Raw genomic sequence first — 51,678 nt, forward strand, 5'->3', positions numbered from 1 at the left:
TACTGAAGCGGACGTTTTCGGGAGGCAAGAAGAGAAACCTGCATCTGAAGATAGCTCGACTGACTCCCCTAATTTGGCGAGCAACGCTCTCCGCAATGCGGGTGAGCGGGGGCTTGATTTGGCGGGTAACGCGCTGCAGTTCGTTGGCAACATGGCAGACCGTGGAGAAAAAGCCATTACCGACGCGCTGGGAGGCATTAACCCGGGCGTGATTGGCGGCAGTTCTGACGAAATGCGTGAGCGCGGATATGAACCAGACGTTGAGCTAGGCGGCTTCGGCCTAGACTTCACGATGCGCGCCAAACCAGAGGATACCAGCACTGGGCTTATTGATACCGGGCAGGCGGTGGAAGACATTAGCTTAGGCTACCAGCCGAACTACACGATTGACCGCGCCCTGGATGAACCAAGCCTTAAGACCCTTGCAGGCGCTGCCGCGGAACAAGGCCCGGCCGCGTTGGCGGATATGGCAGGGTTAGTGGTTAGCTTGCCCGCTTATCTTGCTGCGCGCACACAAGAAATTGGCGAGGGTCGCGTTGAGAACGATGGCCGCGAAGGAATGCCGGAAGGCCGCGACTATGCAGTGTCTGGGCCGACGGCTGCCGCCTCAGTGCTGCTGGATCGCTTTGCGCTAGGTCGCTTGCTGCCAGGCGGTAAGAATGCAGTAACCAGTGCGCGCCAAATCCCTGGTGCCGTTGGCCGCGCTGCCGGTACGGAAGGCTTAACAGAAGCGATTCAAGAAGGCGGTATCGAATACGCGGGCGAGTCCGTAGGCACTGAGGCGGGGTGGGATCCGGTGACCGCCGGTCGGCGTGCTGCCGGTGGTGTAATTGTGGGCGCGCCTACGGGCGGGGCTGTTCGTGGCGGGACTGCTGGCATGGAGTTGCGTGGCAGCAGACGGCAGGGTGGCGGGGAGCCAGAAACAGACCCAGCCCCAATTGAAGAGCCTGCGCCCGCTGACGGCGCGGCCCCTTCTCCCAAAGCTGAAACCGCCAATGTTGAGGCGGTAGGCACCGCTGCCGAGCTGATCGCCAAGCCTCGCTTCGAGCTTTCTTCCGCTGAGCGTGAGGTGCGTGACTCAATCAGCTACGGCGACGCCTTTAAAGCCCTACGTGCGGCTGCTGAAGAGCGTGGCGATAGCGATGCCGTTGCCGAGTTGGACGCTGTTAGTGGTGAGATATCAGCAGCGCTCGAAGCCGAAACCATGGCGCGTACGCGAAATGATGGCGAAGCCTTCACGGCTATTCGTGAGCAGCTACAAAGCGCTTCAGAGCGCTTCACGCGTGTAATGGATCGCCTTAACGCGCCTGCCTCCTCCGTTGACTCCAGTCAGGAGCGTAATAACGAAGACGGTAATGCTGAGTGGAAAGAGGCGTGGCGTGAACAGGCAGCCGAGGATGGCATTGCCGATTACGATCCCAATGCCGACCTGCCCGATACCACAATTGATATTGATGGCCAGCAAGACAAACCCACTACTACAGTCGCGAATGAGTCGATAGAGCAAGCGCCCAATCAACCTTCGGCGAATCCCGATCGAATGCTGCCTCGTCGAGTACCGGTTGAGCGTATTGAAGTCGACCCAGAAGCTTACCAATTCCGTACTGACGTCAATGAAGTGGGTGTTGATAGCCGCCTAGCGGGTGTTAAATCATGGGATGATCTTCGTGCAGGCAACCTCATTCTGCATGAGCGTTTAGACGGCAGCCTGTTTGCAGCCGATGGCCATCATCGCATCAATTTAGCTAAACAGCTTAGCCAGCCTGACGTAAATGCGATTGTATTGCGTGAGGCGGATGGCGTTACCGTTGAAGACGCTCGACGCGAAGCGGCCGAGGCAAATATTGCGGCCGGTAATGCCACTGCCATTGATGCGGCAAAAGTATTCCGAAACAGTGAAGAGGACACCAGCAACACAATCGCCCAGCGCAATTTGCCACGCTCTCAAGTGGTGCGTGATGGCATCGATATTGCCAAATTGGAAGATGAACCCTTTGGTGCGGTGCTGAACCAAGTAGTGACTGAGAAGGACGGTGCCTCTATTGGTCGGGCCTTTGAAGATGCTGATCAGCAGCTAGCCGCTATTGATGTATTTCAGCGCGTCAAACCAACAAACGAGAACCAGCGTGCGATATTGGTGAACGAGATCCGCCAAGCGGGTTTTGCGAATAGCCAAAGCGATCAAATGGGCATGTTTGGTGATGACCCTTCGCAGTCACTTATAGGTGAGCGCGTCCGCTTGATGGACAATCTACGCCAAAGCCTGGTGCGAGATCGCCGCCTGTTCGCTACCCTTAACGACAATGCGCAAACTGCCGAGCAAGCGGGTAACCGTATCGCTCGGGATCAAAATGAAGCGCTACAAGATGCATCGGCTCAAGCGGTTGACCTGCTTCAGCGAGCCACCACAACACCAGAAATTAACCAGCAGATTAACGATGCAGCGCGCCGCGTGAATGAAGGCGAAAGCCTTTCGAGCGTGACGCGTGAGCTAAAGGAAGCATTGCTCCATGGCCCTAACGCAACAGCAACGAAACAATCACGTACACCAGCATCTAGCGACGGATCGACTCCGCAAACAAGGGTGGAGCAACGAGAAGATAACGCAGTACCTGGACGAGACGACTCACGAGCAGCGAGTGCAGGCGAACAACGCCTGGGTGCTGGAGAACGAGAGCAAACAGCAGGAAACGTAACACTCAAGGCTGATGGTTCACCGTTCCAGACGCGTCGTGCAGTTGAGCTATCTAAGCGTTTCCGTGAGTCTCCTAACGCTGAGCCAGTCGAGGTTGAAGGCGGGTGGGGTTTTACTTCACAACAGACAGACGCTACCCGAACAGGTCAATCCTCCCGTTCCCCACAACACATCAAATGGCAGCGGCGCAGCAATGGAAGCCGGGTGTGGGAGGGTAGCGACGGGACGGTAATTGCTGACCACTCGATAAGCAGCGGTGGGAACCGAATTCCTCTGTTTATGGTGTTCGCCGACCAGCAAGCCTTTCATCGAGGTGATAACTTCACCTCGGGTAAGACATTAACCGAAGCTAAACATCTAGCCTCTACGGTTGAACGCCCAGCTCAGCAGCAAGAAGCCTTCCTCGAATCCCAAACGGAAGACAGCCTTGCGCAGCGCGAGCAGCAAAGGGAACAGGCCGAGCAAGCCGATGCCCAGCAGCGACAAGAGGAAACTCAACGCGCTCAGGCAGACCGTGACTTAAAGGATTTCAACCTGACCGGGAGTGATCGCCAGGCAGATGTGTTGGCAGCAGGTGGGCAGAGTGATTTATTAGGTGCACAGCCTTCCCTCGAGTCAGCCACTCAGGCCACCGAGCAACCGTCACCAAAATCTACTAGGCCGCGTAAACCAGCCAAGCTGACCCCACGCCAACAGCGCGTTAGCGATGCGTTTGGCGGCGCGATGCCTGGCGACACTATCAACTTGCTAACCGATGTTGGTTACTCCAAAGCGGGCAACGCTTACACCATAGACTCGATCAATAAAGATGGCACGCTTCAAGCCACCAACGTTGAGCGTGGCAGCTCGGTATTGATTAGCCAAGGTGATTGGACGCTAGCCTCTCGACGCAGTAAGGCGCCTATTGTAGAAGTGATAACCCAGGCTGGGCAGGGCGAGCTGAGAGAGCAAGAGGCGATGTATAGCCTTCGCAGCGTGGTGCGTGGTGACGGCCAAGAAAGAGGTGTCGATCTTAAAGAGGCTCAACGCATCGCCGATGCCTTCATGGCAGACTACAATGGCCATATTCCACTCGATATCATGGTCGTCAATCGCCAAGAGGATGCTTATGGAGCCGCAGCCACCCGAGACAAAGTTGGCACCATCAAAGGAGCCTACCACTCAGGATCAGGAAAACTCGTACTTGTCGCTGCCAATTTACGTTCAGCGCGAGACGGGCGAGAAACATTACGGCACGAGGTGGTTGGACATTTTGGACTTAATACCTTCGAGCCTGCTATCAAAAGGCGAATCCTTGATCGCATACTTGAAACGGAAAAGGTTCCGTCGCTAAGACCCGCTTGGCGTCACGTTAATAGGCATTATCCGGCCGCTACGACGCCCGCCGATATTCGCGCAGAGGAAGTCTTCGCGTATTTGGCTGAGCGTGAAAAAGGGCGTTTTGGTGCCGTGTGGGATCGTGTTCTTTCACTCCTAAACCGCGCTATGCGACAAGCGGGCCTCTCTAAACACACGCTTAGCCGGGCAGAACTCCATGATTTAGCATCCACGATCAGTAAAGAGATACGTGACGGCCGCCGCCAACAAAGAACCTTCCCTGAGACTGACCAAGATCAGTTCCAGAAAGAGGATGCTGAGCCGCTTTCAAACAACGCTGAGCCTAAAGCAGCTCAAGTAACCGTATCAGATATAAACTCTTCGCTTAAACGCATGCCTGAGCTGGCAGATACGCGCGTTATCCAGTCCGCTACTGAGCTCCCATCGGATGCGTTGATGGGCATGATGCTTCGCGGTATTAACCCTTCAGACGTTCGAGGCATGTTTGTTGGCGGCGAGCTGTATGTTGTTGCCGATAACATGGCCAGCGTAGACGAGGCGGTGCGCACAGCCGTGCATGAGTCAGTTGGGCACAAAGGCATACGCGGGGTGCTAGGCGCTGAGCTGGAGCCTCTGATGCTAGAGGTTTATAAAAGCCACACACGATCACAGGCAGGCCGCGACAATATTGCTGCTATCCAGGCGGCATATCCGTTTATCGATGTAACAACCCATGAAGGTAAAGTGACGCTTGCCGAAGAGCTGGTTGCTCACTACATCGAAGACAGCAACGGTAGCCCAACGCTAAGCCAGCGTATCAAGTCCACTGTCCGTCGATTGCTGCGCAAGCTATTTCCTAACATCGAGTGGCGTACCAACGACATTCTGGCGCTGGGTGAGCAATCCCGCCGCTGGTTGCGTCGCCAGCAGGCGCAGCGCGATCTCACCTCGCAAGATGAAACGCTCTATAGCTTGATGGAACAGCAGTCCTCGATCACGCATCGCGAGCTCTCCAAGCAGCTGCGTGACGAATACCCTGGCTTAAAGCTAGATATGGCGAGCCGTGGCCAGCGGGTGACCATTTCTCGCATTGTCTCGCCCTCAGAAAACGAAGGGGCAGGATCCGACGTAATGCGCCGCCTAACACAGTGGGCGGATGCCAGCGATAAGACACTCGCACTGACACCCTCAAGCGACTTTGGCGGCAACGTGAAACGCTTGCGCGAGTTCTATAAGCGCTTTGGCTTCATTGATAACAAGGGCCGCAATAAAGACTATGAGATCAGCGAGAGCATGTACCGCGAGCCTGACCATGGCGTAGGCGAGCAGCGGTTCAGCTTGAACGCGCCCCCAGGGACGCCCGGTGGCAATTTCTCGGACTCCGATAGCACCAACTTTGCCATGCCAGACGAGGCGCTGACAGATACTGCCATTCGTAAAACGGCTGACAAAATGCGGCCGCTAAAAATCCTAGAGGATGCGATTCGACGCAGTGGCCGTGAGATTGAAGAAGAAGCGGATGTGTACCTGGCTGAAGAGCTATTTCACGGCAAGGCTGAATACGACCTGCGTCAGCTAAGAGAGCAGTACGTGGAACCGCTGGCGAAAGGGCTGGCAAGAGCCAAAATTAGCCAAGCCGACCTCGATGAATATCTTTACGCCCGTCACGCACCAGAGCGTAATGCGACTATTGCAGAGCGTAACCCCGATAAGCCTGACATGCAGGATGGTGGCTCGGGCATGACGAATGCCCGGGCGGCAGAAATCATGGAGAAGGTGGCCAACTCTGGCAAGCAGGCTGAATACGACCGTTTGGCCAAGACCGTTTATGACATGACCCGTTTGCGCCGTGATGCAATACGTGAAGGCGGGCTGGAAGATGACACGGTGGTAGATGCCTGGGAAGCGGCATGGCAGTACTACGTGCCGTTAAAAGGCAATGCTGCCGATGATCCAGGTCGCCCCAAGACAGGGCGCGGCTTTGAAGTTAGTGGTCGAGAATCGCGCACGGCAGCAGGCCGTAAAAGCATTGCTGACTCTCCATCATCCCAAGTGATCGTTGATGCCAACGAGTCGCTTATCCGCCGGCGCAAGAACGAAGTCGCGCAGTCGCTTCTCTCGCTGGTGACTGACCACCCCAATCCTTCGTTGTGGGAAGTGTTTACCGATAACAACCCGGATAAGCAGCGCACGCCGGTGACTGTTACCGACCCTGACACAGGCAAAAACCGCATCGAGGTGCAGGAGCGTCCCGTCAATATGGCGGGCAACAATAAATACTTCAAAGTAAAGCGGGCAGGGCGCACCTACTACCTCAAGATTCACGACGAGCGCTTGATGAACGCCATGCGCAATGTTGGGCCTGAGAATAATGGCTTGCTAATCCGTATGGCCAGCACAGCCACTCGGGCAATGTCAGCCATGATGACCAGCTATAACCCTGAATTCATGCTGACCAACTTCACGCGTGACGTTCAAACTGCGTTGCTGAACCTGACGGCTGAACAGACTCGCGACGACGGTAAGATTAAAGGAGAGGCCGTTGTTCGCCAAACGGCGCGAGACATTGGCCCGGCCATGAAGGCGGCTTGGAGAGGCTTGCAAAACAAGCCGGGGAAAAACGACAGCGGTCGTGAGTGGGATACCTGGTTTAAAGAGTTTCAGGAAGACGGCGCCAAAACGGGCTACTTCGATATGAAGGATATCGGCTCGCAGGCCAAGGAGATTCAATCTATGGTGCGTCGCGCCGACGGTACCACCATGTCGCATATGCTGAAGGCGCGTAAGAAAACGGCTGACTTCGTTGAAAACATGAATGGTGCTGTTGAGAACGCGGTGCGCCTATCTGCCTACGCCAATGCGCGTCGTGCCGGTATTTCCCGAAAGCAGGCGGCCAGCCTGGCCAAAAACATGACAGTCAACTTTAACCGCCGTGGGGAAGCGGGTACCGCACTCAACGCGGCGTATATGTTTGCCAATGCCTCTGTCCAGGGCACCATGAACTTCGCCCGCACCATGGTAACGGCAAAGAACACGCCGGATGGCAAAAGCCCGATGAACGTATGGGCGCGTGCCAACATGGCGCAGAAGCTAGCGTTTGGAATGGCGTCAGGTGCGTTCGCCCTGGGCATGCTTAACCGCTGGGCCTCTGAGGAAGATGAAGATGGCGTTCTGTTTTATGACAAGGTTCCTGACTACGTCAAAGAGCGCAATATCGTCATCATGAGCAGTCTCTGGGGCGGCGAGCCTGATGATTTCATATCAATCCCGCTGCCGTATGGCTATAACGTTTTTTCAGTGATCGGTACCCATGCCGAGGCTGTTACCGCAGGCACGCTGGATGCAACCGAGGCGGGTAAAAACCTTGGCCTAGCAATTCTCGGTAGCTTTTCACCTATCGGCTGGGAAGATTCAGATAGCGCAACCGGCTTGTTTATGAAGAACCTGACGCCAACGCTCGTGCGGTCATTCGCCCAAGTAGGCTTTAACGAAGACTTTGCGGGTCGCATGATCTACAGGGAGGATCTACCGTTTGGCACGCCGACACCTGATAGCTTGCGCGCCATGCCCAGCACGCCAGAGCCCTATAAGGCTATCGCCAGCTTCCTCAATGATTTGACCGGAGGCAGCGAGTATCAAACCGGTAGCGTTGATATTAATCCAGATGTCATGCAGCACCTGGTCAACTACTACGGTGGCGGGGCATGGGGCTTTGTCGAAAAATCGTCAAGCTTTGCTGCCCGCGTAGCCACTGGCGAGGAAGTCGAGCGGTACCGGATACCGTTTGCAGGGCGATTTGCCAGCAGCACCTCGCCTTATCGTGACCAAGCGTTGTTCTATGAACGCCGTGATGAACTCGGGCAGATTGCCAATGAAGCGGATGCACTGAAGGGGCGGGAGCGGATCGACTTTCGGCGCAATTATTTCGAGCAAATCCGACTATTCAACCGCGCCAAGAATATCGAAAAGCAGCTACAGGAGTATCGCAAGCGGCGAGATCGCATCCAGGAAAACGAGACACTCAGTGAGGAAGCTAAGAAGAACCGGATAGAGATGATAGAGAGGCAAATGAAGCGCCGGGTGGATGACTTTAATCGGCGCTATAACGAGCTTTAGGGAAGGAGTGTCTCAGCCCTCAATGATTCTACTGGTTTTGTTGAGGGCCTATGTCCAACATATCCATTCGCGTCTCCCAGTCATCCACTAAACGGCGCTGCTGGTTTTCTGGCAGCATCTGGAAAAGCATTTGAGTCTGTTGGCGCAGGTCGGATATGTCTTCTCTAGCAGCAAAATAAAGGCCTGCAAAAAGCGTGGAAGCAAAAAATAGCAATAGAATTATGCCGTTTTTATCCATTATGACACCGAAGAAGGTAAGCTTTTTTAGAAGTCTAATAAACGGAGGGGTGAACGGCGAGGGCCTGCTATTGCTTTTGGTCTGGCTTGGGTGTTTCCACTTTTCCTTCAGCCGCCTGTTCAGTCTTGGGCGCTTCCGGTTTGTTCTCAGCAGGAGGTTGAGGCTCCGGCTTCTTAAGGCCTAGATTAATCCTAGGTAGCAGCTGGTTTAGCCAGAAGTGAATTTCTTCAACGCCCATTCGACGGGCAAAAATAAGCAGGGCGAACAACTGTGTGACTCCTACCACCAGAGGAAGAGTCCAAGTATCAACACCCTGCATTGCCCATACGTCGAAAATAATTACTAGTGCGACAACGAAAAGAAATCGATCTTCGCGACGACCGTCTTTCTCTCTAGCGAGCTCCTGTTCAACATCCACCAATGCACTGCTATCTGGGTAATTCTTAGCTGGCTTGCTAACTGGGTTCCCTGCTAGTTGATCAAGCTCGTTCTTTTGCCCAAGGCTCGGTGGTGGGGAACCGCTCTCTGTACTCATTAATTATCATTTCCTGTTCAATTGGAACATTCCGCATGCCGGGTACGTAGCTGTGCGCCCAAGCAGAAATAGGTTCGTGGGTGATATCCACTAACCGGAAGGGCTCTAAGCTGCCCAAGCGTCCAACAGCATCTATGATGATTTGGCCTTCTTCGGTACTCGGGTCAAGATCAGGAATATGATTGAAAATATTCTGAATATTCGAGCTGCCATAACTAGATGCATAGTTGTAAACAGAGGGAAGCACTGGCCCATATGGCCACGCCTGAAAACGCTCGTCATTGATCAACGGTTCACCATCGTGGCGACCTGAATAAATCATGTGCGCAATATAAAGTATTTTGTGCAGCTGTAAATTGCTCAACGCCCAACCGGACGCTGCACATGCTGCCTTGGCTGCCTGCATAGCGGAGATAGCCATTGTTACCTCCTTCCAAAAACCGTAAGGGTATTGGTGTGTGTAGTTACAACATAGCGCATTTTGCTACCTGTTAGATAGCTAATAGCCGCAAAGGTTTAGGCCTAATCCTTTTTGCTAGCGGTAGGGGTAGGGCGCGCTAGCTTGCGACCTTATTTCTATATATAAGCTGAAGCACCACAACACCCCATATTCTGAAGCTTTCATCATCCACAGCTAATGCTGGAAATTGGGGGTTAAGGGGCACCAGAAATTGACAATCGTTTAGCTCTACCGAGTACCGCTTAAAAATAGGCTCCCCTCCTATTTCCGCCAAGACGTCATCGCCACTTGCAGCGGGGACATTTGGATCAACAACTATTACAGAACCATCTGGGTACTCGGGAGCCATGCTGTTGCCGCGAACTACTAAGGCAAATGCTTCATCGCTGGCAACATCCGGGATAGGTAGTACTTGTTGAAAAAATCCGGTGTTTCGATTTCTGATGCTATCAATTGACCAATTTAAAATCGGAACATGGGGAGCCGCAAGCGAATCCCTCATGCTGTCCTCAGTGAGTATATCAAGGTCTGATTCTTCGTCGCCAAACTCAAGCCATTCCGCCGTGGTTCCTAGCGCTGAAGCTAATCTTTCTAGCGTATCTGCCCTGGGCTCTGACTTACCCCTTTCGTATGAAGATATTTGGCGCTGGCTAACGCCTGAAATTGCAGAAAGCTCACCTTGGTTGACTCCAAAAGACTTTCTTTTAAATTTCAGTCTGTTGCCAATTGTTGGTGATGTCCTGTAGTCATCCATAGTCATAAATACCTATTTGGCACCTTATTTTCACTTGCAAGAAGTCGTATATGACTCTAGCATTGGTCGTGTAAGGCAAATTAAACGACTGTGAAAGGGATCATTATGACCATTTCAAACATGCACCCTACTTCTATTCGATTGCAGCCTCATGAGGTTGATCGTATTCGCGAGGCGGGTAGCCAAAATTGCCGCTCCCTTACTGCCGAGCTTCGTTACCGCGCACTCGCTTGGGATGGAATGAAGGAGCGAGCGGAAAAAGCAGAACAAGCGATGTATCAAATGCTGCTGGGCGGCCAGGCCCAGCAGCGCGGTTAAACCCCGATCCAAGGAATATAACCATGAAAGATTCTAGCACTAGCGCCGTGACAGTTCCATTTAACGGAAACAACCTGTTCCTTGTCGAACACAACCACGAGCCTTATGTTCCAATGCGCCCCGTGGTTACCGGTATGGGCTTAGCTTGGCAGACTCAACAAAAGAAACTTTCTGAAAATACAAGAAGGTGGGGAACCGTCACCCTCAGGGTGACGGTTGGTAAAGACGGTAAATCACGCGAGATGGTAAGCATCCCCTTGAGAAAGCTCTTTGGATGGATGAGTACCATACAAGTTTCTCGCGTCAAAACAGAATCGCAAGAAGCAGTTAAAAAATATCAAGATGAATGTGATGATGTTCTTGCTGACCATTGGACAAAAGGCAGTTTGAAGCAACCATCTTCAAGAGGGTTGCCTAATCCACTATCGCCCAGTTGCCAGCGTGGCCTTCAAAAAGCTATTGCTTCGCGCATCTATTCCCAGGTCGTTAAAGATCGGCGTCCAGCAGCGTTCAAGAAAATCTACAGCCATCTAAAAGATCGCTTCGGCGTAGCCAAGTATGACCAGATACCTGACGAGCGCTATACAGAGGCGCTGGGCGCAGTCGAAACCTACTCCTTTAACGGTGATTTTTTAGAAGCAGAGGCATTGCCTGAAGCCAAACAGGTTAAGGTGCTTGATCTAGACGCATGGCTGGATATGAACCACTACATCCAGCACCGTCAGAAGGATTCGCGGTATGTGTTGATAGCGCCTAAATACTTGATCGACTCTGAGTATCGCTCTCCAACTCTGCGGCTAGTCAAAGAAATGGAAGCGGAAGGGCATAGCCTGGATGCATGCCGCCTTGAGGTCATTAGCCTGCGACACCATCTTTCAAGCTGTATTAGCAAAATTGAGCAGATGATGGGGATTGCTCAGGGTATTAAAGTGCAAGCAGTGAGCTTCACTCGCCAGCAATAATAGTAGGCATCATGTATAAGAGCCGCCTTCGGGCGGCTTTTTACTACCCTCAGTTGCGTTGCTCATCCACCAACCTATCCAGGCGCTCGATAAAGGTAGGCTTCGGTACCGTGCCGCCGGTTAGCTCTTCAAGGCGAGCAGCCGCCACGGCAAGCACGTTGACTAGGCCTATTACGCAGTCGGGTGATTAGCTTTGTATCCGTCAATTTTCTATAGAAGTATTCTACTGGGTTTCCATGATAGATCTCTTGCAATTTGAATGAACATAGCACCGGAACCTCGCTAACGGTACAATGCTCTCAAATTTATATTGCACGCACCAAGCAACTATTTTTATCGTACACGGTTGCGTACATACCCCGGATTAAATCGGCAAATGACAAACGAAAAAGACAGTAAAATCAAGCATATAAGAAATTTCTCTATTATCGCCCACATCGACCACGGCAAATCTACGCTCTCTGATCGTCTGATTCAGACCTGCGAAGGGTTAACCGAGCGTGAGCTTAAAGAGCAAGTGCTCGATTCAATGGACATTGAGCGTGAGCGTGGCATTACCATTAAAGCGCAGTCGGTCACGCTGGATTACACTGCCGCTGATGGGCAGGTTTATCAGCTCAACTTTATCGATACGCCTGGGCACGTAGACTTCTCTTATGAAGTGTCGCGGTCGCTCTACGCCTGTGAAGGGGCGTTGCTGGTTGTCGATGCTGCACAAGGGGTGGAGGCCCAGTCGGTAGCTAACTGCTATACCGCTATCGAACAAGGCCTGGAAGTACTGCCGGTACTTAACAAAATCGATTTACCCCAAGCGGACTGCGACAAGGTTGCTCAGGAAATCGAAGAGATTATTGGCCTCGATGCCACTGATGCCTGCCAGGTTTCGGCTAAAAGCGGGATTGGCATTGATGCACTACTTGAGCGCTTAGTGCGTGATATACCGCCGCCCAAGGGCGACCCGGATGCGCCGCTGCAAGCGCTGATTATCGACTCCTGGTTTGATAACTACCTTGGCGTTGTCTCGTTAGTGCGTCTTTTCGACGGCACCCTGCGTAAGGGCGACAAGATTCGCATTAAATCAACGGGCCGCGATTGGGGCGCCACAGAAGTGGGTATTTTTACCCCCCAACGTAAACAGACCGATATTCTGCGGGCGGGTGAAGTAGGCTTTATTGTTGCCGGTATCAAAGAGATTCACGGCGCGCCGGTAGGCGATACGATTACCCATACCAAAACACCTGACGTAGCGCGTCTGCCCGGTTTCCAAAAGGTAAAACCGCAGGTGTATGCCGGTATGTTCCCGGTCAGTGCGGATGATTACGAAGACTTCCGCGATGCGCTTGAAAAACTGGCACTTAACGATGCTTCGCTTGAGTATGTGCCAGAGAACTCCGACGCACTTGGTTTTGGTTTTCGGGTGGGCTTTCTTGGCACCCTGCACATGGAAATCATTCAGGAGCGCCTGGAGCGGGAGTATGACATCGATCTGCTCACTACAGCTCCCACAGTTGTCTACGAACTGGCGATGAAAAATGGTGACGTTAACTACGTCTCCAACCCTTCCAAGCTGCCTGATATGGCCGACGTAGATGAAATGCGTGAACCGATTGTCCGCGCCAGCATATTGGTTCCCCAGGAATACGTGGGTAACGTCATTGCTGAGTGTGAGCAGCGTCGCGGCACACAGCGAGACATGCAGTTCTTGGGTAATCAGATCCAGTTGGCCTACGAGCTGCCCATGTCAGAAGTGGTCATGGACTTCTTTGACCGACTGAAATCGATCTCCAAGGGATACGCTTCGCTTGAGTACAACTTTGAGCGTTTTGAGATGGCCAAACTGGTGCGTCTCGATGTGCTTATCAATGGCGACAAAGTTGACGCGCTAGCGGTGATTATCCACCGCGATCATGCTCATAGTCGTGGTCGTCTATTGGTCGAGAAAATGAAAGAGCTGATCCCACGGCAGATGTTTGATGTGGCGATTCAGGCGGCTATTGGTGGCCAAGTGGTGGCGCGCTCCACCGTGAAGGCGCTGCGCAAGAATGTGACGGCCAAGTGTTATGGCGGCGATGTCAGCCGTAAGAAGAAACTGCTCGAGAAGCAGAAAGCGGGTAAGAAACGCATGAAACAAGTGGGGCGCGTGGAAATTCCCCAGGATGCCTTCCTTGCTGTGCTCAAGGTTAACGACTAGGAAAGAACGCCACTCATGGATTTTTCATTACTGCTGGTACTTGCCGTTGCGCTCTCGGGCGTTATTTACCTGTTGGACGTATGGCTATTAAAGCCCAAGCGCCGCCAACGCTTCGCCGCAGCAGAGGCCAAAACCCAGGAAGGGTTGGATCCCGCTACCAGCGAAAAACTGCTTAAAGAGCCTTGGCCGGTTGACTACGCGCGTTCGTTTTTTCCTGTGCTGCTGGTGGTGTTGGTAGTGCGTAGTTTTATCATTGAACCCTTTCAGATTCCTTCGGGTTCAATGCGGCCGACGCTTGAAGTGGGCGACTTTATTCTGGTCAACAAATTCGCCTACGGCCTACGTTTGCCAGTGGTGAACACCCGCTTTATCGAAATCGGCGATCCTGAGCGTGGCGATGTAATGGTGTTTCGTTTCCCCGACGAGCCTTCGGTGAACTTCATCAAACGGGTGGTTGGCTTGCCTGGAGATCGTATTCGTTATGAAGGTAAGCAGCTCTACGTTAATGGTCAGCCGGTGGCTAAAGAGTTGATCGAAGAGGGGCCCGAAGGTTCGTCTCAACAGCTATTGTTAGAAGAGCGCCTTGGCGATGCCGAGCACTTTATTTATAACAACCCGCGCGACCCTGGACCGCAAATGCGTGAAGTGGCAGTCCCTGAAGGGCACTACTTCATGATGGGGGATAATCGTGACCACTCCAACGACAGCCGCTACTGGGGTTTCGTGCCGGAAGAGAATATTGTCGGGCGTGCGTTCGCGGTCTGGATGCACTGGGACGGCGGGTTGCCGAGCTTTACCAGTGTGCGGCACATAGAATGAACCCGCTGCGTACGCTGAATTTAGTCAGTTATGTCACTTTAGTTAACGTCAATGACGTAGGAGAGCTGTGAGTAATTCCTTGAACGCTTTTTGCCGACGAATCGGCCATACCTTTGGCGACGATACGCTCTTGGAATTGGCCTTGACCCACCGTAGCTTCGGTGGTCGTAACAATGAGCGCCTGGAGTTTCTGGGCGACTCCATCGTCAACTTTGTGATCGCCGAGGCGCTGTTTCAGCGCTTTCCCCAAGCCCGGGAAGGGCAGCTTTCACGCCTGCGCGCACGGTTGGTAAAGGGACAAACCCTGGCGGAACTGGCCCGTGAAATGGAGTTTGGCGAATGCCTGCGGTTAGGCTCTGGCGAGATGAAAAGCGGTGGGCATCGCCGTGAATCGATCCTGGCGGATGCGGTAGAAGCCATTATTGGTGGCATCTATCTGGACGCCGGCATGGATGTGGTTCGCGACCGCGTGCTGGATTGGTACTCAGAAAGGCTGGGTAATATCTCTCTGCAAGATACCCAAAAAGATCCCAAAACACGGCTGCAGGAGTTTCTGCAGTCGCGCCAAGCTGCGTTGCCGCGTTATGAGGTTGTCTGCGTAAAGGGTGAGGCGCATGCCCAGACCTTTACCGTGGAGTGCTACATTGACCTGTTGGCTGAGCATACCACTGGTAAGGGCCCTAGCCGCCGCCATGCTGAACAGCAAGCGGCAGAAGAAGCGCTGTCGTACCTCGAAAAAAGTCCTGGAGATAAATCATGAGCCAAACCTGCGGATTCGTTGCCATTGTTGGCCGACCCAACGTGGGCAAATCAACCCTCATGAACCGTATTCTGGGGCAAAAAATATCGATTACCTCTCGGCGGCCGCAAACCACGCGCCACCAGGTGATGGGCATTAAAACGGTGGATGACACCCAGTTTATCTACGTGGATACGCCGGGCATGCACATCATGTCCAAGGATCGCAATAAAGCCATCAACCGCTTTATGAACCAGGCGGCCACCCAGGCGCTGCGCGACGTCGATTGCGTGGTGTTTATTATCGACCGCACCCGCTGGACGGAAGAAGACCAGGCGGTATTAAAGCGCCTGGAGCATGTTAAAGCGCCGGTAATTCTGGCGGTTAATAAAGTAGATCGCCTGGGCGAAAAAGGCGATCTGCTGCCATGGCTGGCAGAGGTTGGCGAGCGCCGCGATTTTGCCGCTATCGTGCCGATTTCAGCCAAGCACGGCACCCAGGTCGATACCCTGGAAGAGGAGGTGGCCAAACACCTGCCGGAAAGCGTCCACTTCTTCCCCGAAGACCAGATTACCGACAAAAGTCTGCGCTTTATGGCCGCCGAGCTGGTGCGTGAAAAGGTCATGCGGCAATTGGGCGATGAGTTGCCCTACCAGATGACCGTTGAAATCGAAGAGTTCCGCGAAACCGAGCGGGTGACTCATATCAGTGCCTTGATTCTGGTCGAGCGGCAGGGCCAAAAAGTCATTTTGATCGGTGAAAACGGCGATCGCCTCAAGAGCATCGGCCGCGAGGCGCGCCTGGATATGGAGCGCGCTCTGGGTACCAAGGTGATGCTGAATCTATGGGTAAAAGTAAAACGCGGCTGGTCGGATGACGAGCGCGCCCTGAAAAGCTTGGGTTACGACCTCGATTGAAGGTAACGATGTCGCCAGAGCCGGCTTTTTTGCTCCACCGTCGGCCTTATCGTGAAACCAGTGCGCTGGTGGATCTATTAACGCTTGATTACGGCAGAGTGCGTGCTGTCGCCCATGGTGGACAAAGACCCGGCTCAAAATCCCGCCAACGTCTGCAGCCGTTTACACCGCTGTTTGTGACCTGGCAGGGCAGTCGTGATTTAAAGCGGCTGACGTTAATGGAGTCTCGCGGCCAGACGGCGCTGTTGGCCGGAGAAGGGCTGCTATGCGGGCTTTATGCCAATGAAATCGCTACCCGGTTGCTGCCGCTAGAACTGCCAGCGCCCGACGTATTTGCGTTTTATACCGCGCTACTCGAAGCGTTGCCAGCACCCGCCGAGCGAGCGCTGGCGCTGCGCCGCTATGAGTGGGCGCTGCTAGAGGCGCTGGAGGCCACGCCGCAGTTTACGACGCCAGAGGGCGGCGTTTTGGATCCCCAGCTCCGCTATCATTTTGACACCGCCAGCCGAGCATTCTTGCCGGCTGAGGGGGGACTCGATGGCAGAACGCTACGCTACATTGAGCAGGGGGACTGGCAGCATGAAGGCCTTGCCAATGCATTGAAGGCGGTGATGCGGGCGGCCCTGGCGCCCCACCTTGGCTCTACCGTGTTACGTTCGCGGGAGCTGATGCTCGATTTGGCGCGGCGCCGCCACCGTCCCTAATTCCTGATTTTCTTTCACAAACTCTTATCTTATCGTTGCGCTGGAGGCACTATGCACCCCCCTCGGATACTGTTAGGCGTCAATATCGATCACATTGCGACACTTCGCCAAGCTCGCGGTACTCGCTACCCTGATCCCGTGCAGGCGGCATTAGTCGTTGAAGAAGCGGGCGCCGATGGCATTACGGTGCACTTGCGGGAAGATCGGCGCCACATCCAGCCCCGGGATGTGCGTATTCTGGCCGAAGTGCTTAATACGCGTATGAACCTGGAAATGGCCGTCACCGAAGAGATGCTGGCTTTGGCCGAAGAGGTGCGTCCCGCCCATGTCTGTTTAGTACCGGAAAAACGTGAAGAGCTGACCACAGAAGGCGGCCTGGACGTTGTAGGTGGCTTTGACGCTATTGCCAGCGCCTGCCAGCGATTGAGCGCGGCGGGTTGTGATGTGTCCCTGTTTATCGATCCTGATATTGAGCAAATTGACGCTGCCCAGCGCGCCGGGGCGCCGACGATTGAGTTACACACCGGCGCGTACGCAGAAGCGCGTCCCGGTAGCGATGCCGCCAATGCGGAGTATCATCGCTTAACCACCGCTGCGACTCACGCTATCTCACTGGGTTTGGTGGTCAATGCCGGTCATGGCTTGCACTACCATAACGTTGAAGCAATTGCGGCGCTGCCGGGCATCAACGAACTCAATATTGGTCATGCCATTATTGCTCGTGCGCTGTTTGTGGGTCTTAAAGAAGCCGTGCAGGAGATGAAACGCTTGATTATCGCTGGCCAAGAGGCAGGCTTAATGGCGGCCCTCGATGCCCACGATCACGAGCATAGCCACGATCATGACGATCACTCAGAGCATGTTCATAATGGCTGCTGCGGGCATTAATCAGCTGTTTTCTGTTTAGAGATTTTCTGTTTAGAGGCTTTTAGGCGATGATTGTGGGAATTGGCTCGGATATTGCCCGTGTTGAGCGTTTTACGCGGGCCATGCAGCGGCACGGCCCACGCTTTGCTCAGCGCATTTTAGGCCCCGAAGAGTATACGCTTTGGCAGCAGAAATCTGAGCCCGCCGCGTTCCTGGCCAAACGCTTCGCTGCTAAAGAGGCCTTTGTTAAAGCACTTGGGTTAGGCCTACGCCAGGGATTGCAGTGGTGTGATATTCAGGTGCTGAACGATGCCTTGGGTAAGCCCTATTTCCTGCTCAACGGCGAAGCCGGAAGACTCTTACAAGCTGCAGGTGTCACCACCAGCCACGTAACGTTGAGTGATGAAGCCGATTATGCGGTGGCGTTTGTTGTACTAGAGCGCGAGACCCAAGGCTAACGTTGAGTTTTGCTTAATGTCTAAGCAGTAGCGGACGCTGTGCACGTAGCCGTGCCATTGCCCGGTAGAGGTCTTCCAATAGCCCTTCAACATGGTCTAAGCCGCTGGTACGCAGTCGGGTTTCCAGGGTCTCTACCAGTAAGGCCAACTCAGGCGCACCGCAGTAACGGCTGGCGCCATTAAGTCCATGCACCCAGTCGAGCAGGGTGGGTAAGTTTCGTTGGCTATAAGCGCTGCGCATATGCTGTTCACTCTCATCCAAACTGTCGATCAGGCGTTTTAGCTGCTCCCGTGCCAAATACTCTTTACCCCCCGCCAGGCGTGCGCCAATCTCAAGATCAATAACGGGTAGGGTGGCGGGTGGAGTGTGACTAAAGCGCTGCGTATTGGCGGCGTTGCTCTCCCATTGGGGAGAGGCCGCCGTTGCGCTACCGGCCGTCAGCCGGTGGGTAACCCCCAGAAAACGATTGAGTAACTGATCCAACTGCGCCTCATCAATCGGTTTTATCAGCACGTCATCAAGGCCTTCAGCGAGCCACTGCTGGCGTTCGCTGCTCAGCACGTGGGCGGTGACGGCAATGATGGGACAGCGGGCCCAGGTGCTACTGATTCGGCGCAGCGCCTGGGTGGTCTGCACGCCATCCATCCCCGGCATACGAATATCCATTAACACCATGTCAACGTTACTGGTGCGTGCGAATTCTAGCGCCTGGTGACCGCTTTCTACCGTAATGACATGCAGGGTTGGGTCTTCAAGCATGTTTTTGAGCAACTCTCGGTTCGGCGCATTATCATCGACAATCAGTAGTTTGAGTGGCTGGGGTGCTGCTGGTAGTGCTAGTAACTCCTGGCCATTTTTATGTGCCATCAGTGCTGGTAACAGCAATTGCTTGAGCGACGCCACCAATTGAGCGCGGGAAAAGGGTTTGTAGAGGATCTCTCCGCCATGGGTTAAGTGCAGTGGCGGCAGATCAAAACTGTTGCCATTGGCTAAAATCAGTGCGGGGCAGGGAGTTTGGTCGATCACTGTTTGCCAATGAGCGTGCCACTCAGGGCTGAAGTCGCTATGTTCCAACCCTAATATCATCAATTCCGCTGGCTCAGAGGCATCAAAGGCGATTGGGTGCGCCTCCCAGCGTTGCAGTAAATGTTCGAGCACATGGCGGGTGGGTGCGTGTGTCTCATATAAACGAATGGTTGGGTTATCCAAGTTAACTTCTGGTGGCCGCTCGATAGCCTTATGAGCAAGCATGGGGAGCGTAAAGGAGAAAGTCGTGCCTTTACCCAGCTCGCTCTCCACCTCAATCTCTCCGCCCATGCGCTCAATTAATTGTCGGCAGATAGTAAGGCCAAGGCCACTGCCACCAAATTGCCGCGAATGGCTGGGTTCTGCTTGGGAAAAGGCGCTAAATAGCGCTTCCTTATGGGCGTCGCTTAGGCCAATCCCAGTGTCACTGACGCTGAGATTGAGTACCACATGCTGGCCTTCAAGGTTATCCAGCATGACGCGCACGATCACTTCGCCTTCATGGGTGAATTTGAGTGCATTACCAATTAGGTTATTCAATACCTGATGTATACGGAGCGGATCACCGGTCAGCGGTGTAGGTACATCGTCATACACCATGGCCACCAGGTGTAGCTGCTTGCGCTGGGCTTCTGGAGCATGCAGCCCGACTACTTCGTCAACCAGTGCAACAATATCGATATCCGTCTCTTCCAGAGTGAGACGGTTCGCTTCAAGCTTGGAAAAGTCGAGTACATCGTTAACCAGCATTAGCAGGTTGTCGCAAGCGCGGTGTACGTGCTGCAGCCACTCCTGCTGACGTGTATCCAGTGATGAACGCCCCAGTAACCGGCAGAAGCCAATAATGCCGTTCAGCGGTGTGCGGATCTCGTGGCTCATATTGGCTAAAAATTCAGACTTCACGGCGTTAGCGCGCAGCGCGCTGCGATGCGCTAAATCGAGCTTGATATTCTGCTCTTCGATGGTTTCCATTGACTCTTGCAGCTCGCTGGTGGCCTGCTCGATTTGCGTTTGCATATTCCGCTGGGCCTGCTGAAAGTGCTCTGCCAGGGCGTTAATATGACTACTCAGGTGGTGAAGTTCTGTGGCATTAGAGGGCGCCAAACCTAATCGGTAGTCACCGCGGGAGAGTCGATAAAGCGCTTGGTTAGCTTCTTCGATAGGGCGAGTAGCATAGCGGCTGATGGCAAAAGCGACTAAAAACAGCAGCAGGCCTAGCAACATGCCGCCTAGGCTGAGGCTGGCAATCAACTTATAGCGCACTAGGGTGAGCGCTCGCGTGTCCATTTCGATATCTAACCAGCCAACGCTACTGCCGCTTGCTGGGTCGGCTTGGCGCGTGCTGCTCTGGCTTGTACTGAACTGAGGAGCCGCTAGCGGGAAACGCAGTCGCCAAGCATCCTCTTCCATGATCAGTTGGTGACCAGAGGGGGCGTTGAGTAACGGCGGGTTGGCTTGACCCAGCTGTAAAATAACACTGCCTTGTTGATTAAATAGCGCAACCGCACGCAGTCCCTTCATATTGAGGAGCTGGCGCGCGAGGGTCTCCAGGCGCTGGGTATCAGCCTTTGCGACCGCATCGGCAAGGCTTGGAGCTACCAACTCGCCGGCGCTTTCCAAATGTGCTTGCTGTGCCGCGCGGGCTTGCGAATCACTCTGTATCACCAGCAGTACGGCCATCATGGCGTATACCAGGAGCGGAAAACCGAGTAAGGCGAATAGAAGACGGGTGTTCAAAGACATGAAAAGAACTCGTTGATTCAATGAGGTTGCCTGTCCAGCCCAAGGCAGCACCGATATAATGCAGCATAACGGTGACGATAAGGAATATTCATGAACGATCTTAAGGGCTATCTCAAGGACAATCCCCAGGGCTATCCCACGCTCGAAGATGTGGTTGGCAACACACCCCTAGTACGCCTGAAGCGCATTAGTGCTGGGCGTAACAACACCTTGTTGGCAAAACTCGAAGGCAATAACCCCGCCGGTTCGGTTAAAGACCGCCCCGCGCTCTCCATGATCAATGAAGCAGAAGCCCGGGGGGATATTTCCCCCGGCGATACGCTGATTGAAGCAACCTCAGGTAATACCGGTATCGCGCTCGCCATGGCGGCGGCGATTAAGGGCTACCAGATGGTGCTGGTAATGCCCGAAAACGCCTCGGAAGAGCGTAAGCAGGCGATGGCTGCTTTTGGGGCTAAATTAATCTCTGCCAGCAAGGCAGGGGGCATGGAAGAGGCGCGGGATATTGCCGATGGCATGATTGCTAGAGGCGAAGGCAAACCGCTTAACCAGTTCGCTAACCCGGATAACCCCTTGGCCCACTACCGCACCACCGGGCCCGAAGTGTGGCAACAAACCGGGGGCGAGGTGACCCACTTCGTCAGCTCCATGGGTACGACGGGTACCATTATGGGGGTCTCGCGCTATTTGAAAGAGCAAAATCCGGCTATCCAGATTGTCGGTCTACAGCCTGCCGATGGCGCCAGTATTCCCGGCATTCGCCGCTGGCCACAAGCGTACCTACCGGCTATTTTTGAGGCGCCGCGGGTGGATGTCACCCTGGATATTGGTCAGCAAGAGGCCGAGGAGCATATGCGGCGTCTGGCCCGTGAAGAGGGTATTCTGGCCGGGGTCTCATCAGGGGGCAGCCTGGCAGGGGCGCTCCGTATCGCTGAGCAAACCGAAAATGCGGTGATTGTGTTTATCGTCTGTGACCGTGGTGATCGCTATCTCTCCACTGGCCTATTTGCCCCAGGAGTATAACCATGGCCATGTTGGGAAAACGGCGGCCGGCCAGGCCCGCCTCAGGGCATTCTGGACTGGCGCGTTCGCCGGGCGGCAAGGCTCCGCACACTGCTGCAGAGGATGCGTCGCCGCTGGTCATTGAGCGTTTGGCCCATGATGGGCGTGGCGTTGCCCACGCTGCCAACGGGAAAACCGTGTTTGTCGATCGGGCGTTGCCCGGTGAGCAGGTGGACGTTGCGATTCATCTGACCCGCAAACGCTTTGACGAAGCGCATATCAAATCACTGCTGACCACTTCCGAGCTACGTGTCACGCCTCCTTGCCCACATTTTGGCCACTGCGGCGGCTGCGATTTACAGCACCTCAGTGTCGACGCCCAGCGCGACCATAAGCGTGAAGTGGTACGGGATCTATTTGCTCGCCAGGGTATAACGCTAAGCGAAATCGGCTCGATTCAAGGCAGCGACCAAGGCTACCGGCGCCGGGCACGCCTGGGAGTCAAAGTCGACAGCCAGGGCAATACACGGCTGGGCTTTCGTGCCGCCCATAGCCACCGCCTGGTGGATGTTGAGCGCTGCCCGGTGTTGGTTGATCCCTTACAGCGGCTGCTAACGCCGCTGCATGCCTTGCTGGGAACACTAGATGCGCCGCGTCATGTTGGGCACATCGAGTTAATGGCCACGGCGACTGAGCAGGTCGTATTAGTGCGTCAGCTAAAAGAGCACGCCGGGGATGCCGAACGTTGGCAAGCCTTTGCGCAGCAGCAAGGAGTGGCGCTGGGCACTTGGTTGGGGCGTGAAACGCCTACGCTGCACTGGCATGGTGCGCCGCCAGCGCTTGAAGAGTCGCTAACCGTGGAAGGTCAAACAGCGCTTAGCTTAAGCTTTGCGCCGGGGGATTTTTTACAGGTCAATGCTCAGGTGAACCAACAGATGGTCGCCCAGGTCATTCAGTGGTTAGTGCCGAAGTCGGGACAAAAGCTACTCGATCTTTTTGCCGGTATCGGGAATTTTAGCTTACCCATAGCGGCGGCGGGCGCTGAGGTGCATGCGGTAGAGGGTAACCCTGCCATGGTGGCGCGCATAGCCATTAATGCCAAGCGTAACCAACTAATGGTTAGCGGTCAGCAGGCTGATTTGAACAGCGCTGCCAGCGTGAATGAGCTATTAACTGAGCATGGCGGTAGCGACGCGCTGGTGCTCGACCCGCCGCGTAGCGGCGCTGAAGTCATTTGTCAGGCGTTGGCGCGTCACCCGGTGCCCAGGGTGGTCTATATTTCCTGTGATCCGGCGACGCTTGCCCGAGATGCGGCACATCTTGTGCATGCGGGTTACCGGGTCAAGCAAGTAGCAGTGGCGGATATGTTCCTTCACACTGCGCATATGGAAACGCTGATGCTGTTCGAGTACGGGGACTAGACGTTTCCCCATCGCATCAAGCCACGGTGGCGGTCGTGTAGAGGCCGTCTCCCTGAAAGGATGAGTAATAGTCATGGTGAAAGTGCGTGAAGACCAGCCGCTAACCGCGAGTGGAAGGGTGGACATTCAGCAATGGTTGACGCGCCTGCAAGAGGACGTGCGCTTACCAGAGCCTGAACGTTTAGTCGACGCCTGTGAACTCGCCGAGACGTTGGAGCTTGAGGCCCCGCGCACCCACCGCGTGTGGCTATCGCCAGGCTCTAGCTTTCGCATGGGTCTGGAAATGGCCGATATTCTTGGTGAATTAAAATTAGATCAGGCGACACTTGAGGCCGCCGTTCTCTACCGCTCGGTGCGGGAAGGGCTGCTGAGCCTCGAGTCGGTATCAAAGCGCTTTGGCCAAGAAGTGGCCAGCCTGATTGATGGTGTGCTGCAAATGGCCGCAATCAGCTACCCGCTGGCACCTGACCATGGCATGGGCCAACATAATCAGCAGGAAAACCTGCGCAAAATGCTGGTCAACATGGTCAGCGATGTACGCGTGGCGCTAATAAAAATTGCCGAACGCACCTGTGCGCTGCGCCAAGTAAAAGATGCGCCATTGGAGAAATGCCTACAGGTGGCTCGGGAAGTTGCCGATATTTACGCGCCGCTGGCCCACCGGCTGGGCGTTGGGCAACTTAAGTGGGAGCTGGAAGATCTCTCGTTTCGTTACTTACATGAAGATGACTATAAGGCGATTGCCAAACTGCTGGCGGAGAAGCGCCTCGACCGTGACCGCTATATTCACGATGTGATCGAAACCATCAAAGGCTTGATGGAAGCGCAGCACATCCATCGATACGACGTGGATGGTCGGGCCAAACATATCTACTCGATCTGGCGCAAAATGAAGCGTAAGCGGATCGACTTCTCGCAGGTGCACGACATTCGCGCGGTGCGCATTCTGGTGCCAGAAGTTGCCGACTGCTACACCGTGCTGGGGATTATCCACTCGCGTTGGCACCACGTGCCCAACGAGTTTGACGACTACATCGCCAACCCCAAAAAGAACGGCTATCAGTCGCTGCATACCGCCGTGATGGGGCCCGAGAACAAGGTGCTCGAAATCCAGATTCGCACCTTCGCCATGCACGATGAGGCGGAGCTGGGCGTCTGTGCCCACTGGCGCTACAAAGGCCACGATACCAACGCCAAAAGCCGTAGCTACGAAGAGAAAATCGCCTGGTTGCGTCAGGTGCTGGAGTGGCAGGACGAAGTGGGTGGCTTTGGTGATCTGCGCGAAGGGCTCTCCAGCGATGTGGCGCCTGATCGTATCTATGTCTTTACCCCCGACGGCCACGTCATCGATTTGCCACGGATTGCCACACCGATCGACTTCGCCTACCGGGTGCATACCGAAATTGGTCACCGCTGCCGGGGCGCCAAGATTAATGGGCGCATCGTGCCGCTGACCTATAAGCTTAAAACCGGTCAGCAGATAGAAATTCTTACCGCGACAAAAGGCGGGCCGAGCCGCGACTGGTTAAACCCCAGTCTGGGCTATGTACGCACCTCACGGGCACGGGCCAAAATCCAGGCGTGGTTCAAACATCAGGCGCGGGATCAAAACCTGGACGAGGGGCGCGTGCTGTTTGACCGTGAGATGCGCCGCCTGGACGTCGAGGGGCTCGACCTGCCCAAACTGGCCAAGGCCGTCAACTACCAAAATGCCGACGATATGTACGCCGCTATCGGTGCGGGGGATCTGCGTATTGGTCAGGTGCTGCATCAGGCTCAGCAGCTGTTTGGTGAAACTGACGACCAGGAGCAGCTCGACCGACTGCTTGCCAAGCCTAAGCGCCAGTCCAGCAAAGCCACCAAAAGCGATATCACGGTGCTCGGTGTTGGCAACCTTAAAACCAGTATGGCCAACTGCTGCCGCCCGGTGCCCGGCGAACCGATTATCGGTTTTATTACCCAGGGGCGTGGTGTCACCGTCCACCGCCAGGACTGCAGCAATATTCTGCAATTGCGCCTGGACGAACCCCAGCGCATTATCGAAGTCGAGTGGGGCGAACGCGCCCAGACCCGCTATCCGGTCACCATCGAGATTCAGGCCTGGGATCGCTCCGGCTTATTGCGGGATGTCACAGGCCTGCTGGGCAATGAAAAAGTTAACGTGCTGGCGGTAAATACCTTGACTGATACCGACGAGGGCATCGCCCGCCTGCGTATTACCCTGGAAGTCGATGGCCTTGAATCCCTGGGGCGGCTGTTTTCGCGTATTCAGCAGTTGCCTAACGTTACCGAAGTGCGTCGTTTGCGTAATGCCGACCCAGAGCAACAAGTGCGTAAGGGAGGAGCATAATGCGCCATGGTATGGATGACCTGCTGACATTGATGCAGGTACTGCGTGACGCCGAACAGGGCTGCCCCTGGGATCTCCAACAGGATTGGGACAGCATTGTGCCCCACACTCTGGAAGAGGCCTATGAAGTGGCCGATGCCATTGAGCGACGCGCCTTTGATGAGCTACCCGGAGAACTGGGGGATCTGCTCTTTCAGGTGGTTTATTACGCCCAGTTTGGGGTGGAGGAGCAGCGCTTCGACTTTGCCGATATCGTCGATACGCTGACCGCCAAGATGCTGCGTCGCCATCCCCACGTGTTTCCGGATGGCACCCTGGCCTCGCGTCGTCCACCAGGGGTGAGCGCCGAAGAAGTGCAAACCCAGCAGGTCAACAGCCGCTGGGAGTCATTGAAAGCCGAAGAACGTGAGAAAAGGAAGCGGGCTGAAAGAACCGTTGAGGCGCCCTCTGTGCTCGACGATGTTCCGCGCACGCTGCCCGCGCTTAGCCGTGCTGCCAAGCTGTCGAAACGCGCAGCGCGGGTAGGCTTTGATTGGCCCGATGCACGCGGCGTGATTGACAAAATTCGTGAAGAGTTGGCCGAAGTGGAAGAAGCGCTCGCCGCCGGTGATCAACAGCACGCCCAGGAAGAAGTCGGTGATCTGCTATTTGCCGTCACCAATCTTGCCCGCACGCTGAATGCTGACCCGGAGCAGTGCCTGCGCGCGACCAATGCCAAGTTTGAGCGCCGCTTTCGCTATGTAGAGAGTGAGCTAAACGCTGCCCAGCGGCCCATAGCTGAGGCTTCCCTCGACGAGATGGAAGCCCACTGGCAGGCGGCTAAAGCACAAGAAACCCAAGCAGAAGAAAAACAACCTACCCCTTCCTGATTTAATAATGATGCGACCCCTGCAAGGAGGCCATGCCAATGAGTTACGACCTACACGAATCCCTGCGCGATAACGTGCGTATTCTGGGCGATAGCCTGGGGCGCACCATTGCCGATGATTTAGGCCAGGCATTTGTCGATAAGATTGAAACCATTCGCGCCCACGCCAAGCGCGGGCGCCAGGGCGACTCGCTGCAGCAGCGCGAATTAATTGAGTACCTGCGTGAGCTGCCCGAACGGGATCTACTGCCGGTCACCCGGGCGTTTAACCAGTTTTTAAACCTCGCCAACATTGCCGAGCAGCACTACCGGGCGCGCTTTCGCCGGGTTGAGGACTATAAGCCCGGCTCCCAGCCGGTGCTGGGTGAGCTGCTTGAGCGTGCTCAACAGGCGGGCAGCTCGCCGCGTCAATTGGTCGAGACCCTCGCCAATATGCGCGTTGAACTGGTGCTTACCGCGCACCCCACGGAAGTTATCCGGCGCACTCTGATTCAAAAATATGACGCCATCGATGAGTGTCTAACCGCTATTGAGAGCTCCGATGACTACCCAGAGCGAGGCGCACGCGCCCAGGGCCGCCTGGAAGAACTCATTAGCCAGGCGTGGCACACCGACGAGATTCGCCACGAGCGGCCTACGCCGGTGGACGAGGCCAAGTGGGGCTTTGCAGTCATTGAAAACTCGCTGTGGCAGGCGGTACCGGACTTCCATCGGGATTTGGATAATTTGCTGCTGGAAACCGCCGGTGAGCGCCTGCCGTTGGATGCCGCACCGATCCGCTACGCCTCCTGGATGGGCGGCGACCGCGATGGCAATCCCAACGTAACGGCGAAAGTGACCCGCGAGGTACTACTGCTAGGTCGCTGGATGGCCGCTGATCTTTATCTACGTGATCTTGAACAGCTTAAAACAGAGCTCTCCATGTGGAAGGCGAATAGCGCGCTCAAAGCTGAGGCGGGCGATGTGGCTGAGCCTTACCGCGAAGTGCTGAAGCGGTTGCTTGCCAAGATGGAATCAACCCGGGATTGGGCCAAAGCAGAGTTGGAGGGGCACAACTACAGCGGTGGGCCAATTATCGAAACCCGCGACCAGCTCTACTCACCGCTGCTCGCCTGCTACCGCTCGCTATGCGATGTTGGCCTAGACACCATCGCCAACGGCGCGCTGCTGGATACCCTGCGTCGGGTAGCCGTTTTTGGCGTTACGCTGACCAAGCTTGATCTACGCCAAGAAGCCAGCCGGCATGCCCAGGTCATTGAGGAGCTGACCAGCGCCCTGGGTCTGGGTCATTACCAGGAGTGGGACGAAGCCAAACGCCAGGAGTTTCTGCTCGCCGAGCTGGCCTCACGTCGCCCGCTGATTCCGCGCCGCTGGGAGTGCTCTGCGGAATCTCGAGAGGTGCTGGATACCTTCAAAGTCATCGCTCAGGAGCACTCCGAAGCGCTGGGGACTTATATTATTTCCATGGCCGCTGAGCCCTCGGACGTGCTCACCGTCGCGCTGCTCATGAAAGAGGTTGGCGGACAGGTAACGCTACCTATTGCGCCGCTGTTTGAAACCCTTAACGACCTTAATCACGCCGGCGATGTGGTGGATCAACTGCTTTCAATACCTGGCTATCGTTCGCTGATTGATGACCGCCAGGAAATAATGATCGGTTATTCCGATTCGGCCAAAGATGCTGGTCAGTTGGCCGCTGCCTGGGCGCAGTACCGTGCCCAGGAGTCGTTGGTGAATGTGTGTAACCGACATGGCGTTGATTTAACCCTGTTCCACGGCCGCGGTGGCACCGTTGGCCGTGGTGGCGGCCCAGCCCACGCGGCGATTCTCTCCCAGCCCCCAGGCTCGGTGAATGGCAGCCTGCGGGTAACCGAGCAGGGCGAGATGATTCGCTTTAAGTTTGGTCAGCCGGATATTGCCCTACGCTCCATGGAGATCTACGCCTGCGCGGTGTTGGAAGCCACGCTATTGCCACCGCGTGCTCCAGAACCCCACTGGCGTGAAGAGATGGATCAGCTCGCCCAGGTAGCGCATGCCGCCTATGTAGGCGTAGTAAGGGAAGACCCGGACTTTGTGCCTTATTTCCGGGCGGTCACCCCAGAAGGTGCTCTGGGCAGGCTGCCACTAGGCTCCCGCCCCACTAAGCGGCGTCAGGATGGAGGGGTCGAAACCCTACGCGCTATTCCGTGGATTTTCGCCTGGACGCAGATTCGTTTAATGCTACCCGCGTGGCTGGGTAGCGGCGAAGCCTTCTCGCGGCGTTTGGAGCAGCCCGGCGGGCGCGATGTGCTGCAAGAGATGCGCAACGAGTGGCCCTTCTTCGGCACCTACCTGGACATGCTTGAGATGCTGCTGGCCAAAGCCGACGTAGCGATTGCCGCCTACTACGAGCACCGCTTAGTCGACGAGCCCTCGCTGAAGGCGCTGGGTAAACAGCTGCGTGAACGTTTTGGGCGCTTGGAGGATGCAGTGCTGGATATCTTGCAGCAGGAGAAACTGCTGGAGAATACGCCGCTGATTCGTCAGGCGATCGATGTGCGTAACCCCTATATCGACCCGCTCCATGGCCTTCAGGCGGAGCTGCTGCAGCGTAACCGTGATGCCGATGGGGCGATTAGCGCGGATCTTTCCCGTGCACTCATGGTCACCATGGCGGGGATTGCTGCTGGTCTACGTAACACGGGCTAAGTAATACGGGCTAGGTAACTCGGGCCAGGCAACACCAGCTAGTTTCTTAATTACGCTAAGAAGGAGGCGTCAATGCCCTCAGATGCTCAAGCGGTACTCGATTTTTGGTTTGAGGAGTTGACGCCTGCTCAGTGGTTTAAAAAAGACCTTGAGATGGATCGGTTGATCGCGGAGCGGTTTGGCGCCATGCATGCCCAAGCCGCGCAGTGCGAGTGTTACCCATGGCGGCAAACAGCCGAAGGGCGGCTCGCTGAGATCATTGTACTGGATCAGTTCTCGCGCAATATCTACCGCGATGACGCGCGCGCTTTTGCCACCGATGCCTTAGCGCTGGCGCTCGCCCAAGAGGCCGTGGCCGCTGGAGCAGACGCTCCGCTTTCCAGCGAGCAACGAGTTTTCCTCTACATGCCCTATATGCATAGCGAATCCGCGGCCATTCATGAGCTGGCGATGCAGCTATTTGACCAGCCGGGGTTGGAGAACAATCTCGACTTTGAAGTCCGCCACAAAGCGATTATTGATCGCTTTGGGCGTTACCCGCACCGCAATGCATTGCTGGGGCGGGCCTCTAGCGATGAAGAGCTGAACTTTCTAAAGCAGCCCGGCTCGTCTTTTTAAGCGTTTCTTTATTCTCTTTTAGCCATATGGCGTTATATGTCGTTGCGAAAATCTACCCGAATCAATAAGTACATTAGCGAAAGTGGCATGTGCTCGCGCCGCGAGGCCGACCGCTTTGTGGAGCAGGGCAATGTGTGGATTAATGGCCGCCGCGCGACCACGGGTGATCAGGTGGTGGCGGGGGATTTGGTTAAGGTTAACGGACAAGAGATCGAGCCTCAGGAGGAGGAGGATCTCGTTCTTATCGCGCTGAACAAACCGGTGGGCATTGTCAGTACCACCGAGTCCAGCGAGAAGGATAATATCGTTGAGTTTGTAAAACACGGCACGCGAATATTCCCCATTGGACGGCTCGATAAAGACTCCCAGGGGCTGATCTTTTTAACCAACAACGGTGATTTGGTTAATAAGATTCTGCGCGCCAATAACAACCACGAAAAAGAGTATCAGGTGACGGTGAACAAGCCGATTACCGACGAGTTTATCGATGGCATGCAGAGCGGCGTGCCGATACTCGGCAAGGTGACCAAGCGCTGTAAGGTGCAAAAAGAGTCCACCTTTGTATTCACCATTACCTTGGTGCAGGGGCTCAATCGCCAGATTCGTCGCATGTGCGAATACTTCGGCTATGAAGTTACCCAGCTTATTCGCACACGCATTATGAATGTATCGCTCAAAGGCTTAGCCCTGGGCGACTGGCGTGATCTTACGCCTAAAGAGATCGATACCATTATCGAGCTCACCGAACGTTCAGAGGCTGCCCCAGAGAAGAAAAGCAGAGCTAAGCTGGAAAGGCCCAACTACAGTTCAGACGCAGGAAAGGCAAAGTCGCCCGCTGCGAAAGGGCTGGCAAAAAAAGGGCGTCAGAAACCGGCTAAAGCTGGCGCGAAGAGTGCTGGCGCCAAAGCCGCTGGGGCTAAAGCACTGCCCAAAGGTAAAAAAGCTGCCAGCGGAAAAGTCAGCACCGGCCCGAAAGGCAGTGCCGGCAAACCTCACCCCAAGGGCAAAGCGCCCGGCAAGCCCGGTGTTAAAAGTAAAACTAGTACTAAAAGCAAGCTTGGCGCTAAGGGTAAGCCAGTGGGTAAAGGCCGCGGTAAACCAGCGGTTGGCGGTAAACCTTCTCAGCGGCGCAAATAGCGCCTGATCACTCAAGAGTCTTCACTGTGATCCCAATTGTTGCTTTTTACGCTGTGGTCAGCATTCTTGCCTATATTATTTACGCCATCGACAAAAAGGCGGCGATTAAAAATCGCCGCCGGGTAAGCGAGAAGTCTCTACATCTGCTTGGCGTGTTGGGCGGCTGGCCGGGCGCGCTACTGGCCCAGCAGCGGCTGCGGCATAAAACCCGCAAAACCGCTTTTCAGATGACTTTCTGGCTGACGGTTATCCTAAATCTGGCTTGTGCAGGGTGGCTAATGGTTTCATTGAGTCTCATTTAACCACCCGTTTAGCCACCCTATGCTTGGTGCCTACGCTGTGGCTTGATCCTTGGGCGCAAAAAGAAAGTTGGCAATCAGCTCCTTGCCGCCTTCGGTGGCGAAAGATTCTGGATGAAACTGGATGCCATGAATCGGGTACTCCCGGTGTTTAACGCCCATCAGCTCAAACTCACCGACGGCCTGCCAGCGGCTGCGTTGCTCGAAATTATTAGCTTCCAGGGCACCTACGGTGGCGGTTACTTCCAGGCACTCGGGCAGGGTGGTCGCATCGGCAATCAGCGAGTGGTAGCGCATCACTTCAAGCTGGTCGGGTACGCCGTTAAACACCGATGCGTTATTGTGGTTGATTGGACTGATCTTGCCGTGCATGGGCAGCGGTGCTTTAACCACCTTGCCGCCAAATACGTGCACAATGCCCTGCATGCCCAGGCACACTCCTAGCAGCGGGGTGGTCTTGCCCAATTTCTCAATCACTTCAGCGCATACACCAAAGTAGCGCGGGTCGTCTGGCGAGCCGGGGCCGGGGGAGATAATAATTCGATCTGGGGCCATGGCTTCGATGGCGTTGAAATCGATTTGATTATTGCGCTTAACGAGTATCTCGAAATTGGCCAGCCCGCCGCGATTCTTCTCCGTGGTCAAAATCTCACCTATAAACTGGTAGAGGTTATAGGTAAAGGAGTCGTAGTTGTCGATGATCAGCACCTTCATGCGGGGCTCTCCGTTTCCGTGCTCATAAAGGGGGTCAAGGCCTTGCGGGTGCCGGCAAATTTGCGGCGGATCTCTTCGTATTCATCTTCAGCGTTGCTGTCATACACGTTGCCGCCGCAGGTTTGCACGTAAGCGCGTTCGCCGTTGACGAATACCGTACGAATGGGAATTGCAAAGGTGCAGTCGCCGTTAAACGAGAACTGACCCACCGCGCCACCGTAGGGTCCGCGCCCATCGGTTTCCAGGTCGTCGATAATCTTCATCGCCTCAATCTTAGGGGCGCCGGTGAGTGTACCTGCGGGGAAGTTGCTGGCCAGCGCGCTGAACATGTCCTGGCCTTCGGCGATAATACCGACGATTTCGCTGGAGATATGCTGCACGTGGCTAAAGCGCTTGATATCCATCAGGCTGCGCACTTTCACCGTGCCAAACTGCGCCACCCGGCCAATATCGTTGCGATGTAGATCCACAATCATATTGTGCTCGGCGATCTCTTTGGGGTCATTAAGCAGCGCACGGGCGAGCTGGGTGTCCTCTTGAGGCGTTTGGCCGCGTAGGGTAGTGCCTGCCAGGGGGAAGGTTTCCATCTCCCCTTGGCGCAGCCGGAACAGCAGCTCGGGGCTGGCGCCGATCAGCTTCTGCTCGCCAAATTTGACGTAGTACATCTGCGGCGAGGGGTTAATGGTGCGTAGCTGATCGTAGAGCGCCAAGGTATCGCCTTTAATGCTAAAGCGCTTTTTAAAGCCGACCTCACACTGGAATACTTTGCCGTCAATAATATCCTGCTTCACCTTGGCCACCGCCTCAGCATGCTCTGCCTGGCTCATGGTGTCGCCGAGTGCCGTGATATGCAGCGGGCCTGCTGGCTCATCGTCTGCATTAATCAGCGTCTGTAGAAATTCATAGCGGCTGTTGTCGTAGTAAAAGTAGGTGACTTCACCGGTCATCTTGTCGAGGATCAGACCATCTTTGTAGAGCCCAAAGCGAAACGTATCGAAATCATCGCTGGCCTTGAGTGTTAGTGATGGCTCGAAGTACTGCATAGCATCGTAGCCAAGATAACCGCTTAGCCCACCGGCGTACTTGCGGGAAATAATATTCTGCGGGATCAGACTGCGCAGCAGCTCGTAGGGGTTATCGCTGGGGTAGTGGTTGGCACTGCCTTCGCGGTCTTCGATGGTCAGCGTATGGCCGTTGGCGTAAAGCGTGTACTCGGGATCAAAGCCAATGATCGAGTGGCGCGCCATATGGCTATCTTCGCCCAGGGATTCCAGCATGTAGCAGGTATCAAAGCGGCGTTCGATTTTTTGAAATAACGCAAAGAAGTCGCAGTCCGCCGCCAAAGTCACATAGTGAGGTTTACGTGGCAGCGTGAAAGGCTGCGGGCCTGGTGAGGCATGCGTTTTGGCAGTGGTCATGATGCATCATTCCGTGAAGAAGGTGGCGAAGAGAGTGACGATGTTGAGGCTGGTAACGTTGCTAAGGCGCGGGAGCCCCGTGAAACCGTAGCGATACCCACGCCCAGGGTTTCGGCAATTTTGCGGTGTGGCACGCCTTCACGCAGCAGTCTAAAAATCTGTAGGCGTTTACTGATTTCTTGGTACTCTGCAGGCGTTAGCAGGCTAGCCAGCGCTGCGTCCATTGCTTCGGGTGAATCGATGGCGAGCAAGTGACGAATGAGTTCAGCCTGATAGTGTTCGTTTGCGGGCATGGTCAAGGCCGGTTAATAAGTTCGTACTAGTGTACTAGTACGTTACCTGATTGCTTAGGGAAGTCAAGTAGAGCTTGGCAATTAACAGGTGCCGGGGCAGGTTGAAGCGAGGGTCTTTCGCCCAGGGAAGGCGAAAGGAGCTCCCAGGGAGGGGTTAACGGCGCCCTCGCGGAAACCTGCCCTCGGCGCTGAGACGTGCAGGTCACCAATTGCGATAGACCTGTGGCAATTTAAGGAGCCCCGATGACCAGTTATTTTATTCAAGCCTTTATTTACCTTGTCGCCGCGGTGATCGCGGTACCGCTTGCCAAGCGCTTTGGCCTGGGTTCAGTGCTAGGGTATTTGGTAGCCGGGGTAGTCATTGGCCCGATTCTGGGGCTGGTGGGTCAGGAGACCACCACTATCCAGCACTTTGCCGAGTTTGGTGTGGTCATGATGCTGTTTCTGGTGGGCATGGAGCTTGATCCCAAGGGGCTCTGGGCCATGCGGGTTAGGCTAATTGGGCTGGGCGGGCTTCAGGTCGTGCTAACCGCAGCGGCAGGTACCGCTATCGCTTGGTGGTTGGGGCTTGTTTGGCAAACGGCCCTGGCGACGGGGTTAATCTTTGCACTCTCTTCCACGGCGATTGTGCTGCAAACGCTCAATGAAAAGGGGCTGGCCAAAACCGAGGGTGGGCGCAGCGCTTTCTCGGTGCTGCTGTTTCAGGATATTGCGGTAATACCCATGTTGGCGCTGATCCCGCTTTTAGCGCTACCTGAATTGATGGGGGCGGGCGGAGAGGGCGGCCACGCCAGCTTAAGCCTGGTTGCGCATTTGCCCGGCTGGGCGCACGCCATGGTGGTCGTGGCTGCTATCGCGAGTGTGATTGCCGGGGGCTACTACTTAATGCCGCTGCTGTTTCGCTATGTGATTGGCTCTGGCCTGCGTGAAGTGTTTACCGCTACTGCGCTGATGCTGGTGGTTGGCATCGCCGCACTGATGAGTGTGGTCAACCTATCCCCCGCTCTGGGGGCCTTTCTGGCCGGAGTGGTGCTGGCCAACAGCGAGTTTAAACACGAACTGGAAGCCAATATTGAGCCCTTCAAAGGCCTGCTGCTGGGGCTGTTCTTTATTACTGTAGGGGCGGGCATCAACTTCTCGGTGCTGGCGGCAGAGTGGGGCACGGTACTCTCGTTAGGTGTGGCGGTTATCGTTGTCAAAGGGGCGATTCTGCTGGGCTTGGCACTGTTGTTCCGGGTGCATGGTAGCAACGGTTGGCTGTTTACGTTAAGCCTTGCCCAAGCCGGTGAATTCGGCTTTGTGCTGCTCACCTATAGTGTCCAAAACAATGTAATTCCTAGCGAAATTGCCCAGGTGCTTTCACTGGTTGTGGCGCTGTCGATGTTCTTAACGCCACTACTGTTTATTGCTTACGACCGCTTAGTGTTACCGCGTTACCAAACAGCCAAAAACGATGATCGGGAGGCTGATACCATTGAAGAGCAGGCACCGGTTATCGTTGCGGGGGTAGGTCGGTTTGGACAAATTATTTGCCGTTTGCTGCGCGCTAATAATATTCCCATTGTGGCTTTGGATCATGAGATCGAGCAGATCGAGAATCTGCGCAAAATCAACATCAAAAGCTACTTTGGTGACGCCAGCCGCTCAGACTTGCTCGAAACTGCAGGGATTGAGCACGCCCGTTTGTTGGTCATCGCCCTAGATGATCGCGAACGCGCCGTGCAGATGGTCAAGCATGTAAAGCACGCCTATCCGCATGTTTGGGTATTGGCCCGCGCCTTTGACCGCGGCCACGGCTATCAGCTTCGCGATGCAGGGGCCGACGATGTCATCAGCGAAACCTATCATTCAGCGCTGGAGTTAGGCGGTCACGCCTTGACTGCCATGGGCGTGCACCCCATGCGTGCCAAGCAAATGACCTGGGCCTTTGTGCAGAACGAAGATGCACACGAGGATGAACTGTTTAACGCCTGGAAAGAGATCGAAGAGGGCATCAGCTTTAGCCCCCGCTACGGCGAGCTATTTATGAAGCTGGAAGAGTCGCTGAATAGTGCCATGCAGCAGGACTGGCCAGAGCCCCAACGGGAGGATGTGCCGATCTGGACACCGCCAGACCAACATCGAGATACCGTTTAAAATGGCAGGTGCAAAGAAGCGCTTAACATATTGAGGTGGCTGAGGGTGGGGGCGTCGATGCGCTCATACTCCAGGCGACTGACGAGGCGGTTAATCGTCACCGTGGCGCCGAAGCCCTGCAGCAGGGCAGAGCCGCTTTCGTCTGCATTTTCCAGGTTGCTGTCACCACGCCATTCAGTAATGCCGGACTTCGCATAGACGCTGAAAGCGCCCATGCGAACACCGGCAACAATGGCGCCACCCAAACTCAGCGTATCCATAATCAGCGGATTAATACTGGAGGAAGTGGCGATTTCTTCACTTTCCCGGTAGGCAATTTCGGCGCCGATATCGAGTTGGGGGAGCCGCCAGGGACTGAAGCCTGCGGTTACGCGAAAACCGCTGGTATAGTTATCAAGGCTTTGCAGGTCGCTACCTTCCAAGATAACGCCGTTTTCCAGCTGCATAAGTTCGCTATTGGGAGCGGTATACGCCATCACCGGCGGGGCGTCGTCGGCGTAGCTGCTAAACCAGGGAACAGAGCAGCAGAGCAGGGTGCTTGCCAAGCGTTTGATTGGCATTTCTCGTACACCTATCGTTTCATACCCAAATATTGCCGAATACCCACGGGTAGGGAGGAAAAAGCTATTGCCATTCAGATTAGCAACTGGCTTGGATTTCCACCACTTTAATTGCGCCCTGAGCTAGGTTATCGACTAAGTTTTTACCCATTGTCAGAAAGCGTTCGCCAAATACCCACTGGGGCGACAGCACCGCTTGCCGTGGCATCTGCTCTTTTTGCCGTTGGCGCTGGCGCCACGCCAGGGCCATTTCACTCCAGTCGTCTATGTGTTCAAGCTGAAAGTCATCGTTTTCCAGCAGTCGAGTCAACTCAACCAGGCTTAGTAAATGGGAGTGCGCAGAAGAAGCTGCCCAAGGTACCGGGTAGCGAAGATGTGCCACATTGGGGCCGCTGACCACCTCATGCATCACTAGCTGCCCACCAGGGCGCAGAACTCGACGGCTTTCTGAGATTACCCTGGCAGCGTTAGGCATTTTCAGCAGGCTATGCTGAAAGAGCACAGCATCAAAGCTGCTATCGACAAACGGCAGGGCGCTCGCGTCACCGGTTACCCAGGCAAGGGGTAGCGCATCAGGCTGCTTTACCCGCGAACTCAGCGCCCTGTTCAGTGCACTGAAACCATGGGTAATGTCCAGCCCGGTCATTTGAAAGCCTAGCGCGGCACCCTGGCGCATCAAACCGCCCAGGCCCGCACCGATATCAAGCACTTTGCCGTGGGTGTCAGGGTTGAGCCGTTTAAGCAGTCGAGCGGAAGCCGCCACGCCGCCAATATGCAATTGATCCAAGGGGGCCAGTTGATGCAGCGTAGGGCCAGCGGGGTAGTGGGCATCTATTTGCGCCAATACCTCATCAGCGCGCAGGGCGCGCTGATAGTGATCCGCTAAAAGGTGGGAGTCCATCATCGCTTACGAATCTTGATCCAAGCCCAGCTCTTGGATGGAAATTTCCCGCATCTTGAATTTCTGAATTTTGCCGGTGACGGTCATTGGGAATTCGTCAACGAACTTGAAGTAGCGCGGTATTTTGAAGTGAGTGATCTTGCCCTTGCAGTACTCGCGCAGCTCCTCGCCGCTCACCTCACCCGCAGTGCTGTTGAGTTTTACCCAGGCAATCAGTTCTTCGCCGTACTTCTTGTCGGGAACGCCGGTGACCTGCACTTCGGAGATCGCCGGGTGGGCGTATAAGAACTCCTCGATCTCTTTGGGATAGACGTTCTCGCCGCCGCGAATCACCATATCTTTTATGCGACCGACGATCTGGATGTAGCCCTCTTCATCCATGGTGGCCAGGTCGCCGGTGTGCATCCAGCCCGCTTCGTCGATGGCCTCGGCGGTGGCTTTATCATTGTTCCAGTACTTCAGCATCACGCTGTAGCCACGGGTACATAGCTCGCCGATCTCACCCCTAGGCAGAATGCCGCCGTTGCCGGGGTCGACGATTTTGTTTTCCAGGTGGGGCTGCGTGCGGCCTACGGTGGAAACGCGCTTATCAATACTGTCATTGGCGCCGGTCTGGGTAGATACCGGGCTGGTTTCGGTCATGCCGTAGGCGATCTGTACGCCCTTCATGTTCATCTTGTTGATCACCTGCTTCATGATCTCCGCGGGGCAGATGGAGCCTGCCATGATGCCGGTGCGCAGTGATGAGAGGTCGGTGCTAGGGAAGTCTGGGTGATCCAGCTCAGCGATAAACATGGTCGGCACCCCGTATAGCGCGGTGGCTTTTTGCTCATGAACCGCCTTTAGCACTTTGCCGGGGTCAAAACCTTCATCCGGGTAGATCATGGTAGCGCCGTGGGTCACGCAGCCTAAGTTGCCCATGACCATGCCAAAGCAGTGGTAAAGCGGCACCGGGATCACCAGGCGATCTTTGCTGGTAAAGCCCATACTCTCCGCCACGAAAAAGCCGTTGTTGAGAATATTGTGGTGGGAGAGTGTGGCGCCTTTGGGAAAGCCGGTGGTGCCTGAGGTGTACTGAATATTAATGGCGTCATCAAACTGCAGCGTCGCCTGCAGGTCGTCCACATCGGTTTGACTAACTTTGTTAGCTTCTTCCATCAGGTCAGACCAGCGCCACATGCCACTGAGTTTTTCACTACTTAAATTAATAATGCACTCAAGATCAGGCAGCTTTTGCGACTTCAGTTCACCTTCAGCGCAACTACTAAGTTCTGGAGCCAGCTCATATAGCATGGCGCTGTAGTCAGAGCTTTTGAAACTATTGGCGGTGACCAGAAAACGAGCGCCGGATTGATTCAGCGCGTACTCCAATTCATGGGTACGGTAAGAAGGATTAATATTGACCAGAATGGCGCCAATTTTGGCGGTAGCAAACTGGGTGAGTGTCCATTCGCTGCAGTTGGGTGCCCAAATGGCCACTCGGTCGCCTTTGTTGACACCGATAGCGAGCAAGGCGCGGGCACAGCGGTTGACCTCTTCCTGGAGTTGGCGATAGCTCCAGTGAATGTTCTGGTGCACAACGATCAGCGCATCGTTATCAGCATACTGGGACGCGATCTGGTCGAATTTATCGCCAATGGTCATACCTAGCAGTGGCTTGTCCGCCATGCTGCTGGAGTAGCTGGGTTGGGTAAGAGCAGATGATGCCATGTTAAGACTCTCCGATATTTTTCTTGTCCGAGCGGGAAGGCAGAGGGTAGTTAGCTGCTTTTATTGTTCTATTTCGAATTTTAATGGCTAGGGCCTTTTGCCAGGGCGACTTTGGCGCTCGGCTTGCGGCCTAGTTCGCCGGTGATCCAAAAGCCAGTATCAATTACCGCCTGTAGGTCGATGCCCGTTTCAATGCCTAGCCCTTCAAGCAGATAGAGCACGTCTTCGGTGGCTACGTTGCCGGAGGCGCCCTTGGCGTAGGGGCAGCCGCCGAGACCTGCTGTAGCAGCGTCAATCACGCTGACGCCCTCTTCCATTACCGCGTACAGGTTGGCCAGCGCCATGCCGTAGGTGTCGTGGAAGTGAGCGGCCAGGAACTCTATAGGCACCTGCTGCTGAACGGCTTCAATCATGCGCTTGGCGGCCAGTGGTGTCCCTACGCCGATGGTGTCGCCCAGTGATACCTCGTAGCAGCCCATCTCATAAAGCGCCTTGGCCACCTCGGCCACTTTGCTGGGATCGATATCGCCTTCATAGGGGCAGCCCAATACACAGGAGACGTAGCCACGCACGCGCACACCCGCATCCCGGGCACGATCGAGTACTGGCTCGAAACGGGTCAGTGACTCAGCAATGGAGCAGTTGATGTTTTTTTGTGAAAAAGCTTCAGACGCCGCACCAAATACCGCCACCTCTTCCACGCCAACCGTAAGGGCGTTTTCCAGCCCTTTCAGGTTGGGCGTCAGCGCAGAGTAGACCACGCCGGGCTGACGCTGGATGCCCGCCATCACTTCGACGGCGTCACCCATTTGCGGTACCCACTTGGGTGACACGAAACTGGCGGCTTCAATATGCGCGATACCCGCTTTGGCAAGCCGTTCGATCAGGGCAATTTTAGTCGCGGTCGGCACGATGGCCCCTGGCTCGTTTTGCAGGCCGTCACGGGGGGCCATCTCGAACAGCTTAACGGAGGTAGGCAGTGGCATAGGGTGAGCTCCTATTCGTTAGCGGCAAAGTCGAGCAGCACGGCGCCCTGGCTGACTGTGTCGCCAGCCTCGAAGTGGAACGATTCGACGCTGCCATTGGCAGGGGCCGTCATGGTGTGCTCCATTTTCATGGCCTCCATCACCATCAGCGGCATGCCTTTCTCAACCGCCACGCCGGGTTCCACCAGCAGGGCAACGACGGTGCCGTTCATGGGTGCTGTTAGGGTGGACTCTGCTTCGTGGTGGCCGTGATCGATGGCATCGATGCGCCGCCAGAATAGGCGGGTTTCACCGCTGGGGTCAGCCATCACCACTACATGACCGTCGCGGCGCGCCTGCAGGCGGCGGCGGTGGCCGTTCAAGGTGACGGCGACCGCATCACCGGTCAGGGGCTGCAGGCTCGCGGTGAGGGTCTCATCGCCGATAGTAAGGTTCCACAGTGATTCGCTCGCGCTGCGTTTACCTTCGACGATCACTACCGCCTCATCGCTATCCGGCGCTTGGGCACTTGCCGGGTCACACAGGGCGATGCGAATGGTGTGGGGTGCATTCAGGCGGAAGCCATCGTGGCGATCCCAGGGGGAGTCGCTTTCACACTCCTGGGCGAGTTGATTCAGGCCAATCAGCGCCGCGCTGGCGTAAGCCTCCATGCTGTAGGTGCGCGGGGCAAACAGTGTGGCTTCATTACGTTCAATAAAGCGGGTGTCCAGCTCCACGTTCTTAAAGCCCGGGTGAGTGGCCAGACGCATCAAGAAGGCGCGGTTGGTCACTACGCCCTGCACGTCCAGCGCCGCCAGAGCCCGGTTAAGGGTGGCCAGCGCCGCATCGCGATCGGCACCGTGAACAATCAGTTTGGCGAGCATCGGGTCGTAATGCATGGAGACTGCATCGCCGCTCTCTACGCCGCTGTCCAGGCGTACTTGGTCAGCGCTCAAGCCCGCACCTTCTAAATCCAGTGCAAAGCGGTTGAGCAGGCCGGTGGCGGGTAGGAAATCCTGATCCGGGTCTTCGGCGTAAATACGCGCCTCAAAGCTGTGGCCGGTGATGGTCAGTTCATCCTGTCGGCAGGGCAGCGGCTCGCCCATGGCAACGCGTAGCTGCCACTCGACCAGATCCTGGCCGGTAATCATTTCCGTGACCGGGTGTTCAACCTGAAGACGGGTGTTCATCTCCATAAAGTAGAACGATCCGTCCGCATCTAATAGAAATTCCACGGTGCCCGCGCCCACGTAGCCGATCTCTTGGGCGGCGCGCACGGCAGCATCGCCCATGGCGCTGCGCAGCTCCGCGGTCATGCCAGGGGCGGGAGCTTCTTCGATGACTTTTTGGTGGCGGCGCTGAACGCTGCAGTCCCGCTCGAACAGATACACGCCGTTGCCGTGACGGTCGCAGAACACCTGCACTTCCACATGGCGTGGCTGCACCAAGTATTTTTCGATCAGCATACGGTCGTCGCCGAAGGCGGCTTTCGACTCGCGGCGGCAGCCGTCTAATGCAGCCTGAAAACCATCACCGTTTTCCACCACGCGCATGCCTTTACCACCTCCACCGGCGCTGGCTTTGAGCATCACCGGGTAGCCGATCTTATCGGCTTCGCTACGTAGCAGAGCGTCGTCTTGGTCGTCGCCGTGGTAGCCCGGTACCAGCGGCACACCAGCATTGGCCATGCGGGCTTTGGCGGCAGATTTATCGCCCATGGCGGCAATCGCCGAGGCGGGCGGGCCGACAAAGGTAATGCCTGCTTCTTCAAGGGCCTTAACGAAGCTGCCGTTTTCAGACAAAAAGCCGTAGCCAGGGTGAATCGCGCCGGTGCCTGTTCGCTTGGCGGCGTCGATGACGGCATCAATATTAAGGTAGCTTTCGCGAGCAGCAGCGGGGCCTAAACGCACGGCCTCATCGGCTTCGCGTACGTGCCGGGCGCTGGCATCGGCGTCAGAGTAGACCGCCACGGTTTTCAGCCCCATACGGCGCGCAGTGCGCATTACACGGCAGGCGATCTCACCGCGGTTGACGACCAGCAAGGTATCAAAAGGCGTTGTGCGAGCGGCGTTTTCAGCTTTTTCGTCTTTTGCGTTAGTGGGCGAATGACTCATGAGCGACGCTCCGAAGCGTTAGGTGTTTTGTTAGGTTCGGCCCAATCGGGGCGGCGCTTTTCAAAGAAGCTGGATAAACCCTCTTGCCCCTCTTGGCTGACGCGCAGCTTGGCGATTACCTGGCAGGTATGCTCGCGGGTGTCGTCACTGTCGCGCGCTTGAGCCACCGTGGCCATTAGCGCTTTGGTAGCGCGCTGGGCTTGAGGCGAGCCTGCCAACAGCGTTGCCAGCATGGTGTCCACCTCGTCGTCTAACTTATCGTGCTCCACTACCAGGTGGACTAGACCAAGAGCGAGCGCCATTTCCGCATCTATCACCTCGGTGGTTAGCGCATAGCGACGCATCTGCCGTTCGCCCAGGGCGCGCTGCACGTAGGGGCTGATGACGGCGGGCGAAAGGCCAATCTTGACTTCCGATAGACAGAACTTGGCTTTCCCTGATGCAATCACTACATCACAGCAGGCGGCAAGGCCCACTGCGCCGCCAAAGGCAGCCCCTTGAACGCGGCAAACCGTGGGGCAGGGCAGTGTGTCGAGTCCGTGCATCAATGCGGCAAGCTTGCGGGAATCCGCGAGGTTATCCTCCAGGTCGTAATCGACCATGCGCTTCATCCAGTTCAGGTCGGCACCCGCGGAGAAGCTTTTGCCTTCTGACCCCAGTACTACCGCGCGCACTTCGCCAGCTTCAGCAAGTGTATGCAACTGGTTGAGGTGTTCATTCAGCTCGGCGATCAAACTATCGTCAAAGGCGTTATGCACCTCGGGCCGGTTTAAGGTCAGGCGTGCTACGCCGTTTTCTATGATGAGTGTTGAGTAAGCCATGGTGATTGCCCCTTACATCCGGAACACGCCGAAGCGTGTCTCTTCGACTTCAGCATTCATCGCAGCGGCTAATGACAAGCCGAGTACATCGCGGGTTTGCAGCGGGTCAATCACGCCGTCGTCCCATAAGCGGGCGCTGGCGTAATAGGGATGGCCCTGGTGCTCGTACTGCTCGCGGGTGGGCTGCTTGAAGACTTCTTCGTCCTCTTTGCTCCACTCGCGGCCGTCGCGCTCGTGCTGTTCGCGCTTCACCTGGGCGAGTACGCCCGCCGCCTGCTCGCCACCCATCACAGAAATACGCGAGTTGGGCCACATAAACAGCAGGTTGGGGTCGTAGGCGCGGCCACACATACCGTAGTTACCGGCGCCGAAGCTGCCGCCAATCAATACGGTGTACTTGGGTACCTTGGCGCAGGCTACGGCGGTGACCAGCTTGGCGCCGTGCTTGGCAATGCCTTCGTGCTCGTACTTGGAGCCAACCATAAAACCGGTAATGTTCTGCAGGAAGATCAGCGGAATCTTGCGCTGGGCGCAGAGCTCGATAAAGTGCGCGCCTTTCACGGCGCTTTCGGAAAACAGCACGCCGTTGTTGGCCACAATGCCTACCGGGTAACCGTGGATATGGGCAAAGCCGGTGACCAGGGTGTCGCCGTAGTAGCGCTTGAATTCATCGAAGTCGGAGTCGTCGACAATACGACCAATCACTTCGCGCACGTCGTATGGCTTTTTGAGGTCGGTGCCGACGATGCCGTATAGCTCGGAAGGGTCGAGCTTGGGTGGCTTGGGGGGCTGCATGGCAAGCTTGCCGCGCTTTTGCCAGTTCAGCCGCGATACACAGGCGCGGGCCAGCTGCAGCGCATGGGCGTCGTTTTCAGCGTAGTGGTCGGCCACGCCGCTGACTTTGGCATGCACGTCGGCGCCGCCCAGGTCTTCAGCGCTGATACTTTCGCCGGTGGCGGCTTTCACCAGGGGTGGGCCGCCGAGGAAAATCGTGCCCTGCTCCTTAACGATGATCGACTCATCCGCCATCGCAGGCACGTAGGCGCCGCCCGCGGTGCAGGAGCCCATGACCACGGCAATTTGCGGAATGCCCTCGGCGGACATCGTCGCCTGGTTGTAGAAGATGCGCCCGAAGTGGTCGCGGTCGGGGAAGACTTCATCCTGGCGGGGGAGGAAGGCGCCGCCGGAATCGACCAGGTAAATGCACGGCAGGCGATGCTTGCGAGCGATCTCCTGGGCGCGAATATGCTTTTTCACCGTGAGCGGAAAGTAGGTGCCGCCTTTAACCGTGGCGTCGTTGGCGACAATCACACACTCGACGCCGGAAACGCGGCCAATGCCGGTCACCACGCCCGCGGCGGGAATTTCACTGTCGTAAATGTTATGGGCCGCCAGGGCGGAAAACTCTAAAAATGGCGAGCCTTCATCAATCAAGTGATCGATACGGTCACGCACAAACAGTTTCCCACGGCTTTCGTGGCGCTCGCGGGCTTTGGCACCGCCCCCTTGGGCGACGGCGGCGGTTAGCTCACGCAGTTTATTGACTTCACCCAGCATCGACGCTTCATTGGCTTGAAACACATCGCTGCGCGGATTGATCTGACTATTCACAGTGCTCATGGCGCGGCCTTTTATTTGGTTTCAGTGAACAGTTCGCGGCCAATCAGCATCCGCCGGATCTCGCTGGTACCTGCGCCGATCTCATACAACTTGGCGTCGCGCAGCAGGCGTCCGGTGGGGTATTCGTTGATATAGCCGTTGCCACCGAGCAATTGAATGGAGTCCAGCGCCACCTGGGTGGCTTTCTCCGCGCAGTAGAGAATCACCCCCGCAGCGTCCTTGCGGGAAGTTTGGCCGCGATCACAGGCGCCCGCGACGGCATATAAATAGGCGCGACAGGCGTTCAGGGTGGTGTACATATCCGCCACTTTGCCCTGAACCAGTTGGAACTCGCCAATCGACTGGTTGAACTGTTTGCGCTCATGGATATACGGCATCACCACATCCATCGCGGCTTGCATAATGCCAATGGGGCCTGCAGCCAGTACGGTGCGCTCGTAATCCAGGCCGCTCATCAGTACGCGAACGCCTTTACCTTCCGCCCCGAGAATATTTTCAGCAGGCACAGCGCAGTCCTGAAACACCAGCTCGCAGGTGTTTGAGCCGCGCATGCCCAGCTTGTCGAGCTTCTGGGCGGTGGAGAAACCGGGCATGCCTTTTTCGATAATAAAGGCAGTGATGCCTTTGGAACCGGCGTCTGGGTCGGTCTTGGCGTAGACCACAAGCACATCCGCGTCCGGGCCGTTGGTGATCCACATCTTGTTGCCATTGAGGATGTAGTGGTCGCCGTCTTTTTTGGCACGTAGCTGCATGGAGACCACGTCTGAGCCCGCACCGGGTTCCGACATGGCCAGGGCGCCTACGTGGTCGCCGCTGATCAGCTTTGGCAGGTACTTGGCTTTTTGTTCTGCAGAGGCGTTGATCTTGATCTGGTTGACGCACAGGTTGGAGTGAGCGCCGTAGGAGAGCGCCACCGAGGCGCTGGCCCGGGATATCTCCTCCATGGCGATGCAGTGGGCGAGGTAGCCCATGCCGCTGCCGCCATCTTCTTCTGAGACGGTAATCCCCAACAAGCCCATATCGCCGAACTTCTTCCATAGGTCGTTGGGAAACTCATTGTTCTGGTCGATCTCGGCTGCGCGGGGGGCGATCTCGCTGGCGGCAAAGGCGTTGACCTGCTCACGCAGCATGTTCAGCTCATCGTCGAGGCCAAAATTTAGTTCTGAGTAGTGTGAAAACATGGTCAATCACCTGTTGCTAATTTATTGGTGTTTGCTAACTATGCTGGCTAGCTGTGTCGGCGAGTCGAACGGGCGTAATAGATGACCGAGCGCCGAGTCAGTGCATAGTGGCGGAAGAGGAGGTGGCGGTTTTTTCGGAAGTGCTCGTTCGCTCATCTTCGGTTTGTGTTTCGTGTGGCCCTTTTTCATTTAGCTCTTCTAACGCTTGGCGGCAGCGAATTTCGGCGCTTTCAAGCTCTAACTGCACCATGGTGATGTCTTTCATCTGCTGGTCGAGAGCTGCCTTGCGCTCGGCTATTTTGCTGAGCATTAAATGCAGCTGCTTCTTGCTGCCGCTGCGGGTTTCATCCCAAAGCTCGAATAGCTCGCGAATTTCGGCCAACGAAAATCCCAGCCGCTTGCCGCGAATAGTGAGCTTGAGGCGCACCCGGTCTTTACTGCTATACACCCGGGTTTGTCCGCGGCGGGTGGGGTGAAGCAGCTCTTGATCCTCATAGAAGCGAATGCTTCGGGTGGTTAAATCAAACTCGCTGGCCAGTTCACTTATCGAGTAAGTTTTGCTCATGGTGACGTTCTCTCAAAAAGGCATGTTGTTAACAATAATTCCTAAAGATCATTCCTAAGATATGCCTTCTATGGAACACTGCCACTGAGGCTAAAACAAGTTTACGTTAACGTAAAGCAATAGTTGCTAGCAGTTGAAAAGCGTTGAAATTTCGTAAGCTGTTGATATGCATGTTTTTAAGTCGGTTGTTAATTCAGTAAAATATCGTCGATAGACCAAAGTTGTAATTGTATTGCCATAGCGAGAGTTGCTAGTTTGCACGTACACCTTACGTTCAGGTAAGGCAGCGGCAGGCGTTTCTGCCTTACCAGCACAACAACAATAAGAGGCTTATCACTCTATGGGTGCAAGCGATGTCCTTCAGGGACCTGTCCTCGAAACCCGAGGGCTAACCAAAGAGTTTCGCGGCTTTACTGCCGTGGACGACGTCAATCTTCAGGTGCAGGAAGGGCACATACACGCACTGATAGGGCCTAATGGCGCTGGTAAAACCACGGTATTTAATCTGTTGACCAAATTTTTGCCGCCTACACGCGGCGACATTTTGTATCGTGGCAAGTCGATCACCAGCAAAAAATCCAACGAAATTGCCCAGTTAGGATTGGTACGCTCATTTCAGATCTCCGCGGTGTTTGCCCACATGACGGCGCTTGAGAACGTGCGGGTAGCTCTGCAGCGCAAACTGGGTACATCGTTTCATTTTTGGAAGTCCGAAAAATCCCTGGATCACCTTAACGAGCGCGCCCTTGAGCTGCTTGAAGAAGTAGGACTGCGTGAATACGCCGATACCTTAACGGTAGAGATGCCCTATGGGCGAAAACGAGCTCTTGAGCTGGCCACGACGTTGGCGCTTGATCCCACCATGATGCTCCTGGATGAGCCAACCCAGGGCATGGGCGCGGAGGACGTTGATCGCATCGTGGCACTGATTAAACGTGTCTCTCAGGGGCGAACGGTGCTAATGGTGGAGCACAATCTTAGCGTTGTTAGCCGCTTGTGTGACCGTATTACCGTACTGGCGCGGGGGGCGGTACTGGCGGAGGGGGATTACGATGCTGTTTCCCGGAACCCATTGGTACGCGAAGCCTATATGGGCAGCGACGCCGCAGAAGAGGAGGGAGCAGCTGTATGAATACCGCCGAAGCCCAAACGCCTATTGAAAACACACAAAGCCTGGAAATGTTGCGCGTACAGGATCTTCACGCCTTTTATGGCGAGTCGCATATCCTGCATGGCGTCAATTTTGATGTGAAGCGTGGCGAACTGGTGACGTTGCTGGGGCGTAACGGTGCAGGCCGAAGCACCACGCTGAAATCAATTATGAACATGGTGGGGCGGCGCACTGGCTCTATCGTGATTAACGGCAATGAGACGTTAAACATGAAGCCGCACCATATCCCACGATTAGGTATTGGTTACTGCCCTGAGGAGCGAGGCATTTTTGCCAGCTTGGATGTGCATGAAAACCTGCTACTCCCGCCCACCGTGCGTTCCGGCGGTATGAGCCTGGACGAAATCTACGCCATGTTTCCGAACCTCTATGAACGGCGTAGAAGCCAGGGCACGCGGCTTTCCGGTGGCGAGCAGCAGATGTTAGCCATGGCACGCATTCTACGTACAGGTGCACGGATGCTGCTACTCGATGAAATTACCGAAGGGCTTGCCCCGGTCATCGTGCAGAAACTGGCCGAAGTACTGGTTCAGCTAAAAGAGCGGGGTATGACCATTGTGCTCGTAGAGCAAAACTTTCGCTTCGCGGCGCCGCTGGCGGATCGCCACTTCGTGATGGATCACGGACAGATTGTCGAAGAAATCAGCGCTGCGCAGCTGCCATCGCGGCGGGAACATCTCAACTCAATGCTAGGGGTATAACGCACTGACTACCTACGACTCGCTCCTTGTTTAAACGCTTTTAATACCAGCACTACTCTGTTCACAAAAAAACAATATGACCACTTAACACTGCAATTCGCACCTCGTAACACAACAGCTCAACAATTATACAACAGCTGCACAACAACAAGGCCCCCAGGGCCAGGAGACGAACATGACCTTTATGAAAAAAACGCTGGCTGCCAGCATCGCCGTTGCAGCCGCTTCAAGCCTCGCTGTGTCCACCGCCCAGGCGGATATGAGCGATGGTGAAGTCCGTATTGGCTACCTGGCCGATATGTCCGGCACTTACCGCGACCTTGCAGGCCCAGGTGGCTTAACCGCCATGGAGATGGCGGTGGCCGATTTTGGCGGCAGCGTCAACGGTACGCCCATCGTTATTTCCAGTGCCGACGATCGCAACAGCGCTGACGTAGGCGCGAACACCGTGCGTGGCTGGATCGACCAGGATAACGTCGATATGGTCGGCGGCCTGGTAGCGTCTTCTGTGTCCATTGCGGTAACAAAGGTGCTGGAAGAGAACAACGGTCTGGGCATCGTCTCCGGCTCTGCGGCGTCTAGCATTACCAACGAGCACTGCACCCCTAACCATATCCACTGGGTTTACGATACCTACCCGCTTGCTAATGGTACTGCCAAGGCCGTTGTAGAGCAGGGCGGTGATACGTGGTTTATGCTGACCGCCGACTACGCTTTTGGCCATGCACTTGAGGCCGATGTAACCAAAGTCGTTGAAGAAAGCGGCGGTGAAATTGTCGGCGGGGTACGTCATCCGTTCCCCACTAACGACTTCTCCTCTTACATTCTTCAGGCGCAAGGTTCCGGTGCGAAAATTGTTGGCCTGGCAAACGCCGGTGCCGACACCGTTAACGCTATCACTACGGCTAGTCAGTTTGGTTTAACTCAATCCGGACAGCAGCTTGCAGGCCTGTTGATTTTCTTGAATGACGTTCATGCCCTTGGCCTGGAAGCCACCCAGAACCTGCTGCTGACTACCGGCTGGTACTGGGATATGGATGAGCAGTCCCGCGAATGGGCACAGCGCTACTTTGATGAAGTAGGCCGCATGCCGACCATGGTTCAAGCGGGCATCTACTCCAGCACCATGCACTACCTGAAAGCCGTTGAAGCGGCTGGCACCGACGACCCGGAAACCGTGCGTGCGCAAATGGCAGAAATGCCCATTGAAGACTTCTTTGCCCGTAACGGTAGCATTCGTGAAGATGGCCGCATGATTCACGATATGTACCTTGCTCAGGTAAAAACACCCGAAGAGTCTACCGGTGAGTGGGATCTTTACGAAATCCTCAGCACCATTCCCGCCGAAGAAGCCTACCGCCCGCTGTCTGAAAGCCAGTGCAAATTGGTGCAGAACTGATTTTCAGGCAACACCTGGATCAGAAAGCAATCGCAAGTGACGTGTAGAGTAGTTGGCGGCAAGTGGCCGCCAACTGCTTGACGGCGAGGAGAGTCGCGTTATGACGATGATATTTGGCGTGCCAATGGCCGTGTTCATGGGGCAGCTAACGCTGGGCCTTGTGAATGGTGCCTTTTACGCACTGCTAAGCCTGGGCCTGGCGGTCATCTTCGGCCTGTTGAAGATCGTCAACTTTGCCCATGGGGCGCAATACATGCTGGGGGCCTTCGCCGCACTGTTAGGCTTTCGTTATTTAGGCATTAATTACTGGCTGGCACTGCTGCTGGTTCCTTTGGTGGTAGGTGCCTTCGGTGTACTGCTTGAACGTTTTTTACTGCGCAGAATCGCCCATTTAGACCACCTTTATGGGCTGCTGCTGACCTTTGGTTTAGCGCTGATTTTTGAGGGTACGCTGGTCAATTTCTTTGGTGTCTCTGGTGCACGCTATGCCACGCCGGAAATTTTTCAGGGTGGTTTGAACCTGGGCTTTATGTTCCTGCCTACCTATCGCGCCTGGGTGCTGGTGGCAGCGCTGGCGATGTGCCTATTTACCTGGTTCATGATCGAACGTACGCGGCTGGGGGCTTACCTGCGTGCAGGTACTGAAAATTCGCAGTTGATGCAGGCGTTTGGCGTTAATGTGCCGCTGTTGATCACGCTAACCTATGGCTTTGGCGTGGGCTTGGCCGCGTTTGCCGGGGTGCTGGCGGCGCCGCTCTATCCGGTTTCACCGACCATGGGGTCAAGCCTGTTAATCGTGGTCTTTGCCGTGGTGGTGATCGGCGGTATGGGCTCGATTCTAGGCGCTATTATTACCGGTCTCTCAATGGGGATTATCGAAGGGTTAACCAAGGTGTACTACCCCGAAGCCTCTAATACGGTGATCTTTCTTGTCATGATCCTCGTGCTCATGTTGCGCCCCGTAGGGCTGTTCGGTAAGGAGGCATAAACATGGCAGAATCTCAACCAATGGCGGCGCCATCCGTGGTGCTTGAGCGTCAAAAGCGGGCTAAATTTCGCCGCAACATGTTCTATCTGGCCCTGATCGTGGTGGGTTTGGTCGCCCCGTTTTTGGCCTACCCCGTATTTCTAATGAAAGTGCTCTGTTTTGCACTGTTCGCCTGCGCATTTAATCTGCTGCTTGGCTATGCGGGGCTGCTCTCTTTTGGTCACGCGGCATTCCTGGCCACCGGGGGCTACGTAACCGGCTACCTGTTGGCAAGCTACCCTGGGTTAACCCCAGAGCTGGGTATTCTTGCTGGCACATTACTGGCAACCGTGTTGGGTGTGCTATTTGGTGTGCTCTCCATTCGTCGCCAGGGCATCTATTTCGCCATGGTAACGCTGGCGCTGGCGCAGTTGATGTTCTTTGTTTATATCCAGGCGCCCTTTACCGGCGGTGAGGATGGCTTGCATGGCGTGCCCCGTGGTGAGCTGTTTGGGGTAATCAGCCTGAGCAGCAATCTGGCGATGTACTACTTTGTCTTTGCGATCTTTATCTTTGGCTTCGCGCTGATTCAGCGCACGGTGCACTCGCCGTTTGGTCAGGTGTTAAAAGCCATTCGTGAAAATGAGCCCCGCGCAATATCGCTGGGCTACAACACCGATGCTTATAAGCTGGTGGCGTTTGTAATCTCTGCGGGTTTGGCGGGGTTGGCGGGCTCGACCAAAACAGTAGTGTTCCAGCTGGCTTCATTGACCGATGCGCATTGGCACATGTCGGGTGAAGTGATTTTGATGACACTGTTGGGCGGGGTAGGCACCTTGCTGGGCCCCTTGATGGGCGCGGGGATCGTGGTCAGCCTGCAGCATATCCTGGCGCAGTCGCCGCTGGGCAACTGGGTCAGCGTGATTCTCGGCATCATCTTTGTGGTCTGTGTGCTCAGCTTCCGCAGTGGCATCATCGGGGAGCTGGACAAGATGTATCGCAAAAACTTTAAGTAAGCGCTTGTTTAACATAGCACTCTCTCTGTCCGATGTTGGGCGCCGCTTGGCGCCCTTTTTTATAGTGCGCCAGGCATGGCGCGCAGCGCCTTGACTGGCGCTGTTCCTGGGGGTGGTGCCTCAGGATGACTTGGGGGTGAAAGTCCCCTGCACGCCCGGCAAGGGGAAGTGCTAGCCGACGGC

General features: G+C 55.5%; 42 protein-coding genes (1 of these 42 cut by a window edge). 24 read left to right on the plus strand and 18 right to left on the minus strand.

The features are described from left to right. Positions 1-8,128, plus strand: partial view of an LPD38 domain-containing protein gene (locus tag QT231_RS02925; protein WP_308335428.1) — the 3' portion only. 179 nt of this gene lie to the left of the window's left edge; only the last 8,128 of its 8,307 coding nucleotides appear in the window; its start codon lies off the left edge, out of view; it ends in the stop codon at positions 8,126-8,128. A gap of 28 nt (positions 8,129-8,156) precedes the next feature. Here QT231_RS02925 and QT231_RS02930 read toward each other — a convergent pair whose 3' ends face one another. From QT231_RS02930 to QT231_RS02945, 4 genes are all read right to left on the minus strand, one after another. Next, on the minus strand, positions 8,157-8,366 hold the full coding sequence (locus tag QT231_RS02930) for a hypothetical protein (protein ID WP_308335429.1): 210 nt from the start codon (positions 8,364-8,366) through the stop codon (positions 8,157-8,159). Between the two features lie 67 nt (positions 8,367-8,433). Continuing rightward, on the minus strand, positions 8,434-8,901 hold the full coding sequence (locus QT231_RS02935) for a hypothetical protein (protein ID WP_308335476.1): 468 nt from the start codon (positions 8,899-8,901) through the stop codon (positions 8,434-8,436). Beyond that, positions 8,846-9,322, minus strand: coding sequence for a type II toxin-antitoxin system antitoxin SocA domain-containing protein (locus QT231_RS02940; RefSeq protein ID WP_308335430.1), 477 nt, complete (start codon positions 9,320-9,322; stop codon positions 8,846-8,848). The genes QT231_RS02935 and QT231_RS02940 overlap by 56 nt, the downstream gene beginning before the upstream one ends. A 136-nt stretch (positions 9,323-9,458) precedes the next feature. Continuing rightward, positions 9,459-10,121 carry a S24 family peptidase gene (locus tag QT231_RS02945; protein ID WP_308335431.1) on the minus strand — a complete coding sequence of 221 codons (663 nt, stop codon included), beginning with the start codon at positions 10,119-10,121 and terminating at the stop codon, positions 9,459-9,461. A 99-nt stretch (positions 10,122-10,220) separates the two neighbouring features. Here QT231_RS02945 and QT231_RS02950 point away from each other — a divergent pair, with 99 nt between their 5' ends. The 9 genes from QT231_RS02950 (at position 10,221) to acpS (ending at position 18,090) form a co-directional block, all read left to right on the plus strand. Continuing rightward, the gene (locus QT231_RS02950) at positions 10,221-10,433 is read left to right on the plus strand and encodes a hypothetical protein (RefSeq protein ID WP_308335432.1); all 213 of its coding nucleotides are present in this window, start codon (positions 10,221-10,223) and stop codon (positions 10,431-10,433) included. Between the two features lie 23 nt (positions 10,434-10,456). Continuing rightward, positions 10,457-11,395 (plus strand): phage antirepressor N-terminal domain-containing protein, encoded by a 939-nt coding sequence (locus QT231_RS02955; RefSeq protein ID WP_308335433.1) that lies wholly within the window; start codon positions 10,457-10,459, stop codon positions 11,393-11,395. A 376-nt stretch (positions 11,396-11,771) separates the two neighbouring features. Beyond that, positions 11,772-13,586, plus strand: coding sequence for a translation elongation factor 4 (gene lepA / locus QT231_RS02960; RefSeq protein ID WP_308335434.1), 1,815 nt, complete (start codon positions 11,772-11,774; stop codon positions 13,584-13,586). A gap of 15 nt (positions 13,587-13,601) precedes the next feature. Further along, on the plus strand, positions 13,602-14,405 hold the full coding sequence (gene lepB / locus QT231_RS02965) for a signal peptidase I (protein WP_308335435.1): 804 nt from the start codon (positions 13,602-13,604) through the stop codon (positions 14,403-14,405). Between the two features lie 67 nt (positions 14,406-14,472). Then, entirely contained in the window at positions 14,473-15,165 is a 693-nt protein-coding gene (rnc, locus tag QT231_RS02970) for a ribonuclease III (RefSeq protein ID WP_064233142.1), read from the plus strand. Then, positions 15,162-16,061 (plus strand): GTPase Era, encoded by a 900-nt coding sequence (era, locus tag QT231_RS02975; protein WP_308335436.1) that lies wholly within the window; start codon positions 15,162-15,164, stop codon positions 16,059-16,061. The genes rnc and era overlap by 4 nt, the downstream gene beginning before the upstream one ends. An 8-nt stretch (positions 16,062-16,069) precedes the next feature. Next, complete coding sequence (gene recO, locus QT231_RS02980) at positions 16,070-16,765, plus strand: DNA repair protein RecO (protein ID WP_308335437.1); 696 nt, start codon at positions 16,070-16,072, stop codon at positions 16,763-16,765. Between the two features lie 51 nt (positions 16,766-16,816). Then, entirely contained in the window at positions 16,817-17,653 is an 837-nt protein-coding gene (gene pdxJ / locus QT231_RS02985) for a pyridoxine 5'-phosphate synthase (RefSeq protein WP_308335438.1), read from the plus strand. A 47-nt stretch (positions 17,654-17,700) separates the two neighbouring features. Continuing rightward, positions 17,701-18,090: a holo-ACP synthase gene (gene acpS, locus QT231_RS02990; RefSeq protein ID WP_308335439.1), complete on the plus strand. Its 390-nt coding sequence runs from the start codon at positions 17,701-17,703 to the stop codon at positions 18,088-18,090. Between the two features lie 13 nt (positions 18,091-18,103). Here the strand turns inward: acpS and QT231_RS02995 are convergent, their stop codons facing one another. Beyond that, positions 18,104-20,860, minus strand: coding sequence for an ATP-binding protein (locus QT231_RS02995; RefSeq protein ID WP_308335440.1), 2,757 nt, complete (start codon positions 20,858-20,860; stop codon positions 18,104-18,106). A gap of 90 nt (positions 20,861-20,950) precedes the next feature. On the opposite strand from QT231_RS02995, the gene cysM reads away from it, so the two are divergent. From cysM to QT231_RS03035, 8 genes are all read left to right on the plus strand, one after another. Further along, positions 20,951-21,883 carry a cysteine synthase CysM gene (gene cysM, locus QT231_RS03000; protein WP_308335441.1) on the plus strand — a complete coding sequence of 311 codons (933 nt, stop codon included), beginning with the start codon at positions 20,951-20,953 and terminating at the stop codon, positions 21,881-21,883. 2 nt (positions 21,884-21,885) lie between these two features. Next, positions 21,886-23,283 carry a TRAM domain-containing protein gene (locus tag QT231_RS03005; protein ID WP_308335442.1) on the plus strand — a complete coding sequence of 466 codons (1,398 nt, stop codon included), beginning with the start codon at positions 21,886-21,888 and terminating at the stop codon, positions 23,281-23,283. Between the two features lie 73 nt (positions 23,284-23,356). Further along, complete coding sequence (gene relA, locus QT231_RS03010) at positions 23,357-25,633, plus strand: GTP diphosphokinase (RefSeq protein WP_308335443.1); 2,277 nt, start codon at positions 23,357-23,359, stop codon at positions 25,631-25,633. Beyond that, on the plus strand, positions 25,633-26,502 hold the full coding sequence (gene mazG / locus QT231_RS03015) for a nucleoside triphosphate pyrophosphohydrolase (protein WP_308335444.1): 870 nt from the start codon (positions 25,633-25,635) through the stop codon (positions 26,500-26,502). The genes relA and mazG overlap by 1 nt, the downstream gene beginning before the upstream one ends. 38 nt (positions 26,503-26,540) lie before the next feature. Continuing rightward, a complete protein-coding gene (gene ppc / locus QT231_RS03020) occupies positions 26,541-29,189 on the plus strand; it encodes a phosphoenolpyruvate carboxylase (protein WP_308335445.1) in 2,649 nt (882 codons plus the stop codon). A gap of 72 nt (positions 29,190-29,261) precedes the next feature. Beyond that, the gene (locus QT231_RS03025) at positions 29,262-29,807 is read left to right on the plus strand and encodes a DUF924 family protein (RefSeq protein WP_308335446.1); all 546 of its coding nucleotides are present in this window, start codon (positions 29,262-29,264) and stop codon (positions 29,805-29,807) included. 36 nt (positions 29,808-29,843) lie between these two features. After that, complete coding sequence (gene rluF / locus QT231_RS03030) at positions 29,844-30,944, plus strand: 23S rRNA pseudouridine(2604) synthase RluF (RefSeq protein ID WP_308335447.1); 1,101 nt, start codon at positions 29,844-29,846, stop codon at positions 30,942-30,944. 26 nt (positions 30,945-30,970) lie between these two features. After that, a complete protein-coding gene (locus QT231_RS03035; RefSeq protein WP_308335448.1) occupies positions 30,971-31,246 on the plus strand; it encodes a DUF1294 domain-containing protein in 276 nt (91 codons plus the stop codon). A gap of 30 nt (positions 31,247-31,276) precedes the next feature. Here QT231_RS03035 and QT231_RS03040 read toward each other — a convergent pair whose 3' ends face one another. The 3 genes from QT231_RS03040 to QT231_RS03050 are packed head-to-tail and all read right to left on the minus strand — an operon-like array spanning position 31,277 to position 33,668. Then, positions 31,277-31,957, minus strand: coding sequence for an aminodeoxychorismate/anthranilate synthase component II (locus tag QT231_RS03040; RefSeq protein WP_308335449.1), 681 nt, complete (start codon positions 31,955-31,957; stop codon positions 31,277-31,279). After that, complete coding sequence (locus tag QT231_RS03045; RefSeq protein WP_308335450.1) at positions 31,954-33,375, minus strand: anthranilate synthase component I family protein; 1,422 nt, start codon at positions 33,373-33,375, stop codon at positions 31,954-31,956. Before QT231_RS03045 ends, QT231_RS03040 begins: the two co-directional genes overlap by 4 nt. Then, complete coding sequence (locus QT231_RS03050; protein ID WP_308335451.1) at positions 33,372-33,668, minus strand: Trp family transcriptional regulator; 297 nt, start codon at positions 33,666-33,668, stop codon at positions 33,372-33,374. Before QT231_RS03050 ends, QT231_RS03045 begins: the two co-directional genes overlap by 4 nt. 243 nt (positions 33,669-33,911) lie before the next feature. On the opposite strand from QT231_RS03050, the gene QT231_RS03055 reads away from it, so the two are divergent. Beyond that, on the plus strand, positions 33,912-35,804 hold the full coding sequence (locus QT231_RS03055; RefSeq protein ID WP_308335452.1) for a monovalent cation:proton antiporter-2 (CPA2) family protein: 1,893 nt from the start codon (positions 33,912-33,914) through the stop codon (positions 35,802-35,804). Here the strand turns inward: QT231_RS03055 and QT231_RS03060 are convergent. The 9 genes from QT231_RS03060 to QT231_RS03100 all read right to left on the minus strand — a co-directional run bounded on the left by QT231_RS03060 (position 35,801) and on the right by QT231_RS03100 (position 46,241). Next, positions 35,801-36,364: a hypothetical protein gene (locus QT231_RS03060; protein WP_308335453.1), complete on the minus strand. Its 564-nt coding sequence runs from the start codon at positions 36,362-36,364 to the stop codon at positions 35,801-35,803. The genes QT231_RS03055 and QT231_RS03060 overlap by 4 nt on opposite strands. Positions 36,365-36,443: 79 nt before the next feature. Next, positions 36,444-37,268, minus strand: a complete 825-nt coding sequence (locus QT231_RS03065) for a class I SAM-dependent methyltransferase (RefSeq protein ID WP_308335454.1) — start codon at positions 37,266-37,268, stop codon at positions 36,444-36,446. A gap of 3 nt (positions 37,269-37,271) precedes the next feature. Then, complete coding sequence (locus tag QT231_RS03070) at positions 37,272-38,975, minus strand: AMP-binding protein (RefSeq protein ID WP_308335455.1); 1,704 nt, start codon at positions 38,973-38,975, stop codon at positions 37,272-37,274. An 80-nt stretch (positions 38,976-39,055) separates the two neighbouring features. Beyond that, positions 39,056-39,961: a hydroxymethylglutaryl-CoA lyase gene (locus QT231_RS03075; RefSeq protein WP_308335456.1), complete on the minus strand. Its 906-nt coding sequence runs from the start codon at positions 39,959-39,961 to the stop codon at positions 39,056-39,058. Positions 39,962-39,972: 11 nt separating this feature from the next. Further along, entirely contained in the window at positions 39,973-42,054 is a 2,082-nt protein-coding gene (locus QT231_RS03080) for an acetyl/propionyl/methylcrotonyl-CoA carboxylase subunit alpha (RefSeq protein WP_308335457.1), read from the minus strand. Next, positions 42,051-42,875, minus strand: coding sequence for an enoyl-CoA hydratase/isomerase family protein (locus QT231_RS03085; protein WP_308335458.1), 825 nt, complete (start codon positions 42,873-42,875; stop codon positions 42,051-42,053). The genes QT231_RS03080 and QT231_RS03085 overlap by 4 nt, the downstream gene beginning before the upstream one ends. A 12-nt stretch (positions 42,876-42,887) precedes the next feature. Continuing rightward, complete coding sequence (locus QT231_RS03090) at positions 42,888-44,495, minus strand: carboxyl transferase domain-containing protein (protein ID WP_308335459.1); 1,608 nt, start codon at positions 44,493-44,495, stop codon at positions 42,888-42,890. 11 nt (positions 44,496-44,506) lie between these two features. Continuing rightward, positions 44,507-45,676 (minus strand): isovaleryl-CoA dehydrogenase, encoded by a 1,170-nt coding sequence (locus tag QT231_RS03095; protein WP_308335460.1) that lies wholly within the window; start codon positions 45,674-45,676, stop codon positions 44,507-44,509. A 97-nt stretch (positions 45,677-45,773) separates the two neighbouring features. Beyond that, on the minus strand, positions 45,774-46,241 hold the full coding sequence (locus QT231_RS03100) for a MerR family DNA-binding transcriptional regulator (protein WP_308335461.1): 468 nt from the start codon (positions 46,239-46,241) through the stop codon (positions 45,774-45,776). A 340-nt stretch (positions 46,242-46,581) separates the two neighbouring features. On the opposite strand from QT231_RS03100, the gene QT231_RS03105 reads away from it, so the two are divergent. From QT231_RS03105 to QT231_RS03125, 5 genes are all read left to right on the plus strand, one after another. Then, positions 46,582-47,373 carry an ABC transporter ATP-binding protein gene (locus QT231_RS03105; protein WP_308335462.1) on the plus strand — a complete coding sequence of 264 codons (792 nt, stop codon included), beginning with the start codon at positions 46,582-46,584 and terminating at the stop codon, positions 47,371-47,373. Then, a complete protein-coding gene (locus tag QT231_RS03110) occupies positions 47,370-48,113 on the plus strand; it encodes an ABC transporter ATP-binding protein (RefSeq protein ID WP_308335463.1) in 744 nt (247 codons plus the stop codon). The genes QT231_RS03105 and QT231_RS03110 overlap by 4 nt, the downstream gene beginning before the upstream one ends. A gap of 175 nt (positions 48,114-48,288) precedes the next feature. Beyond that, positions 48,289-49,512: an ABC transporter substrate-binding protein gene (locus tag QT231_RS03115; protein ID WP_308335464.1), complete on the plus strand. Its 1,224-nt coding sequence runs from the start codon at positions 48,289-48,291 to the stop codon at positions 49,510-49,512. Between the two features lie 100 nt (positions 49,513-49,612). Beyond that, positions 49,613-50,500, plus strand: coding sequence for a branched-chain amino acid ABC transporter permease (locus tag QT231_RS03120; protein WP_308335465.1), 888 nt, complete (start codon positions 49,613-49,615; stop codon positions 50,498-50,500). A gap of 2 nt (positions 50,501-50,502) precedes the next feature. After that, a complete protein-coding gene (locus tag QT231_RS03125) occupies positions 50,503-51,495 on the plus strand; it encodes a branched-chain amino acid ABC transporter permease (RefSeq protein WP_308335466.1) in 993 nt (330 codons plus the stop codon). Here the strand turns inward: QT231_RS03125 and QT231_RS03130 are convergent. After that, the coding region (locus QT231_RS03130; RefSeq protein WP_308335467.1) for a hypothetical protein at positions 51,488-51,678 on the minus strand (191 nt) is incomplete at its 5' end. The genes QT231_RS03125 and QT231_RS03130 overlap by 8 nt on opposite strands.

This window comes from Halomonas sp. SpR1 (assembly GCF_031010175.1).
Lineage (GTDB): Bacteria > Pseudomonadota > Gammaproteobacteria > Pseudomonadales > Halomonadaceae > Vreelandella.

What these genes read in the sequence shown, in the direction of transcription:
- QT231_RS02930 (WP_308335429.1), bottom strand. Translation starts at nt 8,366, where the DNA reads ATGGATAAAAACGGCATAATTCTATTGCTATTTTTTGCTTCCACGCTT.
- QT231_RS02935 (WP_308335476.1), bottom strand. Translation starts at nt 8,901, where the DNA reads ATGAGTACAGAGAGCGGTTCCCCACCACCGAGCCTTGGGCAAAAGAAC.
- QT231_RS02940 (WP_308335430.1), bottom strand. Translation starts at nt 9,322, where the DNA reads ATGGCTATCTCCGCTATGCAGGCAGCCAAGGCAGCATGTGCAGCGTCC.
- QT231_RS02945 (WP_308335431.1), bottom strand. Translation starts at nt 10,121, where the DNA reads ATGACTATGGATGACTACAGGACATCACCAACAATTGGCAACAGACTG.
- QT231_RS02950 (WP_308335432.1), top strand. Translation starts at nt 10,221, where the DNA reads ATGACCATTTCAAACATGCACCCTACTTCTATTCGATTGCAGCCTCAT.
- QT231_RS02955 (WP_308335433.1), top strand. Translation starts at nt 10,457, where the DNA reads ATGAAAGATTCTAGCACTAGCGCCGTGACAGTTCCATTTAACGGAAAC.
- lepA (WP_308335434.1), top strand. Translation starts at nt 11,772, where the DNA reads ATGACAAACGAAAAAGACAGTAAAATCAAGCATATAAGAAATTTCTCT.
- lepB (WP_308335435.1), top strand. Translation starts at nt 13,602, where the DNA reads ATGGATTTTTCATTACTGCTGGTACTTGCCGTTGCGCTCTCGGGCGTT.
- era (WP_308335436.1), top strand. Translation starts at nt 15,162, where the DNA reads ATGAGCCAAACCTGCGGATTCGTTGCCATTGTTGGCCGACCCAACGTG.
- recO (WP_308335437.1), top strand. Translation starts at nt 16,070, where the DNA reads ATGTCGCCAGAGCCGGCTTTTTTGCTCCACCGTCGGCCTTATCGTGAA.
- pdxJ (WP_308335438.1), top strand. Translation starts at nt 16,817, where the DNA reads ATGCACCCCCCTCGGATACTGTTAGGCGTCAATATCGATCACATTGCG.
- acpS (WP_308335439.1), top strand. Translation starts at nt 17,701, where the DNA reads ATGATTGTGGGAATTGGCTCGGATATTGCCCGTGTTGAGCGTTTTACG.
- QT231_RS02995 (WP_308335440.1), bottom strand. Translation starts at nt 20,860, where the DNA reads ATGTCTTTGAACACCCGTCTTCTATTCGCCTTACTCGGTTTTCCGCTC.
- cysM (WP_308335441.1), top strand. Translation starts at nt 20,951, where the DNA reads ATGAACGATCTTAAGGGCTATCTCAAGGACAATCCCCAGGGCTATCCC.
- QT231_RS03005 (WP_308335442.1), top strand. Translation starts at nt 21,886, where the DNA reads ATGGCCATGTTGGGAAAACGGCGGCCGGCCAGGCCCGCCTCAGGGCAT.
- relA (WP_308335443.1), top strand. Translation starts at nt 23,357, where the DNA reads ATGGTGAAAGTGCGTGAAGACCAGCCGCTAACCGCGAGTGGAAGGGTG.
- mazG (WP_308335444.1), top strand. Translation starts at nt 25,633, where the DNA reads ATGCGCCATGGTATGGATGACCTGCTGACATTGATGCAGGTACTGCGT.
- ppc (WP_308335445.1), top strand. Translation starts at nt 26,541, where the DNA reads ATGAGTTACGACCTACACGAATCCCTGCGCGATAACGTGCGTATTCTG.
- QT231_RS03025 (WP_308335446.1), top strand. Translation starts at nt 29,262, where the DNA reads ATGCCCTCAGATGCTCAAGCGGTACTCGATTTTTGGTTTGAGGAGTTG.
- rluF (WP_308335447.1), top strand. Translation starts at nt 29,844, where the DNA reads ATGTCGTTGCGAAAATCTACCCGAATCAATAAGTACATTAGCGAAAGT.
- QT231_RS03040 (WP_308335449.1), bottom strand. Translation starts at nt 31,957, where the DNA reads ATGAAGGTGCTGATCATCGACAACTACGACTCCTTTACCTATAACCTC.
- QT231_RS03045 (WP_308335450.1), bottom strand. Translation starts at nt 33,375, where the DNA reads ATGACCACTGCCAAAACGCATGCCTCACCAGGCCCGCAGCCTTTCACG.
- QT231_RS03050 (WP_308335451.1), bottom strand. Translation starts at nt 33,668, where the DNA reads ATGCCCGCAAACGAACACTATCAGGCTGAACTCATTCGTCACTTGCTC.
- QT231_RS03055 (WP_308335452.1), top strand. Translation starts at nt 33,912, where the DNA reads ATGACCAGTTATTTTATTCAAGCCTTTATTTACCTTGTCGCCGCGGTG.
- QT231_RS03060 (WP_308335453.1), bottom strand. Translation starts at nt 36,364, where the DNA reads ATGCCAATCAAACGCTTGGCAAGCACCCTGCTCTGCTGCTCTGTTCCC.
- QT231_RS03065 (WP_308335454.1), bottom strand. Translation starts at nt 37,268, where the DNA reads ATGATGGACTCCCACCTTTTAGCGGATCACTATCAGCGCGCCCTGCGC.
- QT231_RS03070 (WP_308335455.1), bottom strand. Translation starts at nt 38,975, where the DNA reads ATGGCATCATCTGCTCTTACCCAACCCAGCTACTCCAGCAGCATGGCG.
- QT231_RS03075 (WP_308335456.1), bottom strand. Translation starts at nt 39,961, where the DNA reads ATGCCACTGCCTACCTCCGTTAAGCTGTTCGAGATGGCCCCCCGTGAC.
- QT231_RS03080 (WP_308335457.1), bottom strand. Translation starts at nt 42,054, where the DNA reads ATGAGTCATTCGCCCACTAACGCAAAAGACGAAAAAGCTGAAAACGCC.
- QT231_RS03085 (WP_308335458.1), bottom strand. Translation starts at nt 42,875, where the DNA reads ATGGCTTACTCAACACTCATCATAGAAAACGGCGTAGCACGCCTGACC.
- QT231_RS03090 (WP_308335459.1), bottom strand. Translation starts at nt 44,495, where the DNA reads ATGAGCACTGTGAATAGTCAGATCAATCCGCGCAGCGATGTGTTTCAA.
- QT231_RS03095 (WP_308335460.1), bottom strand. Translation starts at nt 45,676, where the DNA reads ATGTTTTCACACTACTCAGAACTAAATTTTGGCCTCGACGATGAGCTG.
- QT231_RS03100 (WP_308335461.1), bottom strand. Translation starts at nt 46,241, where the DNA reads ATGAGCAAAACTTACTCGATAAGTGAACTGGCCAGCGAGTTTGATTTA.
- QT231_RS03105 (WP_308335462.1), top strand. Translation starts at nt 46,582, where the DNA reads ATGGGTGCAAGCGATGTCCTTCAGGGACCTGTCCTCGAAACCCGAGGG.
- QT231_RS03110 (WP_308335463.1), top strand. Translation starts at nt 47,370, where the DNA reads ATGAATACCGCCGAAGCCCAAACGCCTATTGAAAACACACAAAGCCTG.
- QT231_RS03115 (WP_308335464.1), top strand. Translation starts at nt 48,289, where the DNA reads ATGACCTTTATGAAAAAAACGCTGGCTGCCAGCATCGCCGTTGCAGCC.
- QT231_RS03120 (WP_308335465.1), top strand. Translation starts at nt 49,613, where the DNA reads ATGACGATGATATTTGGCGTGCCAATGGCCGTGTTCATGGGGCAGCTA.
- QT231_RS03125 (WP_308335466.1), top strand. Translation starts at nt 50,503, where the DNA reads ATGGCAGAATCTCAACCAATGGCGGCGCCATCCGTGGTGCTTGAGCGT.